Source organism: Herbiconiux sp. A18JL235 (genome assembly GCF_040939305.1).
GTDB lineage: Bacteria > Actinomycetota > Actinomycetes > Actinomycetales > Microbacteriaceae > Herbiconiux.
The window spans coordinates 2,822,126-2,875,881 of record NZ_CP162511.1 but is presented as its reverse complement, the minus strand read 5'-3'; the positions used below and the strand labels follow the sequence as shown (position 1 = coordinate 2,875,881).

At 69.8% G+C, this 53,756-nt stretch carries 58 protein-coding genes, 4 tRNA genes and 1 riboswitch (2 of these 63 running past the window's edge); of the genes, 37 read left to right on the top strand and 25 right to left on the bottom strand.

Annotated features, from left to right (window positions below; all coding sequences use genetic code 11):
• Nucleotides 1–76: riboswitch (TPP riboswitch) on the top strand (it extends 32 nt beyond the left edge of the window).
• Nucleotides 77–177: 101 nt separating this feature from the next.
• The 4 genes from ABFY20_RS13490 to ABFY20_RS13475 all read left to right on the top strand — a co-directional run bounded on the left by ABFY20_RS13490 (nt 178) and on the right by ABFY20_RS13475 (nt 3,788).
• Nucleotides 178–819: an ECF transporter S component gene (locus ABFY20_RS13490; RefSeq protein WP_368496747.1), complete on the top strand. Its 642-nt coding sequence runs from the start codon at nt 178–180 to the stop codon at nt 817–819.
• Nucleotides 820–929: 110 nt separating this feature from the next.
• Entirely contained in the window at nt 930–2,540 is a 1,611-nt protein-coding gene (locus tag ABFY20_RS13485) for an ABC transporter ATP-binding protein (protein ID WP_368499791.1), read from the top strand.
• Nucleotides 2,537–3,283: an energy-coupling factor transporter transmembrane protein EcfT gene (locus ABFY20_RS13480; protein WP_368496746.1), complete on the top strand. Its 747-nt coding sequence runs from the start codon at nt 2,537–2,539 to the stop codon at nt 3,281–3,283. The genes ABFY20_RS13485 and ABFY20_RS13480 overlap by 4 nt, the downstream gene beginning before the upstream one ends.
• A 16-nt stretch (nt 3,284–3,299) precedes the next feature.
• Nucleotides 3,300–3,788 (top strand): AAA family ATPase, encoded by a 489-nt coding sequence (locus tag ABFY20_RS13475; protein ID WP_368496745.1) that lies wholly within the window; start codon nt 3,300–3,302, stop codon nt 3,786–3,788.
• Nucleotides 3,789–3,869: 81 nt separating this feature from the next.
• Here ABFY20_RS13475 and ABFY20_RS13470 read toward each other — a convergent pair whose 3' ends face one another.
• The 4 genes from ABFY20_RS13470 to orn all read right to left on the bottom strand — a co-directional run bounded on the left by ABFY20_RS13470 (nt 3,870) and on the right by orn (nt 6,389).
• On the bottom strand, nt 3,870–5,159 hold the full coding sequence (locus ABFY20_RS13470; RefSeq protein ID WP_368496744.1) for a D-alanyl-D-alanine carboxypeptidase family protein: 1,290 nt from the start codon (nt 5,157–5,159) through the stop codon (nt 3,870–3,872).
• Between the two features lie 83 nt (nt 5,160–5,242).
• Nucleotides 5,243–5,593, bottom strand: a complete 351-nt coding sequence (locus ABFY20_RS13465; protein ID WP_368496743.1) for a metallopeptidase family protein — start codon at nt 5,591–5,593, stop codon at nt 5,243–5,245.
• A 35-nt stretch (nt 5,594–5,628) separates the two neighbouring features.
• Nucleotides 5,629–5,704 (bottom strand) — tRNA-His (locus ABFY20_RS13460).
• 64 nt (nt 5,705–5,768) lie between these two features.
• A complete protein-coding gene (gene orn / locus ABFY20_RS13455; RefSeq protein WP_368496742.1) occupies nt 5,769–6,389 on the bottom strand; it encodes an oligoribonuclease in 621 nt (206 codons plus the stop codon).
• Nucleotides 6,390–6,479: 90 nt separating this feature from the next.
• Here orn and ABFY20_RS13450 point away from each other — a divergent pair, with 90 nt between their 5' ends.
• The 3 genes from ABFY20_RS13450 (at nt 6,480) to ABFY20_RS13440 (ending at nt 7,384) form a co-directional block, all read left to right on the top strand.
• The gene (locus tag ABFY20_RS13450; RefSeq protein WP_368496741.1) at nt 6,480–6,701 is read left to right on the top strand and encodes an SCO4848 family membrane protein; all 222 of its coding nucleotides are present in this window, start codon (nt 6,480–6,482) and stop codon (nt 6,699–6,701) included.
• Nucleotides 6,702–6,764: 63 nt separating this feature from the next.
• Nucleotides 6,765–6,837: transfer RNA gene (locus tag ABFY20_RS13445), tRNA-Arg, on the top strand.
• Between the two features lie 91 nt (nt 6,838–6,928).
• Entirely contained in the window at nt 6,929–7,384 is a 456-nt protein-coding gene (locus tag ABFY20_RS13440; RefSeq protein ID WP_368496740.1) for a GNAT family N-acetyltransferase, read from the top strand.
• Between the two features lie 59 nt (nt 7,385–7,443).
• Here the strand turns inward: ABFY20_RS13440 and ABFY20_RS13435 are convergent, their stop codons facing one another.
• Both ABFY20_RS13435 and ABFY20_RS13430 read right to left on the bottom strand, forming a co-directional pair.
• The gene (locus tag ABFY20_RS13435) at nt 7,444–8,352 is read right to left on the bottom strand and encodes a hypothetical protein (protein WP_368496739.1); all 909 of its coding nucleotides are present in this window, start codon (nt 8,350–8,352) and stop codon (nt 7,444–7,446) included.
• Nucleotides 8,353–8,424: 72 nt separating this feature from the next.
• Nucleotides 8,425–8,658, bottom strand: coding sequence for a hypothetical protein (locus tag ABFY20_RS13430; RefSeq protein ID WP_368496738.1), 234 nt, complete (start codon nt 8,656–8,658; stop codon nt 8,425–8,427).
• Between the two features lie 60 nt (nt 8,659–8,718).
• Between ABFY20_RS13430 and msrA the strand changes: the two genes are divergently transcribed.
• The 5 genes from msrA (at nt 8,719) to ABFY20_RS13405 (ending at nt 12,930) form a co-directional block, all read left to right on the top strand.
• Complete coding sequence (gene msrA / locus ABFY20_RS13425; RefSeq protein WP_368496737.1) at nt 8,719–9,246, top strand: peptide-methionine (S)-S-oxide reductase MsrA; 528 nt, start codon at nt 8,719–8,721, stop codon at nt 9,244–9,246.
• A 118-nt stretch (nt 9,247–9,364) separates the two neighbouring features.
• Nucleotides 9,365–9,994 carry a single-stranded DNA-binding protein gene (locus ABFY20_RS13420; protein WP_368496736.1) on the top strand — a complete coding sequence of 210 codons (630 nt, stop codon included), beginning with the start codon at nt 9,365–9,367 and terminating at the stop codon, nt 9,992–9,994.
• A gap of 194 nt (nt 9,995–10,188) precedes the next feature.
• Nucleotides 10,189–10,731 carry a hypothetical protein gene (locus tag ABFY20_RS13415; protein ID WP_368496735.1) on the top strand — a complete coding sequence of 181 codons (543 nt, stop codon included), beginning with the start codon at nt 10,189–10,191 and terminating at the stop codon, nt 10,729–10,731.
• Nucleotides 10,732–10,733: 2 nt separating this feature from the next.
• Nucleotides 10,734–12,416: an energy-dependent translational throttle protein EttA gene (gene ettA / locus ABFY20_RS13410; RefSeq protein ID WP_368496734.1), complete on the top strand. Its 1,683-nt coding sequence runs from the start codon at nt 10,734–10,736 to the stop codon at nt 12,414–12,416.
• Nucleotides 12,417–12,447: 31 nt separating this feature from the next.
• Nucleotides 12,448–12,930: an acyl-CoA thioesterase gene (locus tag ABFY20_RS13405; protein ID WP_368496733.1), complete on the top strand. Its 483-nt coding sequence runs from the start codon at nt 12,448–12,450 to the stop codon at nt 12,928–12,930.
• Nucleotides 12,931–12,943: 13 nt separating this feature from the next.
• Here the strand turns inward: ABFY20_RS13405 and ABFY20_RS13400 are convergent, their stop codons facing one another.
• Nucleotides 12,944–13,834, bottom strand: coding sequence for an acyl-CoA thioesterase (locus ABFY20_RS13400; protein ID WP_368496732.1), 891 nt, complete (start codon nt 13,832–13,834; stop codon nt 12,944–12,946).
• A 73-nt stretch (nt 13,835–13,907) separates the two neighbouring features.
• Here ABFY20_RS13400 and ABFY20_RS13395 point away from each other — a divergent pair, with 73 nt between their 5' ends.
• A complete protein-coding gene (locus ABFY20_RS13395; RefSeq protein WP_368496731.1) occupies nt 13,908–14,591 on the top strand; it encodes a hypothetical protein in 684 nt (227 codons plus the stop codon).
• A 40-nt stretch (nt 14,592–14,631) separates the two neighbouring features.
• Here ABFY20_RS13395 and ABFY20_RS13390 read toward each other — a convergent pair whose 3' ends face one another.
• The 4 genes from ABFY20_RS13390 to pepN form a co-directional block, all read right to left on the bottom strand.
• Entirely contained in the window at nt 14,632–16,293 is a 1,662-nt protein-coding gene (locus ABFY20_RS13390; protein ID WP_368496730.1) for an FAD-binding dehydrogenase, read from the bottom strand.
• Between the two features lie 40 nt (nt 16,294–16,333).
• The gene (locus ABFY20_RS13385) at nt 16,334–16,747 is read right to left on the bottom strand and encodes a globin (protein WP_368496729.1); all 414 of its coding nucleotides are present in this window, start codon (nt 16,745–16,747) and stop codon (nt 16,334–16,336) included.
• Between the two features lie 46 nt (nt 16,748–16,793).
• Nucleotides 16,794–17,834: a mechanosensitive ion channel family protein gene (locus tag ABFY20_RS13380; protein ID WP_368496728.1), complete on the bottom strand. Its 1,041-nt coding sequence runs from the start codon at nt 17,832–17,834 to the stop codon at nt 16,794–16,796.
• Nucleotides 17,835–17,974: 140 nt separating this feature from the next.
• Nucleotides 17,975–20,521, bottom strand: a complete 2,547-nt coding sequence (pepN, locus tag ABFY20_RS13375) for an aminopeptidase N (protein ID WP_368496727.1) — start codon at nt 20,519–20,521, stop codon at nt 17,975–17,977.
• Nucleotides 20,522–20,614: 93 nt separating this feature from the next.
• On the opposite strand from pepN, the gene ABFY20_RS13370 reads away from it, so the two are divergent.
• The gene (locus ABFY20_RS13370; RefSeq protein ID WP_368496726.1) at nt 20,615–21,226 is read left to right on the top strand and encodes a DsbA family protein; all 612 of its coding nucleotides are present in this window, start codon (nt 20,615–20,617) and stop codon (nt 21,224–21,226) included.
• On the opposite strand, the gene ABFY20_RS13365 is transcribed toward ABFY20_RS13370, so the two are convergent.
• Nucleotides 21,223–21,903 carry a DUF4184 family protein gene (locus tag ABFY20_RS13365; protein ID WP_368496725.1) on the bottom strand — a complete coding sequence of 227 codons (681 nt, stop codon included), beginning with the start codon at nt 21,901–21,903 and terminating at the stop codon, nt 21,223–21,225. The genes ABFY20_RS13370 and ABFY20_RS13365 overlap by 4 nt on opposite strands.
• 70 nt (nt 21,904–21,973) lie before the next feature.
• On the opposite strand from ABFY20_RS13365, the gene ABFY20_RS13360 reads away from it, so the two are divergent.
• From ABFY20_RS13360 to ABFY20_RS13345, 4 genes are read left to right on the top strand one after another with little or no spacing between them, the layout of a single operon-like run.
• The gene (locus ABFY20_RS13360) at nt 21,974–22,462 is read left to right on the top strand and encodes a ribose-5-phosphate isomerase (RefSeq protein WP_368496724.1); all 489 of its coding nucleotides are present in this window, start codon (nt 21,974–21,976) and stop codon (nt 22,460–22,462) included.
• Nucleotides 22,463–22,476: 14 nt separating this feature from the next.
• Complete coding sequence (locus ABFY20_RS13355; protein ID WP_368496723.1) at nt 22,477–23,532, top strand: Fpg/Nei family DNA glycosylase; 1,056 nt, start codon at nt 22,477–22,479, stop codon at nt 23,530–23,532.
• A gap of 1 nt (nt 23,533) precedes the next feature.
• Nucleotides 23,534–24,178: an FMN-binding negative transcriptional regulator gene (locus ABFY20_RS13350; protein WP_368496722.1), complete on the top strand. Its 645-nt coding sequence runs from the start codon at nt 23,534–23,536 to the stop codon at nt 24,176–24,178.
• Complete coding sequence (locus tag ABFY20_RS13345; protein ID WP_368496721.1) at nt 24,175–25,719, top strand: amidohydrolase; 1,545 nt, start codon at nt 24,175–24,177, stop codon at nt 25,717–25,719. Before ABFY20_RS13350 ends, ABFY20_RS13345 begins: the two co-directional genes overlap by 4 nt.
• 127 nt (nt 25,720–25,846) lie before the next feature.
• Here the strand turns inward: ABFY20_RS13345 and ABFY20_RS13340 are convergent, their stop codons facing one another.
• The 4 genes from ABFY20_RS13340 to ABFY20_RS13325 all read right to left on the bottom strand — a co-directional run bounded on the left by ABFY20_RS13340 (nt 25,847) and on the right by ABFY20_RS13325 (nt 28,112).
• The gene (locus ABFY20_RS13340; protein ID WP_368496720.1) at nt 25,847–26,332 is read right to left on the bottom strand and encodes a Dps family protein; all 486 of its coding nucleotides are present in this window, start codon (nt 26,330–26,332) and stop codon (nt 25,847–25,849) included.
• 93 nt (nt 26,333–26,425) lie between these two features.
• Nucleotides 26,426–26,899, bottom strand: a complete 474-nt coding sequence (locus ABFY20_RS13335) for a hypothetical protein (protein WP_368496719.1) — start codon at nt 26,897–26,899, stop codon at nt 26,426–26,428.
• A gap of 59 nt (nt 26,900–26,958) precedes the next feature.
• Nucleotides 26,959–27,759, bottom strand: coding sequence for a nitroreductase family protein (locus ABFY20_RS13330; protein ID WP_368496718.1), 801 nt, complete (start codon nt 27,757–27,759; stop codon nt 26,959–26,961).
• 2 nt (nt 27,760–27,761) lie between these two features.
• A complete protein-coding gene (locus ABFY20_RS13325; protein WP_368496717.1) occupies nt 27,762–28,112 on the bottom strand; it encodes a hypothetical protein in 351 nt (116 codons plus the stop codon).
• Nucleotides 28,113–28,194: 82 nt separating this feature from the next.
• On the opposite strand from ABFY20_RS13325, the gene ABFY20_RS13320 reads away from it, so the two are divergent.
• Together ABFY20_RS13320 and ABFY20_RS13315 are read left to right on the top strand one after the other, a co-directional pair.
• Nucleotides 28,195–28,920, top strand: a complete 726-nt coding sequence (locus ABFY20_RS13320; protein ID WP_368496716.1) for a hypothetical protein — start codon at nt 28,195–28,197, stop codon at nt 28,918–28,920.
• A gap of 198 nt (nt 28,921–29,118) precedes the next feature.
• Nucleotides 29,119–29,253, top strand: coding sequence for a hypothetical protein (locus ABFY20_RS13315; protein WP_368496715.1), 135 nt, complete (start codon nt 29,119–29,121; stop codon nt 29,251–29,253).
• 27 nt (nt 29,254–29,280) lie between these two features.
• Here the strand turns inward: ABFY20_RS13315 and ABFY20_RS13310 are convergent, their stop codons facing one another.
• On the bottom strand, nt 29,281–29,571 hold the full coding sequence (locus ABFY20_RS13310; RefSeq protein ID WP_368496714.1) for a hypothetical protein: 291 nt from the start codon (nt 29,569–29,571) through the stop codon (nt 29,281–29,283).
• A 1-nt stretch (nt 29,572) separates the two neighbouring features.
• Nucleotides 29,573–29,643 (bottom strand) — tRNA-Gly (locus ABFY20_RS13305).
• Between the two features lie 117 nt (nt 29,644–29,760).
• Here ABFY20_RS13305 and ABFY20_RS13300 point away from each other — a divergent pair.
• Both ABFY20_RS13300 and tig read left to right on the top strand, forming a co-directional pair.
• Nucleotides 29,761–29,835, top strand: a tRNA-Pro gene (locus ABFY20_RS13300).
• A gap of 42 nt (nt 29,836–29,877) precedes the next feature.
• Complete coding sequence (gene tig / locus ABFY20_RS13295) at nt 29,878–31,239, top strand: trigger factor (protein ID WP_368496713.1); 1,362 nt, start codon at nt 29,878–29,880, stop codon at nt 31,237–31,239.
• A 69-nt stretch (nt 31,240–31,308) separates the two neighbouring features.
• On the opposite strand, the gene ABFY20_RS13290 is transcribed toward tig, so the two are convergent.
• Entirely contained in the window at nt 31,309–32,274 is a 966-nt protein-coding gene (locus ABFY20_RS13290; protein ID WP_368496712.1) for an acetylxylan esterase, read from the bottom strand.
• A 150-nt stretch (nt 32,275–32,424) separates the two neighbouring features.
• On the opposite strand from ABFY20_RS13290, the gene ABFY20_RS13285 reads away from it, so the two are divergent.
• The 6 genes from ABFY20_RS13285 to ABFY20_RS13260 all read left to right on the top strand — a co-directional run bounded on the left by ABFY20_RS13285 (nt 32,425) and on the right by ABFY20_RS13260 (nt 38,072).
• Entirely contained in the window at nt 32,425–33,009 is a 585-nt protein-coding gene (locus ABFY20_RS13285) for an ATP-dependent Clp protease proteolytic subunit (protein WP_171704212.1), read from the top strand.
• A 46-nt stretch (nt 33,010–33,055) separates the two neighbouring features.
• A complete protein-coding gene (locus ABFY20_RS13280) occupies nt 33,056–33,721 on the top strand; it encodes an ATP-dependent Clp protease proteolytic subunit (protein ID WP_368496711.1) in 666 nt (221 codons plus the stop codon).
• Nucleotides 33,722–33,744: 23 nt separating this feature from the next.
• On the top strand, nt 33,745–34,491 hold the full coding sequence (locus ABFY20_RS13275) for an AAA family ATPase (protein WP_368496710.1): 747 nt from the start codon (nt 33,745–33,747) through the stop codon (nt 34,489–34,491).
• Nucleotides 34,492–34,522: 31 nt separating this feature from the next.
• Entirely contained in the window at nt 34,523–35,800 is a 1,278-nt protein-coding gene (gene clpX, locus ABFY20_RS13270) for an ATP-dependent Clp protease ATP-binding subunit ClpX (RefSeq protein ID WP_368496709.1), read from the top strand.
• Nucleotides 35,801–35,896: 96 nt separating this feature from the next.
• On the top strand, nt 35,897–37,081 hold the full coding sequence (locus ABFY20_RS13265; protein ID WP_368499790.1) for a benzoate/H(+) symporter BenE family transporter: 1,185 nt from the start codon (nt 35,897–35,899) through the stop codon (nt 37,079–37,081).
• 13 nt (nt 37,082–37,094) lie between these two features.
• Complete coding sequence (locus tag ABFY20_RS13260; protein ID WP_368499789.1) at nt 37,095–38,072, top strand: aldo/keto reductase; 978 nt, start codon at nt 37,095–37,097, stop codon at nt 38,070–38,072.
• Nucleotides 38,073–38,085: 13 nt separating this feature from the next.
• Here ABFY20_RS13260 and ABFY20_RS13255 read toward each other — a convergent pair whose 3' ends face one another.
• From ABFY20_RS13255 to valS, 3 genes are read right to left on the bottom strand one after another with little or no spacing between them, the layout of a single operon-like run.
• Nucleotides 38,086–38,328 (bottom strand): hypothetical protein, encoded by a 243-nt coding sequence (locus ABFY20_RS13255; protein ID WP_368496708.1) that lies wholly within the window; start codon nt 38,326–38,328, stop codon nt 38,086–38,088.
• The gene (locus ABFY20_RS13250; RefSeq protein ID WP_368496707.1) at nt 38,328–38,783 is read right to left on the bottom strand and encodes an N-acetyltransferase family protein; all 456 of its coding nucleotides are present in this window, start codon (nt 38,781–38,783) and stop codon (nt 38,328–38,330) included. The genes ABFY20_RS13255 and ABFY20_RS13250 overlap by 1 nt, the downstream gene beginning before the upstream one ends.
• Nucleotides 38,784–38,797: 14 nt before the next feature.
• A complete protein-coding gene (gene valS, locus ABFY20_RS13245; protein ID WP_368496706.1) occupies nt 38,798–41,398 on the bottom strand; it encodes a valine--tRNA ligase in 2,601 nt (866 codons plus the stop codon).
• Between the two features lie 165 nt (nt 41,399–41,563).
• Between valS and ABFY20_RS13240 the strand changes: the two genes are divergently transcribed.
• Genes ABFY20_RS13240 through ABFY20_RS13230 form a run of 3 tightly spaced genes read left to right on the top strand, consistent with a single transcriptional unit; the run spans nt 41,564 to nt 45,181 of the window.
• Nucleotides 41,564–43,666: a glycosyltransferase gene (locus tag ABFY20_RS13240; protein WP_368496705.1), complete on the top strand. Its 2,103-nt coding sequence runs from the start codon at nt 41,564–41,566 to the stop codon at nt 43,664–43,666.
• A gap of 2 nt (nt 43,667–43,668) precedes the next feature.
• Nucleotides 43,669–44,001 carry an STAS domain-containing protein gene (locus ABFY20_RS13235; RefSeq protein ID WP_368499788.1) on the top strand — a complete coding sequence of 111 codons (333 nt, stop codon included), beginning with the start codon at nt 43,669–43,671 and terminating at the stop codon, nt 43,999–44,001.
• Entirely contained in the window at nt 43,994–45,181 is a 1,188-nt protein-coding gene (locus tag ABFY20_RS13230; protein ID WP_368496704.1) for a SpoIIE family protein phosphatase, read from the top strand. Before ABFY20_RS13235 ends, ABFY20_RS13230 begins: the two co-directional genes overlap by 8 nt.
• 26 nt (nt 45,182–45,207) lie before the next feature.
• Here the strand turns inward: ABFY20_RS13230 and ABFY20_RS13225 are convergent, their stop codons facing one another.
• Nucleotides 45,208–47,043: a phosphoenolpyruvate carboxykinase (GTP) gene (locus tag ABFY20_RS13225; RefSeq protein ID WP_368496703.1), complete on the bottom strand. Its 1,836-nt coding sequence runs from the start codon at nt 47,041–47,043 to the stop codon at nt 45,208–45,210.
• Nucleotides 47,044–47,157: 114 nt separating this feature from the next.
• Here ABFY20_RS13225 and ABFY20_RS13220 point away from each other — a divergent pair, with 114 nt between their 5' ends.
• A complete protein-coding gene (locus ABFY20_RS13220; protein WP_368496702.1) occupies nt 47,158–48,597 on the top strand; it encodes a helix-turn-helix domain-containing protein in 1,440 nt (479 codons plus the stop codon).
• Between the two features lie 13 nt (nt 48,598–48,610).
• On the opposite strand, the gene ABFY20_RS13215 is transcribed toward ABFY20_RS13220, so the two are convergent.
• The gene (locus ABFY20_RS13215) at nt 48,611–49,636 is read right to left on the bottom strand and encodes an App1 family protein (RefSeq protein ID WP_368496701.1); all 1,026 of its coding nucleotides are present in this window, start codon (nt 49,634–49,636) and stop codon (nt 48,611–48,613) included.
• Nucleotides 49,637–49,747: 111 nt separating this feature from the next.
• Between ABFY20_RS13215 and ABFY20_RS13210 the strand changes: the two genes are divergently transcribed.
• From ABFY20_RS13210 to ABFY20_RS13190, 5 genes are all read left to right on the top strand, one after another.
• Nucleotides 49,748–50,392, top strand: a complete 645-nt coding sequence (locus ABFY20_RS13210) for a TetR/AcrR family transcriptional regulator (RefSeq protein WP_368496700.1) — start codon at nt 49,748–49,750, stop codon at nt 50,390–50,392.
• A 149-nt stretch (nt 50,393–50,541) separates the two neighbouring features.
• Complete coding sequence (locus ABFY20_RS13205) at nt 50,542–51,354, top strand: ABC transporter ATP-binding protein (protein WP_368499787.1); 813 nt, start codon at nt 50,542–50,544, stop codon at nt 51,352–51,354.
• Complete coding sequence (locus tag ABFY20_RS13200) at nt 51,351–52,055, top strand: ABC transporter permease (protein ID WP_368496699.1); 705 nt, start codon at nt 51,351–51,353, stop codon at nt 52,053–52,055. Before ABFY20_RS13205 ends, ABFY20_RS13200 begins: the two co-directional genes overlap by 4 nt.
• On the top strand, nt 52,052–52,789 hold the full coding sequence (locus ABFY20_RS13195) for an ABC transporter permease (RefSeq protein ID WP_368496698.1): 738 nt from the start codon (nt 52,052–52,054) through the stop codon (nt 52,787–52,789). The genes ABFY20_RS13200 and ABFY20_RS13195 overlap by 4 nt, the downstream gene beginning before the upstream one ends.
• Before the next feature lie 5 nt (nt 52,790–52,794).
• Nucleotides 52,795–53,736 (top strand): ABC transporter substrate-binding protein, encoded by a 942-nt coding sequence (locus tag ABFY20_RS13190; protein ID WP_368496697.1) that lies wholly within the window; start codon nt 52,795–52,797, stop codon nt 53,734–53,736.
• Between the two features lie 10 nt (nt 53,737–53,746).
• On the opposite strand, the gene ABFY20_RS13185 is transcribed toward ABFY20_RS13190, so the two are convergent.
• Nucleotides 53,747–53,756, bottom strand: partial view of a DedA family protein gene (locus ABFY20_RS13185; RefSeq protein WP_368496696.1) — the 3' portion only. 671 nt of this gene lie beyond the right edge of the window; 10 of the gene's 681 nt are visible here — the last part of the coding sequence; its start codon lies off the right edge, out of view; the stop codon is at nt 53,747–53,749.

The following is a 53,756-nucleotide window of genomic DNA, read 5'->3' as shown; positions in this document are numbered from 1 at the left end:
TGAGAGGAAGGTTCTCAACCTTCGACCGTCGAACCTGATCTGGATCATGCCAGCGCAGGGAGGCATCTCTACGCCGCGATTGCGGCGCGCTCGCGGTTCGTGCACCAGTGCGCATCCGTCGATCGCGCAGCGTTCGGCCAACCCGTGCCCCTTCCACCGAACGAAAGGGCACGACCAGTGCATTCCACCGTCAACACCAGCACCACCTCCGCCGCCGCGACCTCCGGCCGCCGCCGTCCGAACCTCCGCTGGCGGGTCGTCGACATCGTCGTGGCCAGCGTCGTCGGCGTCGCCGCCGGGCTCATCTTCTGGGCCTGGGGCATCGGCTACACACCGATCGCCACGCCGCTCGAAGCGCTGCTCCCGGGCGCCCAATCGCTCACCGGCGGCGTCTGGCTGTTCGCCGGGGTGCTCGGCGGGCTCATCATCCGCAAGCCGGGTGCCGCCATCTACACCGAGCTCGTTGCCGCCGCGGTGTCGGCGCTCGTCGGCACGCAGTGGGGCCCCCTCACCCTGGTGTCGGGCCTCGTGCAGGGGCTCGGCGCCGAGATCGTGTTCGCCGCCTTCCTCTACGCGAACTACCGTGTGTACGTGGCGGTGCTGGCCGGCGCCGGCGCCGGTCTCGCACTCGGCATCAACGACTCCATCCTCTGGTACCCGGGGCTCGGCAGCACCTTCTACGCCGTCTACATCACCTGCGCCGTCATCGGCGGCGCGATCGTCGCGGGCCTGCTGTCGTGGGTGATCGCGAGGGCGCTCGCCCGCACGGGGGCGCTCAACCGCTTCGCCGCCGGTCGCGAGGTGACGGCGCGGGCGTGAGCAGCGAGTCGCGCTCGGGCCGGGCGGGAGGGGTGGCGGGCGCCGCCGCGGGTGCTGCAGGCGGCACCCCGGCCCAGGGCGGGCCTCCCGCTTCCGTCGCTCCTGCTGGTCTGCGCGCCCGCTCGTGGGGCTGGCGGCACGCCGGCCGCGAGTCGTGGGCGCTGCGCGGAGTCGACCTCGCCATCGAGCCGGGTGAGCGGGTGCTGCTGCTCGGCGCCTCCGGCGCCGGCAAATCGACCCTCGTGCACGCCTTCGCGGGCGTTCTCGGCGGTGCCGACGAGGGCGAGGAGGAGGGCACCCTCGAGGTGGGCGGCACGGATGCGCGGCACGCCAGAGGGCGCGTCGGCCTGCTCCTGCAAGACCCCGACTCGCAACTCGTGCTGGCGCGGGTGGGCGACGACGTCGCCTTCGGGTGCGAGAACCTCGGCGTTCCGCGCGAGCGGATCTGGCCGCGGGTCGAGCGGGCGCTCGACTCGGTCGGGCTCGGAGAGCTCGCCCTCGACCACTCGACCTCCGCGCTCTCGGGAGGGCAGAAGCAACGGGTGGCGCTCGCCGGGGTGATGGCGATGCTGCCCGGAGTCGTGCTGCTCGACGAGCCGACCGCGAACCTCGACCCCGAGGGGGTCGTCGAGGTGCGCGACGTCGTGTCGCGGGTGGTCGGCGAGACCGGGGCCACCCTCGTGGTGATCGAGCACCGGGTCGACGTGTGGCTCGACGTCGTCGACCGGGTGGTCGTGCTCGAGCCGGGCGGGGGAGTTCTCGCCGACGGCACCCCCCATCAGGTGCTGCGGGAGCGCGGCGCGGAGCTCGCGCGGGACGGCGTGTGGGTGCCGGGCATCGACCCGCTCGCGGGGCGACGGGTGCGTCGCGGCGACGGCCACGGTGCCGCTGCGAGCTTGAGCATGGGCGCGGGCGCGGGTGCGGGTGCGGGCGCCGCGACGAGCGCGGAGTCGTTCGCCCCACCCGCAGCTGCGCCCGCAGGCGCCGAGCTGCTCACCACGCGCGACCTCACCGTCACGCGGGCGCCCGGCGCGCCCGTAGCCCGGGTCGGCGACACGGTCGTCACCACCGGGCGGGCCGTCGCGGTCACCGGGCGCAACGGGGCGGGCAAGTCGACGTTCGCACTCACCCTCTCGGGGCTCCTGCCGCCCGCGGGCGGCGAGGTGCTCGCCTCGGAGCGCCTCCGGGGTGTCGACGGCCGAGAGCGCGACCTCCACGAACGGGCAGCGACGAGCATCCGTTCCCTTCTCGGGCGACGCCGGCGCGCATCCGTTCCCGGCGTGCACCCGGGCGACTGGGGTTCGAAGCAGGTGCTGACCCGCATCGGAGTGGTGTTCCAAGACCCCGAGCACCAGTTCGTCACCGGGTCGGTGCGCGCCGAGCTCGAGGTCTCGCTGCGCGCGCTCGGCCTGCCCGACGCCGAGATCGCGGAGCGGGTCGCCGAGGTGGCGGGGCGTCTGCGACTCGACCGGCTGCTCGCCGCCAACCCCTACACGCTCTCGGGCGGCGAGAAGCGCCGACTCTCGGTGGCGTCGGCGCTCGTCGCGCGGCCCGCCGCGCTCGTGCTCGACGAGCCCACCTTCGGGCAGGACTCCCGCACCTGGGCCGAGCTCGTGCTGCTCCTCGGCGCGCAGCTCGACCGGGGCACCGCGCTCGTCGCCGTCACCCACGACCGCGCCTTCGTGGAGGCGCTCGCCGACCTCGAGGTGGTGATCGGATGAACGCCGTGAACCCGGTGGCGAAGCTCGCCGCCTCGTTGCTGCTCAGCGCGCTGCTCATCGTCACCATCGACTGGGTGTCGGCGGCGGTCGCGCTCGCCCTCGAGAGCATCCTCTTCGTCTGGGCAGGGCTCGCGCCGCGCGCCTTCTTCAGGCGTACCCTCGCGATCTGGATAGCCGCGCCGCTCGCGGGAGTGACCACACTGCTCTACGGGGTCGCCTCCGGCACGACGTACCTCGAGTTCTGGCTCGTGCACGTCACCGACGGGTCGATCGCGCTGGCTGTTGCGACCACCCTCCGCATTCTCGCCGTGGGGCTGCCCGCCGTGGTGCTCTTCGCCACCATCGACCCGACCGACCTCGCCGATGGGCTGGCTCAGGTCTGGCACCTGCCCAGCCGGTTCGTGCTCGGGGCACTCGCCGGCATGCGCCTCATCGGCTTGTTCCTCGACGACTGGCGACAGCTCGAACTCGCCCGCCGCGCCCGCGGGCTCGGCGACCTGGGGCGGGTGCGCCGCTTCGCGAGCCAGGCCTTCGCGCTGCTCGTGCTCTCCATCCGGCGCGGCAGCAAGCTGGCCACGGCGATGGAGGCGCGGGGCTTCGGCGGCACCACGACCCGCACCTGGGCGCGGGTGTCGGTGTTCGGAGCCCGGGAGTGGATGCTCGTCGCCGCCGGAGCCGGCATCGGAGCGGTGGCGCTCAGCGTGTCGTTAGCGACCGGCTCGATCAACTTCGTCATCGGATGATCGGGGGAACCTCAGCATGACCGTCATCCTCATCGACGGGCCGAGCGGCTCGGGCAAGACCGCGCTCGCGCAGCGGCTGCTCGCGGAGTGGGCCGGCGCCGACCGGCCCACACTCGTGCACCTCGACGACATCTACCCCGGTTGGGATGGTCTCGACGCCGCGAGCGCCCACGTCGCCGAACACCTGCTGAGGCCGCTGCGGGCGGGTCGACCCGCACGGTGGCAGCGCTGGGACTGGGCCGCCGACCGGCCGGCGGAGTGGGTCGACGTCGACCCCGCGCATCCGCTCGTCGTCGAAGGCTGCGGAGCGCTGAGCGCTGAGAATGCGGCGCTGGCCGACCTGCGCGTCTGGGTCGAGACCGACGACGACGAACGCAAGCGCCGGGCGCTCGCCCGAGACGGCGAGCTCTACGCCCGCGAGTGGGACAGGTGGGAGCGACAGTGGCGGCAGTTCGTAGCGCGGGAGAACCCGCGGGAGCGGGCGACGGTGGTCGTGCCGACCTGAGCGGCTCCGTGGTGAGCGGAGGGCTGTGCCCGCTCAGTCCTGTGCCGGCTCAGTCCTGGGCCCGCTCAGTCCTGTATCGGCTCAGTCCTGGGTGCGCGAGTCGATGAACGCCGTGATGACGGGCACCGGGTTGAGGAGGCGCCAGAGCGGGCCCGGGTCGCCGATGCGGCCGTCGAGCTCGAGACGCACCGTGACCGGGCCGTCGGGTGTCGTCACCGTGACGGTGCCCACCTCTTCGCCCTTCACGCCGGTGGAGAGCTGCTTCGCGTCGACCTGGTACTCGAGCGGTGTCGTCACCCACACCAGTTGCGACTCGGTCGAGGTGGCGACGCCGTGGGCGGTCTCGCCCCACGGGGTGGTGTAGGTGACGAAGCTCTGGCCCTCGCTCACCACGGGGGTGGGGGCGACGGTGCCCGCGGCAGAGGCGGCGAGGTCGGCGAGGTCGGCGTCGAGGGTGTCCCAATCGGGTTCTCGCAGGAACGCTCCGTAGATGAGGGCGGGTGGGGTGTCGGTGTCGGCCTGGGCGCCGGCCTCCGCAGCTCCGCCGCTCGGGTCGAGGGCGAAGAGGAAGCAGACCCCCGCCTCGTCGGTGTAGCTGCGCGAGATGCCGGTGTAGCCGAGCTCGGACTGGTAGGAGGCGCGGTTGTCGACCGAGCGTCCGCCCGGCAGCGACGCCGTGTCGAGCCTCATGATCTCCGCGATCGAGGCCTCCGAGAAGGCGAGGGCGCTCACCCGGGCGAGGTCGGATGCGGTGCCCACGTCGTCTTCGTCGAGGCCGTTGGTGTCGACGAGTGTGATGCCGTCGAGGCCTCGCGCCGCGAGCCAGGCGTCGGCGGCTTCGAGATAGGCGTCGACCGAGCCGAAGGCCCACTTCGCGAGCAGGTCGGCGTGGTTGTTGCTCGAGCCGAGCAGCATCGCCTCCATCACCTCGCGCTGCGACCACCACTCGCCGGCCGAGACCGGAACGGCGCGGGCGCTCTCGGCGACGAACCGGTTGTACTCCGAGACATCGGCCGGGGTGATCGGGATGTCGGGTCCGTCGCTCCCGGCGAGCAGGGGGCGCTCGCTCAGCACGACCAGGGCGGTGACGACCTTGGCGGTTCCGGCGATCGGCACCGCTTCGTCGAGGCCGCCGGTGGCGAGCACCGGGGTGGCGACGTCGGCGACGACGGCCGAGGCGCCGGTCTCGGGCATCGCGGGTGTGAACGCTCCGCTCGCCTCGTTCGGGGCCTCGGCGAGGGCGGCGGAGGCGGTGGGCAGGGGGCCGACGAGTGTCGCCGGACCGTAGACGCCGATTCCGAGGATGACGAAGACGCCCACGACGATGCCGACTGCGCGCAGGGCCTTCCAGGCCGCCGAGGAATCCGCCATGTCGTCAAGGCTAGGCGGTGGGGTGGGCGTCGCCCCCGAGCGACGCGGTGACTGAACGGTATCGGTGGGGTGGTGCGGTGCGGTCAGTCCCAGCCGAGTTCGTGCAGGCGGGCGTCGTCGATCCCGTAGTAGTGGGCGATCTCGTGCACGAGTGTGATGTGCACCTGGTCGCGCACCTCGTCGAGGTCGTCGCAGATGGCGAGGAGCGACTCGCGGTAGAGGGTGATGCGATCGGGCATCTCGCCGAAGCCGTACTGGCCGCGTTCGGTGACGGCGACGCCGTCGTAGAGGCCGAGCAGGTCGAGCGAGCCGTCTTCTGGCCTGTCGTCGACGACGAACACGACGTTCTCGAGGCCATCGAGCATGTCGTCGGGGAGGCGGTCGAGTTCGTCGGAGACGATCTCTTCGAACTCGTCGGGCGTCATCTCGACCATGGCGTCCTCCGGGGCGGTGGCCTCACGGCCACCCGTGGGGTGAATAACGGGACTCGAACCCGCGACATCCGGCACCACAAGCCAGCGCTCTACCAACTGAGCTATATCCACCATGTTCACCTCGTGACGTGAATCACGGGGCAACGAGAGAACAGTCTAATACATCGCCCGGCTATTACAAACGCGAGGCGAACTCCGACACCACGTCGGCCGAGACCGTCTTCAGCTCGGCCGAGCTCGGGCCGGGTTCGGCGATGAACACCGCCTTGCGGTAGTACTGCAGTTCGCGGATCGACTCGAGGATGTCGGCGAGGGCACGGTGCCCGCCCGCCTTCTCTGGGGCGTTGAAGTAGACCCGCGGGAACCAGCGGCGGGCGAGCTCCTTGATGGAGGAGACGTCGATGCTGCGGTAGTGCAGGTGGGAGTCGACGCGGGGCATGAACTTCGCGAGGAAGGCGCGGTCGGTGCCGATGGTGTTGCCGGCCAGGGGGGCCTGCTGGGCGCCGGGGACGAACTTCAGGATGTACTCGAGCACCTGGTACTCGGCGTCGGCGAGGGTCACGCCGTGGGGGATCTCCTCGGCGAGGCCGCTGGTCTCGTGCATCGTGGTGACGAAGTCGTTCATGTTCGCCAGCGCGGAGTCGTCGGGCTTGATGACGATGGCGAAGCCCGGGTCGACGAGGTTGAGGTCGAAGTCGGTCACGACGACCGCCACCTCCACCAGCTCGTCGACGTCGAGGTCGAGCCCCGTCATCTCGCAGTCGATCCACACCAGTCGGTCGGAAGGAGCACTCATGTTCACGAGTCTAGGCCGTGCCCCCGACGCCGGCCCGTCGCTGCGGCCGCAGCAGGGCGGCTGCGGTAGTCGCTGCCTAGACTGGCGGCGATGATCACGACACTCGCCATCCTTCTCTTCGTCAACGCCGGCTGGAACGCCCTCGTCTGGCCCCAGTTCTTCAAGCGCATCACCCGCGACCCGCGTTCCCGCGACGCTCAGGGCAAGCCCACCCGCTTCCTCGTCGTGCACGTCGTGCTCATCGCCGTCTCGCTCGTCATCGCCCTCGCCTCTCTCCTCGCCGGCATCGCCGCCCTCGCCGGCGCCTGGTAACGCGGGCCCGGCGGCAGCTCGAAATCGGATCATCGGCGGGTGGCGTAGTAGCCTTTTGGCGTCGCCTCCGTAGCTCAGTGGATAGAGCAGCAGCCTTCTAATCTGTCGGTCGCCGGTTCGAGTCCGGCCGGGGGCACCGATCACGTCCAGGGGGCGACATGCGATTCACTGCCGATCTCGGCCATGGCTACTCATTGGCCTTGCGCACTCGTGCCATGGTGCCTGCCATGCACCGGCTGACGGAGAAGAACATCGACCGGTTGCGGGAGTGGGAGCCGTGGGCACAGGGTGAGCAGAGCGAGCCCGGCCAGGCCGCCTTCACTCGAGTTCAGCTCGATCGGTTCGTTCGCGGCGAGGTGGTTCCCACGGTCATTCTCCGAGGCGGCGAGCCCATCGGCTCCGCGTCGCTCACACTCGACGAGTACCTGGCGAACGCAGAACTGGGTTACTGGATCGACCGGCACGAGGAGGGGCGAGGGATCGTCTCGCGAGCCTGCTCGGCCCTCATCGAGCACGCCGCCGAACTCGGCATTCGGAGAGTGGAGATCCGCACGGCGGAGCGCAACCGCCGCAGCTGCCGTGTCGCCGAGCGACTCGGCTTCGCTAGGGAGGGCTTGTTGCGCCAGGCGCTGCCGATCGGCGAGAGTCGGCTCGACGTCGCTCTCTACGGTCTTCTCGTCTGACTCTTCGACGGAGACGCCGGGTCGCACACCCGTGCGCCTCACACCGCGTTCCCGTGGCGTCAGTCGTGGGTGCCGCGTGGGGGGAAGGCGTTCACCGGGGGAGGGAGTTCGCCTGCGGCACGCGACTCGCCCGGGTCGGTGGTGAGTTCGAGGTCGCCGAGGGAGTTCGAGGGGGCGCGGCGGTCGACGCCGCGTGAGCCCGTGCCGGAGGCGACCTGTTGCACCGTCGGGCGTGGCTCGTGGGTGGGGGGGAGCGGGGCCGACGGGCGCATGTGCGAGGTGTCGACCGGAACGGCGACGGTGGGCGTGTCGATGCTTGAGGCCGAAGCGGCCTGCGCGCCGGAGCCGACCGGGGTGCCGGCGCCGGTCGGCGAGCCCTGCGGCGTGCCTGACTGCGGGTCGGCGTACTGGTTGTGGTGCTGCTGCGCCACCCAGGCGTCTTGCTGGGCCAGCAGTTCTCGCTCGGCCGAGTCGCCCTGGGCGGCCCACCGGTCGAGGTCGCTCTGGAAGACCTTGCGGGCCCGGCCGGGCCGCTGCTGCCAGTCGACGAGGCGATCGCGGAACTCGATGACGGCCGGCTCGATCTGGTAGCCGAAGGTCGCGGAGTTGCGCTTCATCTCGCCGAGAGCGTGCGCCGCCCAGTTGGCGGCGACGTCGGAGCCCTTGATGGGGAGCAGGCGCACCTGGATGTCGGCCTGCCCGGTGGCACGGTCGGCGAGGATCTGCTCCTGCGGGGTGAGGGAGTTCCACACCGACGCCTGCTCGGCGGCGTCGATGAGAGCGGCGATGGCCGAGACGCGCAGCTCGCGGTCGTGCTTGGCCAGGAGGCGCTTGACGGCCGAGTGCGCGACCCAGGCCGCGATGAGGCCCGCCACGATGATCGCGGCGGCAGGCAAGACGATGCTCGACACGACGTACTCGCCGTCGGCCGAGTACAACCAGCGAGCGAAACCATTCCACCATTCCATGAGCGGCACACTACCTCCGCATCTCGGGTCGGGAGATGCGACGGGCCGGTGTGGGAGGAACTGTGATCTGCGTCAACGCAGGCACTCCAGCGCCTCCTCCGCCGACCCGAATTCGCCGATCGGTACGACCACGAGCGAGGGGAGCAGCCGCTTCGCCGTGAAGCGCCGCACGGTGGGTTCGCCGTGCCCGCCCTCGTTCAGCTCGACGTAGCCGAGCACATGGCCGGATGCAGCGGTCACCCTCCAGTACCCCTCTCGGACGCGGCGGAGGGCGGGGCGACCGGTCGTGGTGCTGGAGGCGTTCATGAGGGCAGGCTACGGCGCACCACCGACATCGGGTCGCGCCCTGGGCCGTAGAATCCGACCATGCACACTTTCGTTCTCGCAGGAGGCTGCTTCTGGTGCCTCGACGCCGTCTACCGCACCCTTGAGGGAGTGAGCGAGGTGGTCTCCGGCTACACCGGCGGCGGCGTGCCGAACCCCACCTACGAGCAGGTCTGCACCGGAACCACCGGTCAGGCGGAGGCCGTCGCCGTCACCTTCGACCCCGCCGTCATCCCCGACGACGTCATCCTCGACGTCTTCTTCACCCTCCACGACCCGCGCCAGCTCAACCGCCAGGGCAACGACATCGGCACGCAGTACCGTTCGGCCATGTTCTACGACGGCGAGGAGCAGAAGGCGCTGTTCGAACAGGCCCTGAAGCGTGCCGACGATCTCTGGGACGGCGGCATCGTCACCACCCTCGAGCCGCTCGGCGAGTTCTACCGCGCCGAGGAGTACCACCAGGACTTCTTCGCCAAGAACCCCGGTCAGGGCTACTGCATGGCGGTCGCGCTGCCCAAGGTGAACAAGGTGCGCAAGGCCTACGCCAAGTACATCAAGGCGGCCTGACTCCTCCACAACCCTAGACGCCCGCGACCTCGTCCACAGATCGAGGTCGCGGGCGTTCTGCGTCTCCGGTGATCTCGAGACTCGATGCATTCGTCAACCGAACTGCAAGGAGCATCCGATGCCCGACCTCATCACCGTCACCGGAGTCGTCGCGACCCCGCCCCGTCACGTCACCACGAACTCCGGTCTCGAGATCACGAGTTTCCGCCTGGCCTCCACACAGCGCCGCTACGACCGCGAGCAGAACAAGTGGGTCGACGGCGAGACCAACTGGTACTCGGTGTCGGGCTTCCGGCACCTCGCCCTGAATCTCGTCGGCTCGGTGCAGGTCGGGCAGCCGCTCGTCATCTCGGGTCGCCTTCGCGTGCGCACGTGGGACAACGGGGAGCGCACCGGCACGAGCGTCGACATCGAGGCCGAGGCGGTCGGGCACGACCTGGCGCGCGGCACCGCGGTGTTCACCCGGGTGCTCGCGAACCCCGGGCCTCCCGCGTCGCCCGTGGTGACGGATGCTGTGGCCGGTTCGGTCGAGACCGCCTCGCCGGCCGCCGGCCCGGGTGGCGACGTCGATGCCGCCGGGTGGGCGGCACCGGGTCTCGGCGGCTCGCTCTCGGGTGGCTCGGGCCTCGGTCTCGGCGAGAGCGACGGCCACCCCGATGCGGAGGCGGAGCACGAGGGCGCCGACAGCCCCGCCGAACTCTTCGACCCGTCCGACAAGCCCGACGACGCGGCCCTTCTGCCGTTCTGAGCGGCGCGGGCCGACGTTCCGATCCTCGATGGCCGGCCGACGCCCAGTGCGCTGAAGCCGACAGCAGGGCTCGAGCACGGCGCGCTGGCCGTACTCCCAGGTGGCTGCCGTCGCGGTGCGCATAAACTCGGTGAGGCTTCAGACCCTGGCGCGACGACCGCGCCGATGCGGCGATCGAGAGGACACTGCCCACGATGCGGACCACAGCGGAAGCGGTCATCACCCCGTCGCGAGGTGGCCGCGGCCGCGCAGCCGGCGCGAGGCGCTCCGGTGTCGTCCTGCTCACGGCTCTCCTCGCCGCGGGTCTCGCTGGTTGCGTCGGCGGTGGGGGAGACGACGTCGAACAGACCGCGGGTGCGCCGGCCCCCTCGGGCTCTGCGCCCGCCACCTCGGCGCCGTCCACCGAGGCGGCCGTGCTCGTTCCCGGGGGCTCGGCAGCCGACAACCAGCCCTTCTTCGACCAGGTCAACCGCGCTCTGATCGCGTCCAATCCCGACGCGGGGGGAGTCGAGATCACGAGCAATCTCCGCGACAACGGTTTCGATATCGCCGCCATGCAGGTGACCGTCGACACCACCACCGTGGGGGTCGAGGCCGACTCCGTGCAGTTCTCCGTCAAGTGGGGCGACGACTGCCTCATCGGGCAGTACGGTCGCGGCGAATACGCCAGCATGGTCGCACCCGCCCTCGGCACCGGTGCGTGTCTGATCGGTCAGACCCGGCCCATAGACTGGTAGGCATGGCCGAATACATCTATTCCATGGTGCGCGCCCGCAAGGCTGTGGGCGACAAGCTGATCCTCGACGATGTCACCATGGCGTTCCTCCCGGGCGCCAAGATCGGTGTGGTCGGCCCGAACGGTGCCGGTAAGTCGACGATCCTCAAGATCATGGCCGGCCTCGACACCCCGTCGAACGGCGAGGCGAAGCTCACCCCCGGCTTCACCGTCGGCATCCTCATGCAGGAGCCCGAGCTCGACGAGAACAAGACGGTGCTCGAGAACGTTCAGGAGGGCGTCGGCCCGATCAAGGCCAAGCTCGACCGCTTCAACGAGATCAGCGCCGAGATGGCCGAGCCCGACGCCGATTTCGACACCCTGCTCGCCGAGATGGGCACCCTGCAGGAGGAGATCGACGCCGCCGACGCGTGGGACCTCGACTCTCAGCTCGAGCAGGCCATGGACGCCCTGCGCACCCCTCCGGGCGACTACGAGGTGAAGAATCTCTCGGGTGGTGAGAAGCGCCGCGTCGCTCTCTGCAAGCTGCTGCTGCAGAAGCCCGACCTGCTGCTGCTCGACGAGCCCACCAACCACCTCGACGCCGAGAGCGTGCTCTGGCTCGAGCAGCACCTCTCGCAGTACCACGGCGCCGTGCTCGCCGTCACCCACGACCGGTACTTCCTCGACCACGTCGCCGAGTGGATCGCCGAGGTCGACCGCGGCCGTCTCTACCCCTACGAGGGCAACTACTCCACCTACCTCGAGAAGAAGCGCGAGCGCCTCGAGGTGCAGGGCAAGAAGGACGCCAAGCTCGCCAAGCGCCTCTCCGAAGAGCTCGACTGGGTGCGCAGCAACGCCAAGGGCCGCCAGGCCAAGTCGAAGGCCCGTCTCGCCCGGTACGAGGAGATGGTGAGCGAGGCCGAGCGCACCCGCAAGCTCGACTTCGAGGAGATCCAGATCCCGGTCGGCCCGCGCCTGGGTGCGCAGGTCATCGAGGCCAAGAACCTCAAGAAGGGCTTCGGCGAGCGCGTGCTCATCGACGGCCTGTCGTTCACTCTTCCGCGCAACGGCATCGTCGGTGTCATCGGCCCGAACGGTGTCGGCAAGTCGACGCTGTTCAAGACCATCGTCGGCTTCGAGCCGCTCGACGGGGGCGACCTCAAGATCGGCGAGACGGTCGACATCTCCTATGTCGACCAGTCGCGCGGCGGCATCGACCCGAACAAGACCCTGTTCGAGGTGGTCTCCGACGGGCTCGACTACATCCAGGTCGGCAAGACCGAGGTTCCGGCCCGCGCCTACGTCTCGACTTTCGGCTTCAAGGGCCCCGACCAGCAGAAGAAGGCCGGCGTGCTCTCGGGCGGTGAGCGCAACCGCCTGAACCTCGCGCTCACCCTCAAGCAGGGCGGTAACCTGCTGCTGCTCGACGAGCCCACCAACGACCTCGACGTCGAGACCCTCGGCAGCCTGGAGAACGCGCTGCTCGAGTTCCCCGGCTGCGCCGTGGTCATCACCCACGACCGGTGGTTCCTCGACCGCATCGCCACGCACATCCTCGCCTACGAGGGAACCGAGGAGAACCCGTCGAACTGGTACTGGTTCGAGGGCAACTTCGAGGCCTACGAGGAGAACAAGATCGAGCGCCTCGGGCCCGACGCCGCGAAGCCCAACCGCTCGGCCTACCGCAAGCTCACACGCGACTAGTCGCGGCGAGAACGAGTAGGGAGCGCCGCCGATGCGTCTGCACGTGCCGATCCAGCTGCGCTGGTCGGACCTCGACGCCTACGGGCACGTCAACAACGCCTCGATGCTGAAGATCCTCGAGGAGGCGCGCGTGTTCGCCTTCTGGGTCGACGGCGACCTCACCTCGCCCGATCAGGCGGCCTGGTCGACGGCGGTGATCGACGCCGGCCCCGAGGCCGACACGAAGAGCGTCATCTCGCGCCAGGAGATCGAGTACGTGCGCTCGATGCCCTACATCCGGCAGCCGATCGACGTCGAGCTGTGGATCGGGCACCTGGGAGGGGCCAGCCTCGACGTGTACTACGAGGTGAAGACGCCGCAGGGGGTCGAGCCGCGGCTCACCTTCGTGAAGGCGTCGACCACTCTGGTGCTCGTCGACGCTGCGACCGATCGGCCGCGCCGCATCGACGCGCGTGAGCGCGAGGCCTGGGAGCCCTACCTCGAAGACCCGCTCACCTTCCGCCGCCGCGCCTGACGAGCCGCGCGGCTCAGCCCTGCGGCGCGCCCGGCGCCGGCCTGCCGGCCCGCACCATCCCCTCCTGCGCCACCGAGGCGATGAGCCGCCCGTCGCGGTCGTAGATCTCGCCGAGCGACAGCCCCCGCCCGCCGCTCGCGCTGGGCGAGCGCTGCGTGTAGAGCAGCCACTCGTCGGCGCGGGCGAAGCGGTGCCACCACATCGCGTGGTCGAGGCTCGCCATCTTGAGGTCGGGTCGCGCCCACGACATGCCGTGGCGACGCATCACCGGCTCGAGGATGGTGTAGTCGCTCGCGTAGGCGAGCGCCGCCCGGTGGATGTTCGGGTCGTCAGGGAGACGCCCGAGCGCCTTGATCCACACGGCCTGGTGCGCCACCCGGTCGCCGTCGACGGTGAAGTAGATGGGCGACGGCACGTGCCGCATGTCGAAGGCGCGCTCCTCGGCCCATGCCCGGGCGATCGGGTGGTCGACGACGGCGAGCGACTCCACGGCGCTCGGCAGGCTCTCCGGGTCGGCGATGTCGCCCGGCATCTCCACCTGGTGCTCGAAGCCTTCGTCCTCGATCTGGAACGACAGGATGACCGAGAGGATGGGCACGCCGTTCTGGTAGGCCTGCGTGCGCCTGGTCGAGAACGAGCGACCGTCGTGAAGCCGATCGACGGCGAAGGTGACGGCTGCGGTCGCATCACCCGGCCGCAGGAAGTACCCGTGCAGAGAGTGCACCACCCGCGCGGGGTCGACGGTGCGGATCGCCGCCACGAGCGCCTGCGCCAGGACCTGACCGCCGAACACCCTTCCGTTCGGCATCCATTGCGACGGGCCCGTGAAGATGTCCTCCGTGGTGCGCGCACCGGTGTCGACCAGGTCGAGGGTGGTGAGGAATCCGGCGAGGGGATCGGGCATGGTGCCTCCGGTCGGCGACGCGGGCGGGATGGGCGCCCGGAGCGGGTGCTGTGAAGTAGTTTAGACAGCAGCAATGGTCAATTCGCTCAGCCTCATCGACGCCGCCTCCCTCGGTGACCTCAAGGTCTACCTCGGGCGCGCGGCGCGTGTCGACGGTGGAGCTGCGGTGCGTCTCATCGGCGGAATGGGGGTGCTCGCGGCCTACACCGCGTCGCTCACCCCGAAGGGCCTGCTCGACAGCACCCCCACCGTGCTCGGCCTCCGCACCTTCGCCCTGTCGCATCCGGAGCCGTTCGACGTCGTGGTCGCCATCAGGCCCCTGCTCGACCGCCTGGCGCAGGCCTCGGTGATGAGCAACGCCTCCGAGGGCAACGTCGAGGTGCCGCTGCCGCCCGTCGAAGGCGGCGTGGCCTGGGCCGGGGTGAGCCCGCCGCGCGGCGGCTGGGTGGCGACGGGCCGCATCGACCCGCGCGTGCTCGAAGACGCCGCCCGCGAGGGCATCGCCGAGGTCGCTGCGGGGGTTCCCGCCGACCCGGGTGAGCACCTCGTGCACCGGGTGCGCTCCGAGGTGTGGGGCCGCGACCTGCCCGTGAGCGTGGGGGAGACGGATGACCCGACCCTGCGCATCCCGGCCGGCGCCGCCTTCTGTGCCGTCAGCCTCGGCTTCGTGAAGCTCGACGACCCCGTCTCGGTGTTCGTCTCAGGCGGCTGGTCGCGCCTGTCGATGAAGCGCGGTCACGTGCTCGTGCGCCGCTGAGCCCTTGCCGCCGCCGTGCCCGAGGGCGCGATGCGCGCCCTCATCCCACCCGCGCCGCGGCCCGCCCCGCAGCGCGCCCCGAGAACAGGCACCCCCCGAGGAACGTGCCCTCGAGCGCACGGTACCCGTGCATCCCGCCACCGCCGAACCCGCTCGCCTCCCCGGCTGCGTACAGCCCGGGCACGGCTTCTCCGCCGGCGTCGAGCGCCCGCCCGTCGAGGTCGGTCTGGATGCCCCCGAGCGTCTTGCGCGTGAGCACGTGCAGCTTCACGGCGATGAGCGGCCCGGCGTTCCGGTCGAGCAGGCGGTGCGGCTTGGCGACCCTGATCAACCGGTCGCCGAGGTAGCCCCGCGCTCCGCGGATCGCCGTCACCTGGGCGTCTTTGCTGAAGCGGTTGGCGAGCTCCCGGTCGCGCGCGTACACCTCGCGCCGCACCCGCTCCACGTCGAGCGGCCCGCCCGCTCCGCCCGGCTGCAACCCGACCATCCCGTGCAGCAGCTCCGGCAGGCTCGACGCCACCACGAAGTCGGCCCCGCGCTCCTTGAACGCCTCGACCGGCCCCGGCGCACCCGGCCTCACCCGCTGCGCCAGGAGCTTGAGGTCTTTGCCCGTGAGATCGGGGTTCTGCTCGCTGCCCGACAGCGCGAACTCCTTCTCGATGATCGACTGGGTGAGCACGAACCAGCTGTGGTCGTGCCCCGTCGTCAGGATGTGCTCGAGCGTCGCGAGCGTGTCGAACCCCGGGAACAGCGGTGTCGGCAGCCGGCGCCCGGTGGCGTCGAGCCACAGCGACGAGGGACCGGGGAGGATGCGGATGCCGTGGTCGGCCCACACCGGCGAATGGTTCGCGATGCCCTCGGTGTAGTGCCAGTGCCGGTCGGTGTTCACCAGGCGTGCGCCGGCGCGCTCGGTGATGCCGAGCATCCTGCCGTCGACGTGGGCCGGCACGCCCGAGAGCATCGAGCCGGGCGCACGGCCGAGCCGCTCCGGCCAGAGCTTTCGCACCAATTCGTGATTGCCGCCGATGCCCCCGCTCGCCACGATCACGGCCTCCGCGCGCACCTCGAACGACCCCACGGCCTCGCGCGAGCTCGCCTCGCCCCGCGCCGCGGTGCTCGGCGCCAGCACGGCACCGGCCGCCCCCACCACAGTGCCGTCCTGCACGACCAGCTCGTCGACCCGGTGACGGTGCAGGATGCTCGCGCGACCCGCGCTCAGACCCTCGCGGAAGCGGCGCACGAACGGCTCCACCACGCCGGGGCCCGTGCCCCAGGTGATGTGGAAGCGGGGAACGGAGTTGCCGTGCCCGGTGGCGAGCCCGCCGCCGCGCTCGGCCCAGCCCACGACGGGGAAGAAGCGCACCCCCTTCGACCTCAACCACGACCGCTTCTCGCCGGCCGCGAACTCGAGGTAGGCCTCGGCCCACCGGGAACCCCAGTCGTCTTCGGGCCGGTCGAAGCCTGCGCTGCCGAGCCAGTCCTGGCGGGCGAGGTCGAGGGAGTCGCGCACGCGCATGCGCCTCTGTTCGGGGCTGTCGACGAGGAAGATGCCGCCGAACGACCACCAGGCCTGGCCGCCGAGCGAGGCCGCGGGCTCCTGCTCGAGCACGGTCACGCGCTTGCCGGCGTCGAGCACCTCGCAGGCGGCGACGAGCCCGGCGAGGCCCGCGCCCACCACGACGACGTCGGTCGATGAGGGCATGGCGACTCCTTCGTCAGAGGGACGGCGAGGCCGGCCCGCCTCACTCGTCGAAGGTATTCACCATGGCATGTGCGGCGCGCTCGAGGTAACCCCAGAGCAGATCTCTGTCGGCGGGCGACAACTCGATCGAGTCGACCGCCACCCTCATGTGTGCGAGCCAGCGATCGCGCGCGTCGGGGTTGACCTTGAACGGGTTGTGGCGCATCCGCAGCCGTGGGTGTCCGCGCTGCTCGCTGTAGGTTCCCGGGCCGCCCCAGTACTGCTCGAGGAACAGGGTGAGTCGCTCGACGGCGCCGTCCCAGTCGTCGGCCGGGTACATCGGCTTCAGCACCGGGTCGGTGGCGACGCCCTCGTAGAACGTCGACACGAGCGCCACGAAGGTGGGGTGGCCGCCGACCTGCTCGTAGAACGTGCGCTCGGGCTGCTCGGGCCTCTTGGGGGTGAGCTCGATCATGGGTTCCTCGGTGTTCAGGCGATGCGCGCGAGCGCGGGTCGTTCCGTCAGTCGGTGGGGTCGTCGCCGGCCTTCGAGCCGCGGGGTTTGCGGAGGCCGCGGGGCGGGGGTGGGTCGGCGGCCGCATCCGTCGCCGTCGCGATGGGCTTCGTGCGGGGAGGCCGGGCACCCCGCACGCTCGCGGCACCCTCGAAGCCCGAGAGCACCACGGAGTTCAGCGAGGGCAGCGTCACGTCGATGGCGTCGAGCGCGCGCTTCAGCCTGATTCGCAGCTCGCGCGCCACGTCGTCCTTGGCCGAGGTGCGCGTCTTCACCACGAGGCGGATGACGAGGGCCTCGGCCGAGATCGACTCCAGGCCCCAGATCTCGGGCCGCTCGATGATGCGCGAACGCCACTTGGGCTCGTCGGCCATCTCGACTGCGGTGGCGAGCATCCGTTCCTGCACCTGCTCGAGGTCGGCGTCGTAGGGGATGGCGAGGTCGATGATGGCCCTCGACCAGCCCTGCGACATGTTGCCGACGCGCAGGATCTCGCCGTTGCGCACGAACCACAGCGTGCCGTTCACGTCGCGCACCTGGGTGACCCTGATGCCGACCGCCTCCACCACGCCCGTCGCCGGGCCCAGGTCGACGACATCGCCCACACCGAGCTGGTCTTCGAACACCATGAACAGGCCGTTCAGCACGTCCTTGACGATGTTCTGGGCGCCGAAGCCGAGGCCGGCACCGAGGGCTGCGGTGAGCAGCGCGAGAGAACCGATGATGGTGGGGTCGATCGTCGTGATGACGAGGATGATCGCCACGATCACCACGGTGACGTTGATGACGTTCGTCAGAACCGTACCGATGGTGCGGGTGCGCTGCACGATGCGCACGGCGGCCAGCGGAGATGCCACGAGCGCCTGCGTGTCGGTGACGTTCTGTTTCTTCTTGACCCCGGTGACCACCTGATCGACGAGCCGCTTGACCGCGTAGAGCAGGATGGCGCGCGCGATGATCGAGATGACGACGATGAGCACAATGCTGATGGGAATCTCCCAACTCGTGTAGAACGAGTTGACGGCTCCCCAGAAGGTGTCCCAATTCATATGCCCCCGAGCTTACGCTCGCCCGCCTTGGCACCAGGTGTGTGAAGGTCTGCGCGAACGGTATGGGAATCGTGGCACCGAGCCCCCTCCGGGCTCGGCAGCACGATTCTCATACCGTTCGGCGCGTACCCCTCTACGCCTCAGCGCTTGTCGCGTGCCTGCGCGGCCAGCGCCCGGTCGACACCGGCGAGGTTCTCGATCACGATGCGGCGGAGCGCGGGCGGCTCCGGGTTCGCGTCGAGCCAGGCGGCGGTCGCGTCGCGCAGCTCCTGGTTCGCGAGGGCTGCAGGGTAGAGCCCGTTGATCACCGACGACGCGATGGCGTAGCTGCGGGTCTCCCACAGAGTCTGCAGCGACTCGAAGTAGCGGTTGACGAGCGGCTCGAACAGTGTCGGGTCGCTGGCGCGCTGGAAGCCGAGACCGGTGGCGCGCACGATCGCGTTCGGAGCGGTGTCGACCGCCACCAGCGAGTCGAACGCCGCGGTCTTGCCCTCGAGCGTGGGGACGGCCGCGCGCGCGTGGGCGGCCGACTGCGCTCCCGACGCCGTGTTGTCGGCCTCGAGGGTCGCGGCGATCTCGGCCTCGCCCGCCTTGCCGCCCGCGACCAGCGCGATGAGCAGCTCCCAGGTGAGGTCGGTGTCGATCTCGAGACCCTCGAGCTCGACCGTGCCGTTCGCGAGGTGCCCGACGTTCTCGAGCTGCTCCTCCGTGGTGGCGAGGGCGGCGAAGAACTTCACGAACTGGAACTGCGCGTCGGAGCCGGGGGCGGCGTCGAGTGCGAGCTTCCACAGCGCGGTCGCGGCCTCCGCGATGGTCTCGTCGCGCGCATCCGGTGCGACGTAGCTCGAGGCGGTGAGCACGAGCTGTCCGAGCACGGTGCGGATGGTCGTCGACTCGGTCTCGGTGGCGATGTTGCCGAGCACCAGGCGCACGAAGTCGCGGGCCGGGGTCTCGGCGTCGCGGGTCGAGTCCCAGGCGGAACCCCACACCAGCGAGCGCGCGAGGGGCGACTCGATGGAGGCGAGGTGGTCGATGGCGGTGTCGAGCGAGTAGCCGTCGAGGCGGATCTTCGCGTACGCGAGGTCGTCGTCGTTCAGCAGCACGAGGGCGGGGCGGGCCCGGCCCTTCAGCTCGGGCACCTCGGTGCGCTCACCGTCGACGTCGAGCTCCACTCGGTAGGTGCGCACGAGCTTGCCGTCCTCGACGTCGTAGAAGCCGATGGCGAGGCGGTGCGGGCGGATGGTCGGCCACTCCAGCGGCGCCTCCTGCAGCACAGCGAAGGAGGTGATCTCGTCGTTCTCGTCGTACTCGATGGCCGGCCGCAGCGTGTTCACGCCCGCGGTCTCGAGCCACAGCTGCGACCACTCGGTGAGGTCGCGGCCGCTCGTGGCCTCGAGCTCGACGAGCAGGTCGGTGAGCTCGGTGTTGGCGAACTGGTGCTTGTTCACGTAGGCGGCGACGCCCTTCATGAACTCCTCCTGGCCCACCCAGGCCACCAGCTGCTTCAGCACCGAGGCGCCCTTGGCGTAGGTGATGCCGTCGAAGTTCACCTGCACGTCTTCGAGGTCGTTGATGGGGGCGACGATGGGATGCGTCGACGGCAGCTGGTCCTGCCGGTAGGCCCAGCTCTTCTCCATAGCGGCGAAGGTCGTCCACGCCTCCTTCCATTCCGTCGCCTCGGCGGCGGCGAGGGTCGACATGTACTCGGCGAACGACTCGTTCAGCCACAGGTCGTTCCACCAGCGCATGGTGACGAGGTCGCCGAACCACATGTGGGCGAGCTCGTGGAGGATGGTGATGACGCGGCGCTCGCGCACCGCCTCCGTCACCTTCGAGCGGAACACGTAGGTCTCGGTGAAGGTCACCGCACCCGCGTTCTCCATGGCGCCCGCGTTGAACTCGGGAACGAAGAGCTGGTCGTACTTCGCGAAGGGATACGGGAAGTCGTACTGCTTCTCGTAGAACTCGAAACCCTCGCGGGTCTTGTCGAAGATGTAGTCGGCGTCCATGTACTGCGAGAGGGAGGCGCGGCTGAACACTCCGAGCGGGATGACGCGGCCGTCGGCGCTCGTGAGCTCGCTGCGCTCGACCACGTAGGGGCCGGCGACCAGGGCGGTGATGTAGGAGGAGATGCGGGGGGTCGGTTCGAAGGCCCAGGTCTTGCTCTGGCCTGCCACCGCATCCACCGGCTCGGGGGTAGGGGAGTTCGACACGACCTCCCAGTAGTCGGGGGCGGTGATGGTGAAGGCGAAGGTGGCCTTGAGGTCGGGCTGTTCGAACACGGCGAACATGCGGCGCGAGTCGGGCACCTCGAACTGGGAGTAGAGGTAGACCTCGTCGTCGACCGGGTCGACGAAGCGGTGCAGGCCCTCTCCGGTGTTGGTGTAGATCATGTCGGCGTCGACCACCAGCTCGTTCTCCGCCGCCAGCTCGGGCAGCTGGATGCGCACGCCGTCGCTCACCACGGCCGGGTCGAGCGACTCGCCGTTCAAGGTGACCGAGTGCACGGTGCGGGTGATGGCGTCGACGAAGGTCGACGCTCCCGGCGTGGCCGTGAAACGGATGGTGGTGGTGCTGCGGAACGTCTCGGGACCTGTCGTGAGGTCGAGGACGACGTCGTAGCTCGAGGTGTCGACGATGGCGGCACGCTCGCGGGCTTCTGCGCGGGTGAGGTTTTCTCCAGGCACGTTGCTCTCCTATTCGATTGCGCCTTCAGCCTAGTCAGATGCGCCCTGGCAGACAGTGGCGGGAGTGCCTTCGGCGAGTGGTTGGATGGGGTCATGACTACCGAGAAGACCGCCGTCGATTTCTGGTTCGACCCCTCCTGCCCCTGGGCCTGGATGACCTCCCGCTGGGTCGACGAGGTCGCCGCCCACCGCGACCTCGACGTGACCTGGCACATCATGAGCCTCGCCGTGCTGAACGAAGACCGCGACGACATCCCCGAGTCGTACAAGGCCTTCTTCCCGCGCGCCCTCCGCTACACGCGCCTCGTCGCCGCCGCAGCCGAGCTGCACGGGCAGGAGGTCGTGAAGCCGCTCTACGACGCGCTCGGCACGCGCATCCATCCCGGCGGCTCGCTCGACCCCGACGAGGTCATCCCCGCAGCGCTCGCCGAGGTGGGGCTGCCGGCCTCGCTCGCCGCCTACTCCGAGAGCGACGAGTACGACGAACAGATGCGCGCCTCGCATTTCGACGGCATCGAGCGGGTCGGCCAAGACGTCGGCACCCCCGTCATCGCCGTCAACGGCACCGCCTTCTTCGGCCCCGTCATCAGCCCCGCCCCCACCGGCGAGATGGCGCTGACGCTCTGGGACGGTATCGTCGCCGCCGCCTCCTACGACGGCTTCTTCGAACTCAAGCGCTCCCGCACCCGCGACCCCCAGTTCTAGAGCACGATGCGGGCGGTCGCCACCAGCACGATCGCGAGGAGTGCCGCGGTGGTCGTCCAGAAGGCCACCACGACGAGCGGATGCGGACGGCCCGAGCGGGGGCCGGCGTCTCCGCTCGGCGTGCGCGGGCGGCGGAGGAACCACCACAGCGCGTAGCCGACGAGCCCGGCCAGGCCGAGCGCCGAGCTCGCGTACTGCAGCCACGCCGCCAGGGGCAGACCGGCGACGGGGGCGTCGAGCAGGGGCAGGGCGGCGCCGAGGCGGCCGGTGTGGGTGAAGGCGTCCCAGACGATGTGGGTGAGGATGCCGATCAGAGTGGCGAGCACGGCGGCCCCGACGGTCGCCGCGCGCGGGTGACCGCGGTCGCTCCAGAGGGTGCGGGCGCCGTCGGCCGGGGTGCCGCGCCAGGCGACCGGGAGGCGCTCGCCGACGGGGAGCGGAAGCACGCCCGGGAGGATCGGGCGCGCCAGGATGCGCCAGAGCGCGAAGAGCGCCAGCCCCACCGGCAGGTCGACCAGCAGGAGCCCCGGCCACCCGTGCGTGACTCCGTAGCCGTGGCCGGCGCTCACGAACAGCGGGAGGTCGGGGGTCATCGCCCCGATCGCCACCGCGCCCGCCGGGAGGGGCGTGCGCACGAACGGCAGCGCCACGACGGCATGACTGATCGTGAACGGCACCCGCGCAGCCTAACGCGCCGCCCTCGCGCGACGCCGGGTCGAGGTCGGACGGGCGCAATATGCTGAAGGAATGCGCATCCACATCGGCACCGATCATGCCGGACTCGAGTTCAGCCGACACATCAACGAGCACCTCACCGCCCTCGGCCACGAGGTCGTCGACCACGGGCCCGAGAGCTACGACCCCATCGACGACTACCCCTCGTTCTGCATCAACGCCGCCCACGCCGTGGTCGAAGACCAGCGCGCCGGCGTCGAGGCCCTCGGGGTCGTGTTCGGCGGCTCGGGCAACGGCGAGCAGATCTCGGCGAACAAGGTGCAGGGGGTGCGCGCGGCACTGGTGTGGAACGAGTCGACGGCCAAGCTCGCCCGGCAGCACAACGACGCCAACGTCATCTCCATCGGCGCCCGCCAGCACACCGTCGAGGAGGCGACAGCACTCATCGACTTCTTCGTGAACGAGCCCTTCTCCCTCGAAGAGCGTCACGTGCGGCGCATCGCGCAGATCGCCGAGTACGAGACCACCGGCACCATCACCGACCGCGTCGTCGACGCCTAGGCGTCGGAGCAACCGTGCCCGAGGGCCACTCCGTCCATCGCATCGCGCGCCAGTTCGCGCGCAACTTCGTGGGCCGTCAGATCTCGGCGAGCTCGCCGCAGGGCCGCTTCGCCGAGGGCGCTGCGCTGCTCGACGGCCGCACCATGACGGCCGCCCGCGCCGTGGGCAAGCAGATGTTCCTCGAGTTCGGCGATGACCTCTGGCTCCGCGTGCATCTCGGCATCTACGGCGCCTGGGACTTCGCCGGCGACATCACCGCCGACGCGACCATCCGTTCGGCGGGCGGCCGGATGGGCCAGACCAACCAGCGCGGAACGGATGCGGCGGCCGGTGACGGCGACGATGCCGCGGCCGACACCCTGGGCCGCCAGGGCGAGGGCACCCTCGACGAGCTCGCGATCGACGATGCCGACGGTGAGGACTCGATCAGCTCGATCGGCGCGCCCCGCCGCTCACGGCTCCGCATGTCGGAGCAGGAGAAGGAGGGGGAGGAGCTCACCGAGTTCCCGCCACCGCCCGTGGGTGCCGTGCGCGTGCGCCTGCTCACCGAGACCGCCGTCGCCGATCTCCGCGGCCCCACCGCCTGCGAGGTGCTCGACCCCGCCCAGGTGGCCGCGGTGATCGCGAAACTCGGGCCCGATCCGCTTCTCGACGACTCCGCCGAAGCCGAGCAGCGCTTCGTCGACGCGGTGCGCAAGAAGCCCACGGTCATCGCCCTCCTGCTCATGGACCAGTCGGTGGTCAGCGGCATCGGCAACGTCTACCGCGCCGAGATGCTCTTCCGCGCCCGCCTCAACCCGCACACCCCCGGCAAGCTCGTGCCCGAGGAGACCGCGCGGGCGCTCTGGCGCGACTGGGCCTACCTCCTCGACCTCGGAGTGCGCACCGGTCAGATGATGACCATGGACGACCTCTCCGACGACGACTACGTCAAAGCCATGGCCAGCCGCGCAGACCGCCACTGGGTCTACAAGCGCGAGGGGCTCCCGTGCCGGGTCTGCGGCACTCACATCGTGCTCGAGGAGCTCGGCGGCCGCAAGCTCTACTGGTGCCCGAAAGATCAGGCCTGAGATGCGCCGCAATCCCGTCTTCGACCTCACCGACGAGAACGAGATCCGTCGCCTCGTGCGCGAGAACCCGTGGGCCACGATCGTCTCGACGACCTCGTCGGGTCTTGTCGCCTCGCATTACCCGGTGCTGCTCGACGAGCGCCCCGGAAGCCCCGGCGGCCTCGCACTGCTCAGCCACGTCGGCCGCCCCGACGAGCGGCTGCACGAGTGGGGCGAGCACGAGGTGATGGTCGTCATCCAGGGCCCGCACGGTTACATCTCGCCGGGCTGGTACGACGCCAACCCCGCCGTGCCCACCTGGAACTTCGTCACCGCCCACCTGTACGGGGTTCCCGAGATCCTCCCCGCCGACGAGAACCTGCACGTGCTCGAGCAGCTCGTCGACCACTTCGAAGACCCGCTGCCCCAGCCGAGACGGATGCGCGGCACGGCCGAGAACTCCGAGTACGCCGATCGCATCTCGGCGGGCACCGTCGGCTTCCGCCTGCCCGTCACCCGCTTCGTGGCGAAGGTGAAGATGAGCCAGAACCGGCCGGCCGAGACGGTCGAGCGCATCGTGACCGCGCTCGAGGGCGACGGCCCCTACGCCAGTCCCACCCTCGCCGCCGAGGTGCGCCGGGCCAACCCGGGGGTCTTCGGCGCGTGAGCTCCCTCCTGCTGACGGATGCGCGGCTCGCGGGCGGCGACGGCTCGGCCGTCGACATCACCGTCACCGACGGCGTCGTGACCTCGATCGTGCCGACCGGCCGGGCCGTCCCGGCGGCACCGGCCGAGCGGATCGCCGTCGGCGGCCGGTGGGTGCTCCCCGGCCTCTGGGACGAGCACGTGCACTTCACCCAGTGGGCTTCCGTGTCGCGTCGACTCGACGTCTCGTCGGCGACCTCCGCCGCCGAGACCGCGGCCCTGGTGGGCGGCGCACTCCGTCTCACGGCGACCCGCGTCGGCGAGCCCCGAGCAACCGATTCCGCCGCATCCGAACTCCTCATCGGCTACGGCTTCCGCGACGCGCTCTGGCTCGACACCCCCTCGGCAGCCTTGCTCGACGCGGTCTCGGGCGCGCATCCGGTCGTGCTGGTCTCGGGCGACCTGCACTGCTGCTGGCTGAACACGGCGGCGCTCGCCCGTTTCGGGCAGAGTGCGCACCCCGACGGCGTGCTCCGCGAGGAGCCCGCCTTCGCCGTTCACCGGGAGCTCGACGACGTGCCCGTCACGACGAGCGACGCCTGGGCGCTCGAGGCAGCGCGGGCCGCCGCCGCCCGGGGTGTCGTGGGCATCGTCGACCTCGAGATGGCGTGGAACCACGAGGTGTGGTCGCGCCGCCTCGCCGCCGGGCACGACCTTCTGCGGGTCGAGTTCGGGGTGTACCCGCAGCACCTCGACCGGGCGATCGCCGAGGGCCTCCGCTCGTCGGACGCGCTCGACGCCGCGGGCCTCGTGCGGGTCGGGCCGTCGAAGATCATCACCGACGGCTCGCTCAACACCCGCACGGCCTTCTGCTTCGACGAATACCCCGGGCTCGAAGGCCACCCGGAGTCGCGGGGCCTGCTCACCGTTCATCCCGACGACCTCCTCGACCTGCTGCGCCGGGGTCGCACGGGCGGGCTCACGCCGGCCGTGCACGCCATCGGCGACCACGCGAACGCGCTCACGCTCGACGCCTTCGAGGCGCTGCACGCCGAGCGGCCCGGCGACGCCTCCGCGCCGCGGCGCCGCCCCACCCTCGAGCACGCCCAGCTCCTCGCCGAGGCCGACTTCGAGCGCTTCGCCCGGCTCGGCGTGGTGGCGAGCGTGCAACCCGAGCACGCGATGGACGACCGCGACGTCGCCGACCGCTTCTGGGCGGGGCGCACCGGCCGTTCCTTCGCCCTCAGAAGCCTGCTCGCCGCGGGCGCCGAGCTCGCGCTCGGCTCCGACGCCCCCGTCGCCCCGCTCGACCCCTGGGTCACCCTCGCGGCGGCCGTCGGCCGCACCCGCGACGGGCGGGAGCCGTGGCATCCCGAGCAGCGCATCCCCGTGGCTGCCGCCCTCGCGGCCTCCTCCCGCGGCCGCAGCCGTGTGGCCGTCGGCGACACCGCCGACCTCGTCGCCGTCGACCTCGACCCCTACGCCGCGACCCCGGATGCGCTCCGCACCGCGCCGGTCGCCCTCACCCTGCTCGCGGGCCGGGTCACGCACCGCGCCCTCTGACAGGCGATCCGAAGCCTTCGACCACAGAACGCGAAACCACAGAACGCGAAACCACGGAACGCGAAACACGGAACGCGAAAGGCGGGCGCCTCCCGGAGGAGACGCCCGCCTTCCGCGGGGGATCGGACTACGCGGCGACGTGCGCGAACAGGAACCAGCGGTCTTTGTCGAGGCCGCGGGCGATCTCGATGGCGACGTCCTGCGAAGTCGGGTCGATCTCGCCCAGCTCCTTGACGGCCTTGTTCACGACGGTCAGCGCCACGTCGATCTGGGCGATGACCGCGGTGATGACGGTGTCGGACTTCTGGAAGCCCGCGGGGAACTCCGCTGCCGTCGACTTGGCAGCGACGGTGCCGATGCGGGCGTCGATCGGCAGACCCAGCGCGACGACCCGCTCGGCGGCGGTGTCGGCGTAGTCCTGAACGTGCTCGACGACCGCATCGAGGAGCTCGTGGACGCCGATGAAGTTGGCGCCGCGCACGTGCCAGTGCGCCTGCTTGCCGTTGACCGCGAGGGCCTGGAGCTCGACGACGACCGGTGCCAGGAACTGCGCGGCTGCTGCTGCGACGTCGGGGCTCGTGGTGCTCGTAGGAGTGGTGATTACCTCGGTCATGATGTGTCCTTCCCTGTGCCGGTACATCAAAAGTACTCAGCTGTGAGAAGCTCGCAAGCAAGCTGAGGCTGGGCTAAAGCAGCTGAGGCTCGGCTAATTCGGCACGGATGCGGGGAAAGGCGCGCGGAAGTAGGCGTTCGAACGGGGCAGGTAGAGCGTGACGAGCGCGACCAGCAGCACGAGCGCGTGGGCGATCGCGACGCCCGGGAAGGTCTGCAGCTCCGACCAGACGCCGACGAGGCCGAGGAGTCCGAGGATGGTGAGCGTGTTGCGGGCCCACACCCTCCCGCGCAGCATGTACACGGAGCAGATGATGCGGAACACCGCGATCACCGCCGTGAACACCCCGATCCCGATGAGCACCGACACCGCCACGGCAGCGTCGTCGTCCTCGATGCCGACGACCTCGGGGATGATGCCGGCCACCACCGCGATGGCGACACCCGTGAAGATGCCGAAGATGGCCTCGGCGAGCCACAGCCCGAACGAGAGCTTGAGTTCGACGGGTGCTGCCTCGAGGGCGGTCTCGCCCGTGAACTCGGGGCCGGAGAGGTCTCGGTCGGTCATGTCTCGACCCTAGCGGGCGAGGTGCCGCGCTCGCGCGCCCCGCACGGGGGGTTGCGCAGCTACGTCCGCGGGTCGTCCCACGCGGTCTCCGGGGTGTCGCAGCTGTTGCGGAAGACGTACTGCGAGGGCAGCTTGCGCTCATGGCTCGACCAGTCGATGGCAGGCCGCTGCGCATCCTGAGGCAGGTAGCCAAGCCGATACACCGCCATCAGCTCCAGGTCGTCGGGAACACCGAGCAGCTGCTCGATCAGGGCCCACTTGCCCGGCACCTCCATCGGGAACGACACGAACTGGATGCCCATGCCGAGTTCGACGGTGGTCAGCCAGATGTTCTCCATCGCCGCCCCCATGCTGAACACGGAATAGAAGGAGCTGAGCTCGCCGGGCCGGTACTCCGATCGGTCGAGCATGACGCCGATGAGCAGCGGTGAACCGGCGACCAGCTTGCGATTCTCCTCGCCGAGGGTCTGCGGCACCCGGAACGAGTTCATCAGCTTCTGCCCGCGTGGGGTGAACACCTGCTTCGTGAACGGCCGCAGCACGGCGGGGAGCTTGTCGAACAGCATGCCGCTGCGCTTCTCGGCCATCTCGTCGGCGCTGAACCTGAAGTACGGCTTGTAGCGCTCGAAGAAGGTGCCGTTCGACATCGCCTCGGTCATGCTCTCGCCGCTGATCGTGGCGATGCTGTCGATCACCCGCCTGTCGTCGACGATGACGAACCGCCAGGGCTGGCTGTTCAGTTGCGAGGGCGCCCGGCCTGCCACCTCCATCAGCAGGCGCTGATGCTCGAGCGAGACGGGCTCGGGGCTGAACGGACCGTTCGTGGTCTTCCGTCGCCTGACGACGTCGAGGAATTCCATGCCTATCTCCTCCAGGCGAGCGCGAGAGCCGCCGCGTAGAACGGGGCGGCTGCGAGGGCGAGGGCCGCATGCCCGCGGGTGCGGGCGCTGATGCCCGGGATGAGGGTGAGCGGCACCGCCGCGGGCAGCAGGGCGACCGCGGGGCGCACATCGGTCGCCGACCGCCCGAGAGCGCGCTTCAGCACCGTGACCCCCACGGCGGTGCCGGCCAGGATGCTCGTCGCGATGTAGAGCGCATGATGCACCCAGCGGAACCGGCCGGTGTGCACCACCCCCGCCGCGACCGAGGCGCCGAGCCCGCAGTTGAGGGCGTAGCTCGTCGCCGCCGCCGTGAAGAGCACACGAGGTCCCATGGCGTCAGACTACGCCGACGGTGGTGGGGATCGGTGGGAGAGGGCGCATCCGTCTGCCCTCGCCGGTGCCAGACTGGGAGGAATGCCTTCTCACGCTCCGTCACCCGTCTCCGCTGCGCTCCGTCATCCTGCGCCGGCCTGGGCAACGGCCGGAGTGGCGGCGCTCGCCGTGGTCGTGGCCCTCGTCCCGGGCCTTCTGGTGCTCGGCGCGGTGCTCGGAGTGCTGGGGCTCGCCCTCGGCGTCGCGGTGCTCGCCCGCCGTGGCGGCCCGGCGCGGATCGCCGCTGCCGGGGCGGTGGTGTCCGCAGCTGTCGTGACGGTGTCGCTCGCGACCGCCGCCGTCGGTGTCTCGACGGGGCTGCCGCAGCTCGCGGCGGAGGCGGGGGCCGAGGGCTTCGGAGCTCCGTCGACCGACGTCGCGCAGCTCGACACGGTCGCCGCGCGCTTCGGCCAGACCGTCACCTACGACGACGGTCTCCAGCTCTACATCGCCGATCCCGTCGAGTTCGTCCCTTCGTCGGAGGCGCGGGGAGCCGGCCAAGCCGTGCAGCTGGCGTTCACGATCGTCGTCTACAACGGCACGGATGCGGAGGTCGCGTTGCGCGAATCGTCGTCGGTGTCGGCGGCCGGTCAGCAGGCCGACGCCGTCGTCGACCCGGTGAACGGGGCGACCGGGGTGCCCCCGGTGTCGACGCTCGCGCCGGGGGAGACGGTGAGCTACGTGGAGGCGTTCTCGCTCGCGTCGGGCGACGCGGTCTTCGCCATCGCCCCGGGAGCCGACTACCTCCCCGCACGCTTCACGCGCTGAGCGGCTGCAAGGGCTCCTGCCGACGGAGTGGGCTCGGGTGCTGTGCGGGGTGAGAGGCGGGGTGAATTGCCCTGCCGCCCGGTCGCGCGACGCACCTGATCGGTTAGCGTGAAAGCGGTTCGACCGCCCTACCCAGGCGGTGGGGAGCTCACCCGGCACCCCGGCGAACCCCGTTCACCCCTGCCCCGGAGGTTCACCATGCCCGATGCCGAGACCCGTCACGACGACGCTCCCGCGACGGACCGCCGCCTCGCCGCCACGGCCACCTGGGCGGCGGCAGCGGTCGCACGCGCGGTCGCCGACGCGCGGGAGTCCCGGCCCGCCCGCGACTAGACCGGGGCGAGGGCGAGCCGCCGGAGCTCAGAGCGAATCGACGAACTCGCGCAGATCTCCGACGACCTCCTCGAGCGAGGTGCCCGTCTTCGCGGCGAGTCGCGCCGCGAGCCAGGAGAGGCACACGATCGCTGCGGCGACGGTGTCGCCAGGATTGGGGATCTCGTCGGCGGGAAGCCCGGAGTCGGGCGTGAGCCGCTGCAGCGCCAGCTCGAGCACGGCGATGTTGCCGGCGAGCGGGGCGTCGGGCGACTGCGACACGACCGCGTCGAGGAGCACATGGGCGGCGAGGGTGCCGCCTGGGGGGACCTCGGTCACGAGGGGATGACGGGAATCGAACCCGCGTAATCAGTTTGGAAGACTGAGGCTCTACCATTGAGCTACATCCCCGAGCCGGGTTCTCACCCGGCACCCGACACATCGTAGTACAGCTTCGTCCCTGCTGCGTGCAGGCCCGGTGTCGGGGCCGCACGGTGTGCAGTAGACTTGCTGAGGCCATTTCGCCGCCGGGGCGTAGCTCAGCTTGGCTAGAGCGCCCGCTTTGGGAGCGGGAGGTCGCAGGTTCGAATCCTGTCGCCCCGACACGAGGCCGAACCTCTCGAAACCCATCAGGAGACACCCAACGTGAAGACCACGGTCGAAAAGCTCAGCCCCACGCGTGTGAAGATCGCGATCTTCGTCACCCCAGAAGAGCTGAAGCCCAGCATTGATCACGCCTACGGCCACATCGCCGAGCAGGTCAACATCCCCGGCTTCCGCAAGGGCAAGGTGCCCCCTGCCATCATCAACCAGCGCGTCGGCAAAGAGGCCGTTCTCGAGCACGCCGTGAACGAGGGCCTCGACCGCTTCTACCGCGACGCCGTCACCGAGAACGAGCTGCGCCCGCTCGGCCGCCCGCAGGCCGACATCGTCGAGTGGCCGAAGGCCGCCGACTTCTCCGGCGACCTCGAGCTCGCCATCGAGGTCGATGTGCGTCCCGAGATCGAGCTCCCCGACTACGAGGGATACGAGGTCACCGTCGAGCCCATCGAGGTCGCCGACTCCGACGTCGACGAGGAGCTCGAGCGCCTGCGCAGCCGCTTCGGCACGCTCGTCACCGTCGACCGTCCGGCCGCCAAGGGCGACTTCGCCCAGATCGACCTCGTCGCCACCGTCGACGACGTCGAGGTCGACACCGCCTCCGGCATCTCGTACGAGATCGGCTCGGGCGAGCTGCTCGAGGGCATCGACGAGGCCCTCGACACCCTCACCGCCGGCGAGACCACCACCTTCGAGGCACCGCTGCTCGGCGGCGAGCACGCCGGCAAAGACGCGCTCGTCACCGTCACCCTCAACTCGGTGAAGGAGCGCGAGCTCCCCGAGGCCGACGACGACTTCGCCCAGATCGCGAGCGAGTTCGACACGCTCGACGAGCTGAAGGCCTCCCTCAAGGAGCAGGTCGAGAAGCAGAAGACCTTCGGCCAGGCCTCCGAGGCCCGCACCAAGATCGTCGAGTCGCTGCTCGAGAAGGTCGACGTGCCGGTGCCGCCGGCCCTCATCGAAGACGAGGTGCACCGTCACCTCGAGGGCGAGAACCGTCTCGAAGACGACGAGCACCGCGCCGAGGTGACCGAGTCGTCGACGAACACCTTCAAGACCCAGATCCTCCTCGACGCGGTCGTCGACCGCGAGGAGGTGAAGGTCTCGCAAGACGAGCTCACCCAGTACCTCGTGCAGTCCGCCGCGCAGTACGGCATGGAGCCCAACGAGTTCGTCAAGATCCTGTCCGAGTCGAACCAGATCCCCGCGATGGTGGCCGAGGTCGCCCGCAACAAGGCGCTCGCCATCGTGCTGTCGAAGGCGAAGGTCGTCGACACGAACGGCAAGGCCGTCGACATCTCCGAGTTCACCACGCTGGCCGGAGACGACGAGGAGGGCGACAACCTCCTCGACGCCGCAGACGACCACGAGGGTCACGACCACGACCACGAGGGTCACTCGCACTAGTCGATCCCTCTACGGAAAGGCCCGCATCCTGCACCGGATGCGGGCCTTTCCGTGTTCAGCGGATGCGCGTCAGCGCAGCCCGGCCAACCACTCGGCCTGCTTCACCCACTGGTGCATCTGGCCGCCCTCGTGGCCGTTGTAGGGGTAGACCTCCATCGAGGCGTCGGCGGCGTAGTGGTTGTAGGCGGCGTACACCGTCGAGGGGAGCACGACCGGGTCCATCAGGGCCACCGAGAACAGGGCGGGAGCCGTCGCCCGGCGGGCGAAGTTCACGCCGTCGAAATAGGAGAGGGTGTCGAAGACCGTGCTCTCGGCGTCGCGATGCACCGAGAGGTAACGGGCGAGCTCGGTGAACGGGGCCTCCGGGGTCGCTTCGACCGCCCGGCGGAAGTGGCACAGGAAGGGCACGTCGGGCATCACGCCGAGGAGATCGGGGACGAGGCCGGCCACCGCGATCGAGATGCCGCCGCCCTGGCTGCCGCCGGTGACGGCGATGCGGGTGGGGTCGACGCCCTCCAGGGTCGCGACGGCGTCGATGAGTCGCACGCCGTCGGTGAACACGCGCCGGTAGTAGTACTCCTCGGGGTCGTGGAGCCCCTTCGACATGAAGCCCGGTGCTGAGGGGCCCGAGCCGTGCGGGTCGGGGGTGTCGCCGCCGCTGCCCCAGGCGCTGCCCTGGCCGCGGGTGTCCATGAGCACGTGCACGTAGCCGGCGGAGGCCCAGAGCGTCCGTTCGCCGGCGAGGCCGCGCCCACCGCCGTACCCGACGTACTCGACCACGACGGGAAGCGGGCCCTCCGCGTCGCGGGGGCGGGTGACCCAGGCCTTCACCGGCTCGCCGCCGAAGCCCGAGAAGGTGAGGTCGTCGATGCGGAACGCCGTGATCGGGGTCGTCGCCGGGCTGAGCTCCGCCACCGTGCCCTGGGCGCGCGACTCGGCGAGGGTGCGCTCCCAGAAGGCGTCGAAGTCGGCCGGCTCCGCCACCTCGGGGCGGTACTCGCGCAGCAGGTCGAGGGGGAGATCGGTGAACGGCATCCATGGTCCTTCGCGTCGTCGTCGGGGCCTTCTGCCCGGAGCATGACTGTTCTAGCACCTCCGGCGACTCTGCCGACGGCGAACAGCCGCCCCGCGGCGCGTTCCACCCAGTAGATTCAAACCACTGCAAGCGAATTGGAGCGACAACACATGGCCGAACAGGCTCTCCCATCCAGCGTCTTCGACCGGCTGCTGAAAGACCGGATCATCTGGCTCGGTTCCGAGGTTCGCGACGACAACGCGAACGAGATCTGCGCCAAGATCCTTCTGCTCGCCGCCGAAGACCCCAAGCGCGACATCTACCTCTACATCAACTCGCCCGGTGGCTCGATCACGGCGGGCATGGCGATCTACGACACGATGAAGTTCGTGCCGAACGACATCGTCACCGTCGGCATCGGCATGGCCGCCTCGATGGGGCAGTTCCTGCTCACCTCGGGAACCAAGGGCAAGCGCTACATCACGCCCAACGCCCGAGTTCTGCTGCACCAGCCGCACGGTGGTTTCGGTGGAACCGCATCCGACATCCAGACGCAGGCCCAGCTCATCCTGAGCATGAAGCAGCGCCTCGCCGAGATCACCGCAGCCCAGACCGGCAAGACGGTCGAGCAGGTCAACGAAGACGGTGACCGCGACCGCTGGTTCAGCGCGCAGGAGGCCCTCGAGTACGGCTTCGTCGACCACGTGCGCGAGTTCGCCACCGACGTCGCCGGTGGCGGCGGAACCGACGCCTGACCCGCACCGACACCGACGTATTCCTAGAGAACAGGTAAACAGAACGATGGAAACCCCCACTTTCGGTGCGAGTGCCTACCGCAACGGCACGATGCCGAGCGACCGCTACATCCTCCCCAGCTTCGAGGAGCGCACCGCCTACGGCTTCAAGCGCCAAGACCCCTACGCGAAGCTCTTCGAAGACCGCATCATCTTCCTGGGCGTGCAGATCGACGACGCCTCGGCCGACGACATCATGGCCCAGCTGCTCGTGCTCGAGTCGCAAGACCCCGACCGCGACATCGAGATGTACATCAACTCGCCCGGTGGCTCGTTCACCGCGATGACGGCGATCTACGACACGATGCAGTACGTGCGCCCGCAGATCCAGACCGTGTGCCTCGGTCAGGCGGCCTCCGCTGCTGCGGTGCTGCTCGCCGCCGGCACGCCGGGCAAGCGTCTGGCCCTGCCGAACGCGCGCATCCTCATCCACCAGCCGGCCACCGGCCAGGGTGGTGGGCAGGCCTCCGATATCGAGATCCAGGCCCGAGAGATCCTGCGCATGCGCACCTGGCTCGAGGGCACGCTCTCGAAGCACTCGAAGCGCTCGCTCGAAGAGGTCAACAAAGACATCGACCGCGACAAGATCCTCTCCGCCGACGAGGCCCTCGAGTACGGCCTCATCGACCAGGTGCTCACCTCCCGCAAGGCGGTCCCCGCCCTGGTCAGCTGAGAGCTGAGCGAAGCATCCGCCTCATGTCCGAACAGGACTGGCTCACCGACAGCCGGGCCATCCGCGAGATCGTCTTCTTCGCGGATGCCCCGGCTGTCGCCGGTTCCTGGCCCATGACGGTGCCCGCGGTGGCCCAGATACGTCGCGACGGCCTCGAGCTCCCTCCCGGCATCACCTTCCTGGTGGGGGAGAACGGATGCGGCAAGTCGACGCTGCTCGAAGGCATCGCGATGGCCTTCGGGTTCCCCGCCGAGGGCGGCACACGGCACGGCGGCGCGACGACGCGCGCCAGCGAGTCGCCGCTCGGGGAGTGGCTGAACCTGCGACGGGGGCTGGTGGCCCCGCGGTGGGGCTTCTTCCTCAGGGCGGAGACGATGCACGGGTACTACAGCTACCTGGAGTCGTTGCCGCAGTCGCCCGACGGCGATCTGCACGAGATGAGTCACGGGGAGTCGTTCCTGGCTCTGCTCGACCGCAAGATCGACTCGCCGGGGTTCTTCTGCCTCGACGAGCCGGAGGCAGCGCTGTCGTTCCAGTCGACACTGCGGTTCATCGCGCAGCTCGACGAGTTGGTGCGGGCCGGGGCGCAGGTGGTGTGCGCGACGCACTCGCCGGTGCTCGCGGCGCTGCCCGGTGCGACCATTCTCGAGCTGGGGGAATGGGGCATCCGGGAGACGACGTGGGAGGAACTCGAGATCGTCGCCCACTGGCGGGGGTTTCTCGACGCCCCGGGCCGGTATCTGCGCCACATCGTCGGTGGTACGGGTTAGGCTCGGGGGAACAGCGAAGAGGAGGCTGGGTATGGCACGCATCGGAGAGAGCGCCGATCTGCTCAAATGCTCGTTCTGCGGAAAGAGCCAGAAGCAGGTTCAGCAGCTCATCGCGGGCCCCGGCGTGTACATCTGCGACGAATGCGTCGAGCTGTGCAACGAGATCATCGAGGAGCGCCTCTCCGAGGCCAGCGAAGAAGCGGTCGGCGAGTTCGAACTGCCGAAGCCGAAAGAGATCTACAACTTCCTCGAAGAGTACGTCATCGGCCAAGATGCAGCGAAGCGCTCCCTGAGCGTCGCCGTCTACAACCACTACAAGCGCACCCGCGCCCGCAACGCCATCGTCTCTGCCGAGGCGCAGGCGAACGAGGTCGAGATCGCGAAGAGCAACATCCTGCTCATCGGCCCCACCGGCTGCGGCAAGACCTATCTCGCCCAGACCCTCGCGAAGCGCCTCAACGTGCCGTTCGCCGTCGCCGACGCCACCGCGCTCACCGAGGCGGGCTACGTCGGCGAAGACGTCGAGAACATCCTGCTGAAGCTCATCCAGGCCGCTGACTACGACGTCAAGCGCGCCGAGACCGGCATCATCTACATCGACGAGGTCGACAAGATCGCGCGGAAGGCCGAGAACCCCTCCATCACCCGCGACGTGTCGGGCGAGGGTGTTCAGCAGGCGCTGCTGAAGATCCTCGAGGGCACCGTGGCGAGCGTTCCCCCGCAGGGCGGCCGCAAGCATCCGCACCAGGAGTTCATCCAGATCGACACGACGAACGTGCTGTTCATCGTCGCCGGTGCCTTCGCCGGACTCGAAGAGATCATCTCCCAGCGCGCCGGCAAGCGCGGCATCGGCTTCAACTCACCGCTCTACAGCAAGAAGGCCGACGCGAACCTGTTCGGCGAGGTGTTGCCGGAAGACCTCCACAAGTTCGGTCTCATCCCCGAGTTCATCGGCCGACTCCCCGTCGTCACCACGGTCACCCCGCTCGACCAGGAGGCTCTCATGCAGATCCTCACCGAGCCGCGCAACGCCCTGGTCCGCCAGTACCAGCGCATGTTCGAACTCGACGGGGTGGAGCTCGACTTCGAGCGCGACGCCCTCGAGGCCATCGCCGACCTCGCCGTGCTGCGGCAGACGGGCGCTCGCGGGCTCCGCGCCATCATGGAGGAGGTGCTCGGCCCCATCATGTTCGAGGTCCCCTCCACCGATGAGGTGGGCCGAGTCATCGTCACCCGCGAAGCCGTGCTCGAGAACGCCGCCCCCACCATCGTGCCGCGCCCCGCGCGTCGCGAGGAGAAGTCGGCCTAGTCCTCCTCGTCCGCCCGCCGCTCCGCGCGGCCGGCCCGCCTCCGCCGCGGGCCGTCGCACAGCGAGCGGCAACGGCCCGGCCCACCGGAGGCTCCCATCATCCAGCCCATCGCCGCCGGCATCGTCGCGGCCATCACCGGCTTCGCGAGCTCGTTCGTGCTCGTCGTCGCCGGCCTCCACGCCGTCGGCGCGAACGACGCCCAGGCGGCCAGCGGCCTGCTCGTCGTCTGCGTGGCCAGCGGGCTGTGCTGCATCGTCCTCGCCTCCACCTTCCGCATGCCGATCTCGTTCGCCTGGTCGACGCCGGGCGCCGCCCTTCTCGTCGCCGCCTCGGCCACCACGAACGACTTCCGCGCCGCGACCGGCGCGTTCCTCGTCTGCGGCGTGCTCATCGTGCTGTGCGGCCTGTGGCCCGCGCTCGGCCGCGCCATCACGAGCATCCCGCGCCCCCTGGCCAGCGCGATGCTGGCGGGGATCCTCTTCCCCATCTGCCTCGCGCCCATCACCGCTGCCGTCGAGATCCCCCTGCTCGCCCTCCCGGTCATCGTCACCTGGCTCGTGCTGTTCCGCTTCGCGCCGCGGTGGGCGGTGCCGGCCGCCATGGTCGTCGCCGCGATCGGCATCGGCGTGTCGGCCGGCGGCGGCTGGCTGAGCGACGCGAGTCTCGCGCCCCAGGTGAGCTTCGTCGCCCCCGTGTTCGACCCGCTCGTCATCGTGAGTCTCGGCCTGCCGCTGTTCATCGTCACCATGGCGGGTCAGAACGTTCCCGGGTTCGCGGTGATGTCGACCTTCGGCTACAGCGTGCCTCCGCGCCCCGCCCTCCTCGCCTCCGGCATCGGCACCGTCGCCGGCTCGTTCTTCGGCGGCCACGCCGTGAACCTCGCGGCCATCACGGCGGCCATCATGGCGGGTCCCGACTCCCATCCCGACCGATCGAAGCGCTGGATCGCCACCGTCACCTCGGGCATCGGCTTCGTCGTCTTCGGCCTCTCCGCCGGCGTCGCCACGGCCCTCATCTCTGCGGCGCCCCCGGTGCTCATCACCGCTGTTGCCGGCCTGGCGCTCCTCGGTGCATTGGTGACGGCTGTGGCGAGCGCCATCGAACTGCCCGCCCACCGCATCCCGGCCATCTCCACCTTCCTGGTCACCGCATCCGGGGTCACCATAGCGAGCATCGGCTCGGCGTTCTGGGGGCTCCTCGTCGGGGGCCTCATCATGCTCTGGACAGCCTTCCCTCGGCGGCGCACCGTCGCGACCGCCACCGTCGACCCGAAAGGATGACCGCATCATGACCATGGACCACGTCCGCCTCGGCCGCTCCGGCCTCAAGGTCTCGAGCATCGTGCTCGGCTGCATGAGCTACGGCGAACCCCACCGCGGCCCCCACGAGTGGACCCTGCCCGAAGAACAGGCGCGCCCGTTCTTCGAGAAGGCGATCGAGGCGGGGATCACCACCTTCGACACCGCCGACATGTATTCCGACGGCACGAGCGAGGAGATCACCGGCCGGATGCTCGGTGAGCTCGCGAGGCGCGACGAGATCGAGATCGCGACGAAGGTGTTCTTCCGCACCGGGGCAGGCGCCAACAACGAGGGGCTGTCGAGGGTGCACATCCTGGACGCGATCGATCAGAGCCTTCGCCGTCTCGGCACCGACTATGTCGACCTCTACCAGATCCACCGCTGGGACGACGAGACCCCCATCGAGGAGACGATGGAGGCCCTGCACGACGTGGTGAAATCGGGCAAGGCCCGCTACATCGGTGCGAGTTCGATGTGGGCGTGGCAGTTCCAGAAGGCGCAGCACGTCGCCGAGACGAACGGATGGACGCGGTTCGTCTCGATGCAGGACCAGTACAACCTGCTGCAGCGCGAGGAGGAGCGTGAGATGCACAAGCTCACCCTCGACCAGGGCGTGGGCGTGCTGCCCTGGAGTCCGCTCGCGCGCGGGCGGCTGACCCGCCCCTGGGGCGAATCGACGAAGCGCGACGGTCTCGACGCCGTGACCAAGTCGATGTACGGGCAGGCCGAAGCCGCCGACCGGGCGATCGTGGATGCGGTGGGCCGCGTCGCCGACGAGCGAGGGGCCACGCGCGCCCAGGTCGCGCTCGCGTGGGTGCGCCAGCAGGAGGCGGTGACGGCGCCAATCGTCGGAGCGACGAAGCCGCAGCATCTCGACGACGCGGTGGCGTCGCTCGAGATCACGCTCTCGGCAGAAGAACTCGCCGCGCTCGAGGCGCCGTACACCCCGCGGCTACCCGAGGGGTTCTGAACGGGCGGGGGCCTCAGCCCTCGGGCGCGGTGACGATCGCCGAGTCGGTCTCGGGGTCGTACTCGACGGTGGTCTCGTCGTCGAGCTCGACGACGGGCTTGCCTTCGAGCCAGGTGAGGGTCCAGCTCCACTCGGAGGCGTCGACACCCTGCTCGGCGAGTTCGCCCTCCACCTCGTAGATCGCGTCGATCACGGGCTGCGGAAGCCGTGACGGTGGCTCGTCGCCGACGAGCCACCGGGTGCCCAGCTGGATCATCACAGTGCCTTCTCGTAGGTGACCCAGGCGGTCTTCTCGGCGATCTGGTCGTAGAGCGTGCGGGCGGTCTCGTTGTCTTCCGCGGTGATCCAGGTGACCACGGCGATTCCCCGCTCGCGCCCCACGGCGTAGACGCCCTCGATGAGCGCGCGGCCGACGCCGCCGGCGCGCTTCTCGGGCAGCACGAACAGATCGTCGAGGTAGATGCCGCGGTTGCCCTCGAGCGGCCGGGCGAATTCGCGGAAGTGCGCGAGCCCCACGACCTCGTCGCCGTCGTCACCGGGCTCGACGGCGACAAGGCACTCGAGCTCGTGCGACGGATCGATGATCCAGCTCCACACCAGCACGGCCTTCTCGTCGTGCAGCGGGGTCTCGTAGAACTCCCCGTAACCGGTGTACGCGGCGTGCCACGGGAAGAACTCGCCCGTTCGCACGGGTCGCACCTCGATGGGCATCGTCGCCTCCTGGTTCATCGCGCGCCCTCCGGCTGCTCCTCGGGCGCTAGAACTATATCGCTCACCGAGAGCTCCTCCGCGGAGGCGAAGCCGAGGCGGGCGATACGCCCCACGGCCTTGAGGTCGTCGGCGACGAGTTCGAGCAGCTCGATCTCCTCGGCGGGCCCCGAGATGGTGGCCGAGGCCACCGGCACCCGCTGCGAGACCTTCGCCTCGGTCTTGGTGCGGCGGATGGCGACGAGGGCGCGGCTGGCCAGCGCGAGCACACGCGCGTCGGCCCCCTCCGTCATGAGCGCGGGCCACGCATCCGTCGGCCACGCCGCGGTGTGCACGGAGTCGTCGTGGGTCCACGACCACACCTCCTCCGTGGCGAAGGGCAGGTAGGGGGCGAACAGGCGCAGCAGTGTCTCGAGCGCGGTGCGCAGGGCGATGACCGCGGAGGCGCGCTCCTCGAGCGCTCCCTCGGCGCGGTAAGCCCGCTCCTTCACCAGCTCGAGGTAGTCGTCGCAGAACGTCCAGAAGAAGCGCTCCACCGTCTCGAGCGCACGGGCGTGGTCGTAGGCGCGCAGATCGGTGGTGGCGGAGGCGACGACGTGGTCGAGCTCGGCGAGCATGCCCTTGTCGAGCGGGTTGCTGACCGCGTGCGAGCCCTCGGGCAGCTCGAAGCCGTACACGAACTTCGCGGCGTTCAGGATCTTGATCGCGAGGCGCCGCCCGATCTTGATCTGCGTCGGGTTCTTCTCGTCGAAGGCCGCGTCGGTGCCGAGCCGCGAGGATGCCGCCCAGTAGCGCACCGCATCCGAGCCGTGGGCGGCGAGGATGTCGGCGGGCGTCACCACGTTGCCCTTCGACTTCGACATCTTCTTGCGGTCGGGGTCGACGATGAAGCCCGAGAGGGCGGCGTTCGCCCAGGGCTTCTCGCCGGTCTCGAGGGCCGAGCGCAGCATGGTGGAGAACAGCCACGTGCGGATGATGTCCTGCCCCTGCGGGCGCAGGTCGAAGGGGAACACGACGTTCCAGAGCTCCGCGTCGCGCTCCCAGCCGCCCGCGAGCTGCGGGGTGAGGGAGGAGGTCGCCCAGGTGTCCATTACGTCGACCTCGCCCTGGAAGCCGCCGGGAACTCCGCGCTGATCTTCGCTGTAGCCGGGCGCGGCATCCGAGGACGGGTCGACCGGCAGCGACTCCGGGGAGGGGAGGATGGGCGCGTCGAACACGGGGTTGCCGTCGGCGTCGAGCGGGTACCAGACGGGCAGCGGCACGCCGAAGAAGCGCTGACGCGAGATGAGCCAGTCGCCCGTCAGGCCGCCCACCCAGTTCTCGTAGCGCACGCGCATGAAGTCAGGGTGCCAATCGAGCTCTTTGCCGAGTTCGATGAGCCGGGACCGCAGCTCCTCGTCGCGGGCGCCGTTCGCGATGTACCACTGGCGGGTGGAGACGATCTCGAGCGGTCGGTCGCCCTTCTCGAAGAACTTCACCGGGTGAGTGATGGGCTTGGGGTCGCCGATGAGCTCTCCCGACTCGCGCAGCAGTTCCACCACGGCCTGCTTGGCCGAGAACACCGTCTTGCCGGCCAGCTGCGCGTAGGCGGCGCGCCCCGCATCCGACTCGATGGCTGCCGGCGCCTCGCTCACCACGCGCCCGTCGAAGCCGATGATGGCGCGGTTCGGAAGGTCGAGGTCGCGCCACCAGATGACGTCGGTGAGGTCGCCGAAGGTGCAGATCATGGCGATGCCCGAGCCCTTGTCGGCCTGCGCGAGGTGGTGCGCCACGACGGGCACCTCCACGCCGAACACCGGGGTGGTGACGGTGGTGCCGAACAGCGGCTGGTAGCGCTCGTCGTCGGGATGCGCGACCAGGGCCACACAGGCGGGCAGCAGTTCGGGGCGGGTGGTCTCGATGAAAACGTCGGAGCCGTCTGCGCCGTGGAAGGCGAGGCGGTGGTAGGCGCCCGGCTGCTCCTTGTCTTCGAGCTCGGCCTGGGCGACGGCGGTGCGGAACGTCACGTCCCAGAGGGTCGGCGCCATGGCCTGGTAGGCCTCGCCGCGCTCGACGTTGCGGAGGAAGGCCAGCTGGGATGCAGCCTGAGCCTCGCGCGAGATGGTGCGGTAGGTCTGCGTCCAGTCGACCGAGAGGCCGAGGTCGCGCCAGAGCGACTCGAACTGCTTCTCGTCCTCGACCGTGAGGATCTCGCACAGCTCGATGAAGTTGCGTCGCGAGATCGGCACCTGGTCGGCGGCCTTCGACGACTTGTTGTCGCCGCCCTCGAAGGGCGGGGTGAAATCGGGGTCGTAGGGAAGCGACGGGTCGCAGCGCACACCGTAGTAGTTCTGCACGCGGCGCTCGGTGGGCAGGCCGTTGTCGTCCCAGCCGATGGGGTAGAACACGCGCTTGCCGGTCATCCGCTGGAAGCGGGCGATCACATCGGTGTGCGTGTACGAGAACACGTGGCCGATGTGCAGCGAGCCCGAGGCAGTGGGCGGCGGGGTGTCGATGGAGTACACGCAGCTGCGGCCCTGCTCGGCTGCGGCCGTACGGTCGAACAGGTAGGTGCCGCGCTCCGACCAGGCGGCGTCCCACTTCGCCTCGAGGCCTTCGAGAGCGGGTTTCTCGGGCATGCGTGCGGACATGATTCGGCCTCCAGGCGATATGGACGGCACCGTGTCAGGTGAAGAGGTGCCTACTGGTTTCCCCTACACGATACCGGCTCGAGCATCCAGCCTGTTGAGGAGTTCTTGTCGAGTGGGATTAGCTGGAGGGAACCGGGAAGGAGTGACGGGGAGATGTCGAAGCGGGATGTGGGGCCCGCGGAGGCGACGTACGATGCGCGGAGCAGACCACGTGACGGGCGGAGTGAGCTCCGCCTGTGGCTGCTCCGGCTGATCGTCCTGGCCTCCGTCGTTCTGGCCTACAACTACGTCATCTGGCGCTGGCTGGAGTCGGTGAACTGGTCGGCCTGGTGGATCGCGGTGCCGCTCGTCGTCGCCGAGAGCTACAGCGTCATCGACGTCACCCTGTTCGGCCTCACCATGTGGCGGGCCCGCACACGGTCCGCTCCGCCGCAGCCCGCACCCGACGCGACGGTCGACGTCTTCATCGCCACCTACAACGAGCCGGTCGAGCTGGTGAGTGTGACCGCGGCCGCGGCGAAGCGCATCCGATGGCCTCATGAGACCTGGATCCTCGACGACGGCGACAGGCCCGAGATGCGCGCCGCCGCCGAGGAGCTCGGGGTCGGCTACATCACCCGTGGGCGGGAGTGGAGCGACCGGCCCCGGCACGCCAAGGCGGGCAACATCAACAACGCGCTGATGGAGACGACCGGGGAGTTCCTGCTCATCCTCGACGCCGACATGATCCCGCGACCCGAGATCCTCGACCACACGCTCGGCTACTTCCGCGACCCCGAGGTGGCGCTCGTGCAGACGCCGCAGGTGTTCAGCAACGTCGCCACCGGCGACCCGCTGGGCAGCCAGGCACCGCTGTTCTACGGGCCCATCCAGGAGGGGAAGGACGGCTGGAACGCGGCCTTCTTCTGCGGGTCGAACGCCGTGCTGCGGCGCGAGGCGCTCATGCAGCTCGGCATCGTGGGCTACGTGCGGGAGGTCGAGGCCGCGGTGGCGCGCACCCTGCGCGACGCCTTCCGCATCGTGCGGAGGGCGCAGCGGCGGGCGCCGGCCGGATCGGCTGCGGCGGTCGCGCTGGCCGAGACCGCGACGGCGTTGCTGCACGCGCGACAGGCACTCGGCAACGGGGAGCCGCTCGCCGAGGTCACCTACTCGCTGCAGCGGCGCGTCGACGCGGCTGCCGCGGGGGTGGTGTTCCACGACCTCAGGGCGATCCAGGCCGACCTCGCGGCCATCGCCGGGCTCCCTGCCGGCCCCGAGCCCCGACCCGAGGGCGGCCCCGCGGGCGACTCCGCCGCCGGCTCCCCGCTCGGTCCCGCGGTCGGCGCGGCCGGGCCTGTCGCCTTCGACCCCGACGAGGTGCTGGCGAGCCTCGCCACCCGCGACCTCTCGCCCCTCAACGCACTCGAGGCTGTGCAGCTCGCGTTGCGGGCGGTCGACATCGACCGCGACGACGAGGCGCAGGCGGTCATGCCGCTCGCCACCATCTCGGTCACCGAAGACATGGCGACGTCGATGCGGATGCACGGGCTGGGCTGGCGGAGCGTGTTCCACAAGGAGCTGCTCGCCGACGGTCTCGCACCCGAAGACCTGTCGACGGCGCTCACCCAGCGTCTGCGCTGGGCGCAGGGCACCATGCAGGTGTTCCTGCGTGAGAACCCTCTGTTCTCGCGCGGCATGACGGCGGCGCAGCGCCTCATGTACTTTTCCACGATGTGGAGCTACCTCTCCGGGTTCGCGACGATCGTCTATCTCGCGGCCCCGGTCATCTTCCTCGTCTTCGGCGTGCTGCCCGTCGACAGCTGGGCGCCGGAGTTCTTCTGGCACTTCCTGCCCTTCTTCATCGTGAACCAGCTGCTGTTCCTCGTCGCCGCGCGCGGGCTGCCGACCTGGCGCGGGCAGCAGTACAGCCTGGCGCTGTTCCCGGTCTGGATCAGGGCGTGCGTCTCGGCCTTCGGCAACGTCGTCTTCCGCCTCCCTCTCGACTTCGCCGTCACCCCCAAGACGAAGCAGGCGCCCACCGGCGTGCCGTGGCGAAAGCTCCGTTGGCAGCTGATCGCCGCGGTGGTGCTGGTGATCGCGGTGGTGGTGGGCATCATCCGGGTGGTGGTGCTGCAGGACGAGTTCGTGGGTACGGTCGTGAACGTGGTGTGGGTGGCCTACGATCTGCTCATGCTGAGCGTGCTCGTCGGCGCTGTGCGGTACCGGGGGTACGTTCCTGACGAGACCGTGGCGGCTGGTGGAGGAGAGGCGCGATGAGCATGCAGTTCACTGTCGAGACCATCGGCGACGACGTGGCCGTGGTCAAGGGCGACGGACGTCTCACGATGGTCGCCGCTCCCGAGTTCCGTGCGGTGGTGCGGCGAGAGATCGAGGCGGGCCGCGCGCGTGTGGTGGTCGACCTCGGCGCGGTGACCTTCATGGACTCCTCGGGGCTCGGCGCCTTGGTCGGCTGCCTCAAGACCGCTCGGCAGGCCGGCGGAGATCTCCGCATCGCGGCGCCGAACGATCAGGTGATGATGATCTTGCGCCTGTCGAACCTCGACCGGGTCTTCAAGGCCCACGAATCACCGGAGGTGGCCTTCCATGCTTGAACCACGCACCGACGCCCAGGAAGACGCGCGCCTCGAGGCGCTGGCCGCGGTCGGGGTGCTGGGCACCCCGCCCGAGGAGCGCTTCGACCGCATCACGCGCCTGGCCCAGAACCTGCTCGATGCACCGATGTCGTACCTCAACATGGTCGACCGCGACTCGCTCGTGGTGAAGTCGCCGCAGCCCGAGCCCGGGCCGGCGCCCCGCTACCCGTACGGCACCGCGTTCTGCGAGTACACGGTGCACGGCGAGGGGCTCTTCGAGGTTCCGGATGCGCGTCACGATCCGCGCTTCAGCGAGACCCCCGCGGTCACCCACTTCGGCGTCGGTTCCTACGCCGGGGTGCCACTGCGGGTGCCCGGTGGGCTCGCGGTGGGAACCCTGTGCGTCATGCACCCCGACGCGCGCTCGCTGAGCGCGGAGGAGCGCTCCCGGCTCGAGGCCCTCGGGCGCTGGGCCGAGGGCGAGCTGCGCGAGGGGCTCGAGGAGCCCGTCGACGCTGCGGGGGCCGCGAGCCAGTCTCGTGATCTGCCGTCGCTGCACGCCGGAGCCGTCGACGCCACCGCGCTCGCCCTTCCGTTCGGCGAGGTCAGCGGCGACCTTTACGGGTGGTCGGGCGACGGCGAGGCGATCGTGGCGACGCTCGGCGACGTGATGGGCAAGGGCCCGCGCGCGGGCGCGGTGGCCGAAGCGCTGCGGACTCTGCTGCATCCGGAGGCCGGGGGCGCGGGGGAGTCACCCGACGAAGCACTGCGGCGGGCCTCTCGCGAGATCGCCCCTCGCCTCGACGACCTGGGTGGTTTCGTCACCCTCTTCCATGCGCGCATCGACACCCGCACGGGTGTGGTGGAGTTCGCGGATGCGGGCCACGGCCTCACCCTGCACCTCAGCGAGGCAGGTGCCACCACCCGCCTCGCCTCCCATGACATGCCCCTGGGTCTCCAGGACGACGAGCACGGCTGGGCGGTGCAGCGGGTGCAGCTCGAGCGCGGTGACATCCTGCTGTCGGTCACCGACGGCATGCTCGACGCCTACGACTCCACGCTCGCGAGCCTCGACCGCATCGCCGAAGAGCTCCGTGCAGAGCCCGCGGTACCGGCCTTCCTCGACAGCATGACGGCGCGCATAGCGATCGCCAGGGTCGACGACGACGTCACGATCCTGGCGATCACCTTCAGCTGAGACCCGGGCTCGGTCTCAGACCATACCTACCTCACGTTGGCGCGAAGCGTCGACAGCTCGCGGTGCAGCTGGTCGGGGATGCGGTCGCTGCCGAGCTCCTCGAAGTAGTGCTCGATCTCGTCGGCCTCTCGGCTCCACGCGGCGCGGTCGACGGAGAGGATGGACTGGAGGTCCTCGTAGCCGAGCTCGAGGCCGTCGACGTTGAAGTCGCGCACCTTCGGGAGCTTGCCGACGGGGGTGTCGACGACCTCCACCTCGCCTTCGATGCGGCGCACGATCCACTCGATCACCCGCGAGTTCTCCGAGAACCCGGGCCAGAGGAACTTCCCGTTCTCGTCCTTCCTGAACCAGTTCACCGAGAAGATGGGGGGAGCATCCGCGCCGAGCTTCTCGCCGATGGTCAGCCAGTGGCCGAAGTAGTCGGTGATGTTGTAGCCGCAGAACGGCAACATCGCGAAGGGGTCGTGACGAAGGCGGCCGACGGCGCCCTCGGCGGCCGCTGTGGTCTCGGAGGCCATCGTCGCCCCCATGAACACGCCGTGCGACCAGTCGCGGGCCTGCGACACCAGCGGCACCGTCGAGGGCCGGCGGCCGCCGAACAGGATGGCGTCGATGACGACGCCCTCGGGGGAGTCCCACTCGGAGGCGATCGACGGGCACTGGTCGGCGGTCACGGTGAACCGCGAGTTCGGGTGCGCAGCCGGGGTGGCCGACGAGGGGGTCCAGTCGTTGCCCTGCCAGTCGATGAGGTGGCCGGGCGCCTTCGGGGTGAGGCCCTCCCACCAGATGTCGCCGTCGTCGCGCAGGGCGACGTTGGTGAAGATCGAGTTGCCCCACACGGTGTCGACAGCCGTCGGGTTCGTGGTGATGCCGGTGCCGGGGGCGACACCGAAGAATCCTCGCTCGGGGTTGATGGCGCGCAGCTTGCCGTCGGGGCCGGGGCGCATCCAGGCGATGTCGTCACCGATGGTCTCGACCTTCCAGCCCGGGATGCTGGGGTTCAGCATGGCGAGGTTGGTCTTGCCGCAGGCCGAGGGGAACGCGGCGGCGACGTGGTAGACCTTGCCCGCCGGCGAGGTGATCTTGATGATGAGCATGTGCTCGGCGAGCCAGCCCTCGTCACGGGCCATGACCGAGGCGATGCGCAGGGCGAAGCACTTCTTGCCGAGCAGCGCGTTGCCGCCGTAGCCCGAGCCGAACGACCAGATCTCACGCGTCTCGGGGAAGTGGCTGATGTACTTCGACGGGTTGTGCGGCCAGGCGACGTCGGGGATGCGGGCGCCGGCGGCGTCGACGAGGGGCATGCCCACCGAGTGCAGCGCGGGCACCCAGGGGGTCTCGGGCTCGATGAGGTCGAGCGCGGCCTCACCCATGCGGGTCATGAGCTGCATGCTCACCACGACGTAGGGGGAGTCGGTCACCTGCACGCCGAGCTGCGAGATGGGGCCGCCGAGGGGGCCCATGGAGAACGGCACGACGTACATGGTGCGGCCGCGCATGCTGCCGGCGAACAGCGTGGTGAGCTCCTCGCGCATCTCGAAGGGGTCACGCCAGTGGTTCGTCGGGCCGGCGTCCTCCTCCTTCTCGGAGCAGATGAAGGTGCGGTCCTCGACGCGCGCCACGTCGGCAGGGTCGCTGCGGGCGAGGAAGCTGTTCGGGCGCCACTCCGGGTTGAGGCGGATGAGGGTGCCCTGCGTCACCATCATCTTGGTGAGCTCGTCCCACTCCCTCGTCGATCCGTCGCACCACACGATCGAGTCGGGCTTGGTGAGGGCGGCGATGTCGCGCACCCATTCGTTGACGTCGGCGTTCTTGCTGGGGCCGTCGACGCCGACCATGGAGGGGGTTTCCAGAATGCTCATCGTGTGACCTGCTTCTTCGTCAAGGTGGCTGCGGTATTTCCACTATGACGAGCACGGAGAGCGGTATTCGGCTATTCTCTCGGAAAGATCGGCCGATTTTTACAGGAGGCGAAGATGGCGGACTCGACCGACCTCATCACGCTCGGACGACGCATCCGGCACCACCGCAAGGAGCGCGGGTTCACGCTCGACCAGCTCGGGGCGCGCGTCGGTGTGGTGGGCAGTCAGCTCTCCCTGATCGAGAACGGCCGGCGCGAGCCGAAGCTGTCGCTGCTGCAGGCGCTCTCGACCGAGCTGGGTGTCGCCGTTCCCGATCTGCTGAGCCCCGAGGCTCCGGATGCGCGCACCGCCCTCCAGATCGAGCTCGCCAAGGCGCAGGCCGGCCCGCTCTACGCCTCGCTCGGGCTCCCCGTCGTGCCGGCCAGCCGCAACCTGCCGCTCGAGACCCTCGAGTCGCTGGTGGGGCTGCACCGCGAACTCACCAGGCGCGCACGCGAGTCGATCGCCACCCCCGAGGAGGCGCGCCGCGCCAACACCGAGAACCGCATGGCGATGCGGGCTCGCAACAACTACCTCCCCGATCTCGAGAAGCTCGCCGAGGAGACGATGGCCTCGGTGGGGCACACCACCGGTGCGCTGACCCACCGCAGCGTGTCGCTCCTGGCCGAGAAGCTCGGCTTCACCCTGATCTACGTCGACAACCTGCCGCACTCCGCACGCTCGGTCACCGACCTGGCCAACGGGCGCATCTACCTGCCGCCGGCATCGATCCCCGGCGGTCACGGCCTCCGCTCGATGGCCCTGCAGGCGGTCGCCCACCGGGTTCTCGGGCACACTCCTCCGGCGAGCTACGCCGAGTTCCTGCAGCAGCGGCTCGAGATCAACTACTTCGCTGCAGCGTGCCTCATGCCCGAGACCGCATCCGTCGCCTTCCTCAGTGCGGCGAAGCAGCGCCGCGACCTGTCGGTGGAGGACTACCGCGACGCGTTCGGCGTCACCCACGAGGCCGCCGCCCTGCGTATGACCAACCTCTCGACCGCACATCTCGACATGGGTGTGCACTTCCTGCGGGTGGGGGAGGACGGCGCCATCTACAAGGCGTACGAGAACGACGGGCTCCCGCTCCCCGTCGACGTGACGGGGGCCGTCGAGGGGCAACTGGTGTGCCGCAACTGGGCAGCGCGCGGTGCGCTCGCCCGCACCAACCGCACGACGGAGTTCTATCAGTACACCGACACCCCCGCCGGCACCTTCTGGTGCGCCACGCAGACCGGCAAGACCGACGCCGGCTCGTTCTCCATCTCGTTCGGCGTGCCCTTCGCCGACGCGAAGTGGTTCCGAGGCCGCGACACCGGCAAGCGGCAACTCTCCCGCTGCCCTGACGAGTCGTGCTGCCGCAAGCCGGCATCCGAGCTTGCCGAGCGCTGGTCGGACAACGCGTGGCCGAGCGCCAAACTGCACGCCCACATCCTGTCGCCCCTGCCCTCGGGCAAGTTCCCCGGGGTGGACGAGAACGAGGTGTACCAGTTCCTCGAGGCGCACTCGGGCAGCTGATCAGACGGAGCGGCTACAGCAGCTGCGCGGCGAGACCCGCGCCGTCGGGCGCGTACACCCAGCGGGTGGCATCGCCCGGGTGCGCGCTCTTCGAGCGGCCGCCCGCGAGCACCGCCTCACTCGGGGAGAGCTGACGGATGGCGATCGCCTCGACACTGCCGGGGTTCTCGCGCGCGAACGCCCCGTAGATCGACTCGTCGTGCTGCCCGTCGTCGCCGATGAGCACCCAGCGGATGTCGGGGAACTGTTCGGCGAGGCTCTTGAGGTTCGACCGCTTGTGCTCGGGCCCGCTGCGGAAGAAGCGGTCGGGGGTGGGGCCCCAGTCGGTGAGCAGCAGCGGACCGCGCGGGTAGAGGTTGCGGGAGAGGAAGCGGGTGAGGGTGGGGGCGACGTTCCAGGCGCCCGTCGAGAGGTAGATGACCGGTGCGCCGGGGTGCGCCGAGGTGAGGCGTTCGAGGAACACCGCCATGCCGGGCGTCGGCGTCCGTGCGTGCTCGTTGAGCACGAAGGTGTTCCAGAAGGCCAGGAAGGGGCGGGGGAGCGCGGTGACCATGACGGTGTCGTCGATGTCGCAGACGATGCCGAAATCGGTGTCGGGAGCCACGATGTTCACCGGCGCCTCCACCGTGTCGGAGCCCTCCGTGTGCATCGTGATGGTGTGCCAGCCCGGCTCGAGCTCCACCTCCACGGTGGTGTCGACGACGCCGCCGCGATCGGCCTGCACCGTGCGCACGATGCCCTCGATTTCGATGGTGACGTCGACCGAGCCCACCGGCACGCTGGTGAAGCTGCGCCAGCCGCGCACCCGCTCCTCCTTGCGGCGCCAGGGGAGGGAGCGCCGCGATCCCGGTTTCGGCGGTTTCGCGAGAAGGACCCGCCCGAGCACACGTACCCGGGTGACCGATCCGTAGCCCGCGTAGGGGATGACGGTGGGCAGGTGGCCGCGCTTGCGCGCCCACTTCTCCCGGAACTCGTGGATGGCGTCGTCGATCCGGGCAGCTCGATGAAGTCGGGGGAGGGCCACGGGATGAGAACGCATCCGGTCCAGTCTGTCATGGGTGGCCGCCGCGCGGGAGGAGCCGGATTGATGCATCCTCATGAGACGACGATCTAGACTCAGGTGTCGGAACTTCGGGAAGGGACGGGTTCGGTGGCATTCAACGACCTGATCAGCGGTGCGCTCACGTCGACCGGAGGGGTTCGCAACGAGCCGGTCCAAGCGCGCAGCAGCGAACGCATCGAGGCGCTGCTCGACGCGGCGTCGGCGGTCGTGGCGGAGGTCGGCATCGAACGTCTCACCACGGCGATGGTGGCCGAGCGGGCTGGTGCCTCGATCGGCACCGTGTACCGCTACTTCCCCGATCGCATCGCCGTGCTCGCTGCCATGAGCCGCCGGGGCTATGAGCGCTTCATCCGCAGCGGGGTGGAGCGCCTCGAGACCCTGCAGCCCACCACCCTCGACGCCGCGTTCGGCGCCCTCATCGATGCCGCGGTCGAGCTGCACCGCTCCGAGCCGGGGTACACCTCCATCAGGCTGAGCGACCAGGTGGCGCTGCCCGAGGTCGACGGCGGTTCCGCCATCGCCGCGCGCACCGCCGGGCCTCTCGCCGCCGTGCTCGTGGCCGAGCTCGGCCTCACCGACGGCGGCGGGCTGTCCGCAGCCCTCGACGTGGCGCTCACCATCGCCGACGCGCTCCTCGTGCGTGCCTTCATCATCGATCCCGCGGGCGACCAGGCGGCGATCGAGACCTGCCGCGCCGTGGTCTCGGCCTACCTGGCGGGCGCCGCCTCCTGATCTCCCGCCCACGGGCGTACCACCGTCGGGTCGGCAACAGCTGGGCAACAATGTGACGATCTCTGACTCCGGGGCTTTGCGTTTGCGCCGAACGATGTTTGGCTGGTTCAGAGGGTCGCAGTCCGCGGTCCACCGATGATTGGACCGTGATGATCGAGTTCCGCTCGGTGACCAAGCGCTTCCCCGACGGCACGGTCGCCGTCGACGGCTTCGATCTCGTCATCCCGCCCCGCAAGACCACGGTGTTCGTGGGCTCCTCGGGCTGCGGCAAGACGACGCTGCTGCGCATGATCAACCGCATGATCGACCCGAGCTCCGGCAGCATCCTCATCGACGGCGACGACACCGCGAGCCTCGCGCCGGTGAAGCTGCGCCGCCGCATCGGCTACGTGATGCAGAACTCCGGCCTGCTGCCGCACCGCAAGGTCATCGACAACGTGGCGACCGTGCCCATCCTGAACGGGGTGGCGAAGAAGCAGGCGCGGGAGCGCGCGCTGGAGCTCCTCGACACCGTGGGCCTCGACCGCTCTCTCGCCACGAAGTACCCGCGCCAGCTCTCGGGTGGTCAGCAGCAGCGGGTGGGGGTGGCGAGGGGACTCGCAGCCGACCCGAACATCCTGCTCATGGACGAGCCCTTCGGCGCCGTCGACCCCATCGTGCGGGCCGAGCTGCAGCAGGAGACTCTGCGGCTGCAGAACGATCTGGGCAAGACGGTGGTGTTCGTCACCCACGACATCGACGAGGCGTTCCTGCTCGGCCACCAGGTCGTCATCCTCACCAAGGGCGGGCACATCGAGCAGGTGGGCACACCGGCCGAGATCCTCGCCGCGCCCGCGAACGACTTCGTCGCCAGCTTCGTCGGGGCCGACAAGGGCAAGCGGATGCTGCGCATCGAGCGCATCGACGGCCGCGACGTCGTCGTCGACGAGTTCGGCACCCCCACGGGAGTGCTCCAGCCGTGAAGTGGCTCGAGTCGAACCTCGGGCTGGTGTGGGAACTCATCCTCACCCATGTCGGCCTGTGCATCCCGCCGATCATCCTCGGCTTCGTGATCTCCATCCCCCTGGGTTGGCTCGCGAACCGGTACCGCTGGTCGCGGGGCACGATCCTCGTCGTGCTCGGGCTGCTCTACACGATCCCGTCGCTGCCGCTGTTCATCTTCATGCCGCTCATCCTCGGCACCCCGCAGCTGTCGTCGGCCAACGTGGTGGTGGCGCTGACGATCTACGCGGTGGCGCTCATGGTGCGGTCGGCGGCCGAGGGTCTCGGGTCGGTCGACGCCGACGTGCTGCAGGCCGCCTCGGCGATGGGCTACTCGCCCTGGCAGCGGTTCTGGCGGGTGGAGCTGCCGCTCGCCGGGCCCGTGCTCCTGGCAGGCCTGCGGGTGGTGTCGGCGAGCACGGTGAGCCTCGCCACCATCGGCTCGGTGATCGGCGTCACGAGCCTCGGTTATCTCTTCCTCAACGGTCTGCAGCGCACCATCCCCGCCGAGGTGGCCACCGGTATCGTCGCGGTGCTCGTCATCGCCGTCGTGTTCGACCTGGCGCTCGTGCTGCTCGGCCGTGCGGTGCTGCCCTGGAACCGGCGCGACCGGCTGAAGAAGTCGAGGGCCGAACGGCTCACCGACAGCCGCTCCGCCGTGCTGACGGGGGCGGGCTCGTGAACCTCTTCGGCGAGGCGATCGCCTGGATCCTCGACCCCGCGAACATGACCGGCCCGACCGGGTGGGTGGCCCGGCTCGTCGAGCAGCTCGCCTACACCTTCGGGGCGGTCGCCATCGCGGCGGTCATCGCGGTGCCGTTCGGCTACCTCGTGGGCCACACCGGCCGAGGCCGAGACGTCGCGGTGTCGCTGTCGGGCGGGTTCAGGGCGCTGCCGAGCCTCGGCGTCATCATCCTGCTCGCCCTCGGGCTCGGCATCGGTTTCCGCGCACCCCTGCTCACCTTCGTCATCATCGCGATCCCGCCCATCCTGGCGGGCGCCTACGCGGGGTTCGAGGCGGTCGACCGCAAGACCATCGACGCCGCACGGGCGATGGGCATGACCGAGTGGCAGGTCGTGACGCGGGTGGAGATCCCGCTGGGTCTCCCGCTGCTGATCGGCGGCATCCGCTCGGCGGTGCTGCAGGTGGTGGCCACGGCGACGCTCGCGGCCTACGTGTCGGGCGGTGCGCTCGGCGCCTTCATCTTCCAGGCCTTTGCCACCAAGAACTACCCGCTGGCCCTGGCCGCATCGATCCTCGTCACGGCGCTCGCGCTGGTGCTCGAGGGAATATTCGTGCTCATCCAGAGGCTGGTGGTTCCACGCGGCGTCGCCGCGACGGAGCAGAGAGAAGTCCGCGCACGGTCGCCCCGACCGCGTGCGGTGATGGGGAATCCCATCCGAGAAGGGAAATGAATCACATGTTCACAGCAATCAAGAAAGGCCGGCTCGTCGCAGGGCTAGTCGCGGTCAGCGCTGTGGTGGCGCTGGCAGGGTGTGCGTCGAGCGATCCGCTGGGCACCACGTCCACATCGGGCGCAGGCTCGAGCGACGCAGCGTCCGGCCCCATCGTCATCGGTTCGCAGGCGTACTACTCGAACGAGATCATCGCCGAGATCTACGCCCAGGCCCTTGAGGCCAACGACATCGAGGTGACGCGCCAGTTCAACATCGGGCAACGCGACGCCTACCTGCCGGCGCTGGAGAGCGGCGAGGTGCAGCTGTTCCCCGAGTACAGCGGCAACCTGCTGCAGTACTACGACCCCGAGACCACCGCCAAGACGAGCGACGACGTCTACGCCGCCCTCGCCGGTGCGCTGCCCTCGGGCCTAGAGGTGCTCGACCAGTCGCCCGCCTCCGACCAGGACTCCTACAACGTCACCAAGGAGTTCTCGGAAGCCAACGGCGTGACGAGCCTCGAAGACCTCTCGAAGGTCACGACGCCCATCACCCTCGGCGGGAACTCCGAGCTGCAGACGCGCCCCTACGGCCCCGAGGGCCTCCAGTCGACGTACGGTGTGACCGTCGGCTTCACCCCCATCGAAGACTCGGGCGGCCCGCTCACCATCCAGGCGCTGAAGGACAACACGGTGCAGATGGTGAACATCTACTCGGCTGACCCGAACATCAAGACCTCAGGCCTTGTGACGCTGGAAGACCCGAAGGGCCTCTTCCTCGCCTCGAACGTGGTGCCGCTCATCAACACCGATGCGGCGACCCCCGAGGTCACCGAGGTCATCAACAAGGTCAGCGCGGCGCTCACCGCCGAAGACCTCGTCGACCTCAACTCGCAGAGCGTCAACGATCAGGACTCGGCCGAGAACATCGCCAAGAACTGGCTCGCGAAGGTCGCGCTCTTCTAGACCCCTCCGCCTACGAGACC

Coding starts and splice junctions, on each gene's coding strand:
- ABFY20_RS13480 (WP_368496746.1), top strand. CDS start 2,537: ATGAACGCCGTGAACCCGGTGGCGAAGCTCGCCGCCTCGTTGCTGCTC.
- ABFY20_RS13475 (WP_368496745.1), top strand. CDS start 3,300: ATGACCGTCATCCTCATCGACGGGCCGAGCGGCTCGGGCAAGACCGCG.
- ABFY20_RS13470 (WP_368496744.1), bottom strand. CDS start 5,159: ATGGCGGATTCCTCGGCGGCCTGGAAGGCCCTGCGCGCAGTCGGCATC.
- ABFY20_RS13465 (WP_368496743.1), bottom strand. CDS start 5,593: ATGGTCGAGATGACGCCCGACGAGTTCGAAGAGATCGTCTCCGACGAA.
- orn (WP_368496742.1), bottom strand. CDS start 6,389: ATGAGTGCTCCTTCCGACCGACTGGTGTGGATCGACTGCGAGATGACG.
- ABFY20_RS13450 (WP_368496741.1), top strand. CDS start 6,480: ATGATCACGACACTCGCCATCCTTCTCTTCGTCAACGCCGGCTGGAAC.
- ABFY20_RS13440 (WP_368496740.1), top strand. CDS start 6,929: ATGCACCGGCTGACGGAGAAGAACATCGACCGGTTGCGGGAGTGGGAG.
- ABFY20_RS13435 (WP_368496739.1), bottom strand. CDS start 8,352: ATGGAATGGTGGAATGGTTTCGCTCGCTGGTTGTACTCGGCCGACGGC.
- ABFY20_RS13430 (WP_368496738.1), bottom strand. CDS start 8,658: ATGAACGCCTCCAGCACCACGACCGGTCGCCCCGCCCTCCGCCGCGTC.
- msrA (WP_368496737.1), top strand. CDS start 8,719: ATGCACACTTTCGTTCTCGCAGGAGGCTGCTTCTGGTGCCTCGACGCC.
- ABFY20_RS13420 (WP_368496736.1), top strand. CDS start 9,365: ATGCCCGACCTCATCACCGTCACCGGAGTCGTCGCGACCCCGCCCCGT.
- ABFY20_RS13415 (WP_368496735.1), top strand. CDS start 10,189: ATGCGGACCACAGCGGAAGCGGTCATCACCCCGTCGCGAGGTGGCCGC.
- ettA (WP_368496734.1), top strand. CDS start 10,734: ATGGCCGAATACATCTATTCCATGGTGCGCGCCCGCAAGGCTGTGGGC.
- ABFY20_RS13405 (WP_368496733.1), top strand. CDS start 12,448: ATGCGTCTGCACGTGCCGATCCAGCTGCGCTGGTCGGACCTCGACGCC.
- ABFY20_RS13400 (WP_368496732.1), bottom strand. CDS start 13,834: ATGCCCGATCCCCTCGCCGGATTCCTCACCACCCTCGACCTGGTCGAC.
- ABFY20_RS13395 (WP_368496731.1), top strand. CDS start 13,908: ATGGTCAATTCGCTCAGCCTCATCGACGCCGCCTCCCTCGGTGACCTC.
- ABFY20_RS13390 (WP_368496730.1), bottom strand. CDS start 16,293: ATGCCCTCATCGACCGACGTCGTCGTGGTGGGCGCGGGCCTCGCCGGG.
- ABFY20_RS13385 (WP_368496729.1), bottom strand. CDS start 16,747: ATGATCGAGCTCACCCCCAAGAGGCCCGAGCAGCCCGAGCGCACGTTC.
- ABFY20_RS13380 (WP_368496728.1), bottom strand. CDS start 17,834: ATGAATTGGGACACCTTCTGGGGAGCCGTCAACTCGTTCTACACGAGT.
- ABFY20_RS13370 (WP_368496726.1), top strand. CDS start 20,615: ATGACTACCGAGAAGACCGCCGTCGATTTCTGGTTCGACCCCTCCTGC.
- ABFY20_RS13360 (WP_368496724.1), top strand. CDS start 21,974: ATGCGCATCCACATCGGCACCGATCATGCCGGACTCGAGTTCAGCCGA.
- ABFY20_RS13350 (WP_368496722.1), top strand. CDS start 23,534: ATGCGCCGCAATCCCGTCTTCGACCTCACCGACGAGAACGAGATCCGT.
- ABFY20_RS13340 (WP_368496720.1), bottom strand. CDS start 26,332: ATGACCGAGGTAATCACCACTCCTACGAGCACCACGAGCCCCGACGTC.
- ABFY20_RS13335 (WP_368496719.1), bottom strand. CDS start 26,899: ATGACCGACCGAGACCTCTCCGGCCCCGAGTTCACGGGCGAGACCGCC.
- ABFY20_RS13330 (WP_368496718.1), bottom strand. CDS start 27,759: ATGGAATTCCTCGACGTCGTCAGGCGACGGAAGACCACGAACGGTCCG.
- ABFY20_RS13325 (WP_368496717.1), bottom strand. CDS start 28,112: ATGGGACCTCGTGTGCTCTTCACGGCGGCGGCGACGAGCTACGCCCTC.
- ABFY20_RS13320 (WP_368496716.1), top strand. CDS start 28,195: ATGCCTTCTCACGCTCCGTCACCCGTCTCCGCTGCGCTCCGTCATCCT.
- ABFY20_RS13315 (WP_368496715.1), top strand. CDS start 29,119: ATGCCCGATGCCGAGACCCGTCACGACGACGCTCCCGCGACGGACCGC.
- ABFY20_RS13290 (WP_368496712.1), bottom strand. CDS start 32,274: ATGCCGTTCACCGATCTCCCCCTCGACCTGCTGCGCGAGTACCGCCCC.
- ABFY20_RS13285 (WP_171704212.1), top strand. CDS start 32,425: ATGGCCGAACAGGCTCTCCCATCCAGCGTCTTCGACCGGCTGCTGAAA.
- ABFY20_RS13280 (WP_368496711.1), top strand. CDS start 33,056: ATGGAAACCCCCACTTTCGGTGCGAGTGCCTACCGCAACGGCACGATG.
- ABFY20_RS13275 (WP_368496710.1), top strand. CDS start 33,745: ATGTCCGAACAGGACTGGCTCACCGACAGCCGGGCCATCCGCGAGATC.
- clpX (WP_368496709.1), top strand. CDS start 34,523: ATGGCACGCATCGGAGAGAGCGCCGATCTGCTCAAATGCTCGTTCTGC.
- ABFY20_RS13260 (WP_368499789.1), top strand. CDS start 37,095: ATGGACCACGTCCGCCTCGGCCGCTCCGGCCTCAAGGTCTCGAGCATC.
- ABFY20_RS13255 (WP_368496708.1), bottom strand. CDS start 38,328: ATGATCCAGCTGGGCACCCGGTGGCTCGTCGGCGACGAGCCACCGTCA.
- ABFY20_RS13250 (WP_368496707.1), bottom strand. CDS start 38,783: ATGCCCATCGAGGTGCGACCCGTGCGAACGGGCGAGTTCTTCCCGTGG.
- valS (WP_368496706.1), bottom strand. CDS start 41,398: ATGCCCGAGAAACCCGCTCTCGAAGGCCTCGAGGCGAAGTGGGACGCC.
- ABFY20_RS13240 (WP_368496705.1), top strand. CDS start 41,564: ATGTCGAAGCGGGATGTGGGGCCCGCGGAGGCGACGTACGATGCGCGG.
- ABFY20_RS13235 (WP_368499788.1), top strand. CDS start 43,669: ATGCAGTTCACTGTCGAGACCATCGGCGACGACGTGGCCGTGGTCAAG.
- ABFY20_RS13230 (WP_368496704.1), top strand. CDS start 43,994: ATGCTTGAACCACGCACCGACGCCCAGGAAGACGCGCGCCTCGAGGCG.
- ABFY20_RS13225 (WP_368496703.1), bottom strand. CDS start 47,043: ATGAGCATTCTGGAAACCCCCTCCATGGTCGGCGTCGACGGCCCCAGC.
- ABFY20_RS13220 (WP_368496702.1), top strand. CDS start 47,158: ATGGCGGACTCGACCGACCTCATCACGCTCGGACGACGCATCCGGCAC.
- ABFY20_RS13215 (WP_368496701.1), bottom strand. CDS start 49,636: ATGCGTTCTCATCCCGTGGCCCTCCCCCGACTTCATCGAGCTGCCCGG.
- ABFY20_RS13205 (WP_368499787.1), top strand. CDS start 50,542: ATGATCGAGTTCCGCTCGGTGACCAAGCGCTTCCCCGACGGCACGGTC.
- ABFY20_RS13190 (WP_368496697.1), top strand. CDS start 52,795: ATGTTCACAGCAATCAAGAAAGGCCGGCTCGTCGCAGGGCTAGTCGCG.